The 57,671-nt window shown below is 46.4% G+C and carries 43 protein-coding genes and 1 riboswitch; of the genes, 9 read left to right on the top strand and 34 right to left on the bottom strand.

Features of this window, described 5'->3' with window-relative positions; translation table 11 throughout:
• Nucleotides 1-1,126 precede the first annotated feature (1,126 nt).
• Nucleotides 1,127-2,164, top strand: a complete 1,038-nt coding sequence (locus BCOA_RS26945; RefSeq protein WP_014097169.1) for a PTS transporter subunit IIC — start codon at nt 1,127-1,129, stop codon at nt 2,162-2,164.
• Between the two features lie 108 nt (nt 2,165-2,272).
• Here the strand turns inward: BCOA_RS26945 and BCOA_RS26940 are convergent, their stop codons facing one another.
• The 6 genes from BCOA_RS26940 to ureC are packed head-to-tail and all read right to left on the bottom strand — an operon-like array spanning nt 2,273 to nt 7,305.
• The gene (locus BCOA_RS26940) at nt 2,273-2,950 is read right to left on the bottom strand and encodes an urease accessory protein UreH domain-containing protein (RefSeq protein WP_014097168.1); all 678 of its coding nucleotides are present in this window, start codon (nt 2,948-2,950) and stop codon (nt 2,273-2,275) included.
• 43 nt (nt 2,951-2,993) lie between these two features.
• Complete coding sequence (locus BCOA_RS26935; RefSeq protein WP_014097167.1) at nt 2,994-3,812, bottom strand: urease accessory protein UreD; 819 nt, start codon at nt 3,810-3,812, stop codon at nt 2,994-2,996.
• A complete protein-coding gene (ureG, locus tag BCOA_RS26930) occupies nt 3,809-4,423 on the bottom strand; it encodes an urease accessory protein UreG (protein ID WP_014097166.1) in 615 nt (204 codons plus the stop codon). Before ureG ends, BCOA_RS26935 begins: the two co-directional genes overlap by 4 nt.
• A gap of 34 nt (nt 4,424-4,457) precedes the next feature.
• Entirely contained in the window at nt 4,458-5,141 is a 684-nt protein-coding gene (locus tag BCOA_RS26925) for an urease accessory protein UreF (protein WP_041818311.1), read from the bottom strand.
• The gene (gene ureE / locus BCOA_RS26920; protein ID WP_014097164.1) at nt 5,134-5,583 is read right to left on the bottom strand and encodes an urease accessory protein UreE; all 450 of its coding nucleotides are present in this window, start codon (nt 5,581-5,583) and stop codon (nt 5,134-5,136) included. Before ureE ends, BCOA_RS26925 begins: the two co-directional genes overlap by 8 nt.
• 12 nt (nt 5,584-5,595) lie before the next feature.
• Nucleotides 5,596-7,305 (bottom strand): urease subunit alpha, encoded by a 1,710-nt coding sequence (ureC, locus tag BCOA_RS26915; RefSeq protein ID WP_014097163.1) that lies wholly within the window; start codon nt 7,303-7,305, stop codon nt 5,596-5,598.
• Between the two features lie 411 nt (nt 7,306-7,716).
• Between ureC and BCOA_RS26905 the strand changes: the two genes are divergently transcribed.
• The gene (locus tag BCOA_RS26905; protein WP_013858393.1) at nt 7,717-8,940 is read left to right on the top strand and encodes an IS110 family transposase; all 1,224 of its coding nucleotides are present in this window, start codon (nt 7,717-7,719) and stop codon (nt 8,938-8,940) included.
• 119 nt (nt 8,941-9,059) lie between these two features.
• Here BCOA_RS26905 and BCOA_RS26900 read toward each other — a convergent pair whose 3' ends face one another.
• The 5 genes from BCOA_RS26900 to BCOA_RS26880 form a co-directional block, all read right to left on the bottom strand.
• Nucleotides 9,060-9,404: an urease subunit beta gene (locus tag BCOA_RS26900; RefSeq protein ID WP_014097162.1), complete on the bottom strand. Its 345-nt coding sequence runs from the start codon at nt 9,402-9,404 to the stop codon at nt 9,060-9,062.
• Between the two features lie 14 nt (nt 9,405-9,418).
• Nucleotides 9,419-9,721, bottom strand: coding sequence for an urease subunit gamma (locus tag BCOA_RS26895; protein WP_041818045.1), 303 nt, complete (start codon nt 9,719-9,721; stop codon nt 9,419-9,421).
• A gap of 168 nt (nt 9,722-9,889) precedes the next feature.
• Nucleotides 9,890-10,888 carry a formamidase gene (locus BCOA_RS26890; protein ID WP_014097160.1) on the bottom strand — a complete coding sequence of 333 codons (999 nt, stop codon included), beginning with the start codon at nt 10,886-10,888 and terminating at the stop codon, nt 9,890-9,892.
• 43 nt (nt 10,889-10,931) lie between these two features.
• Nucleotides 10,932-12,671 carry a purine-cytosine permease family protein gene (locus BCOA_RS26885; RefSeq protein ID WP_237680872.1) on the bottom strand — a complete coding sequence of 580 codons (1,740 nt, stop codon included), beginning with the start codon at nt 12,669-12,671 and terminating at the stop codon, nt 10,932-10,934.
• Between the two features lie 36 nt (nt 12,672-12,707).
• Nucleotides 12,708-13,694: an aliphatic amidase gene (locus BCOA_RS26880; RefSeq protein ID WP_014097158.1), complete on the bottom strand. Its 987-nt coding sequence runs from the start codon at nt 13,692-13,694 to the stop codon at nt 12,708-12,710.
• A 290-nt stretch (nt 13,695-13,984) separates the two neighbouring features.
• Between BCOA_RS26880 and BCOA_RS26875 the strand changes: the two genes are divergently transcribed.
• From BCOA_RS26875 to BCOA_RS26855, 5 genes are all read left to right on the top strand, one after another.
• Complete coding sequence (locus BCOA_RS26875) at nt 13,985-16,798, top strand: transporter substrate-binding protein (RefSeq protein WP_237340692.1); 2,814 nt, start codon at nt 13,985-13,987, stop codon at nt 16,796-16,798.
• Nucleotides 16,799-17,171: 373 nt separating this feature from the next.
• Nucleotides 17,172-17,915 carry an oxygen-insensitive NADPH nitroreductase gene (gene nfsA, locus BCOA_RS26870; RefSeq protein ID WP_014097156.1) on the top strand — a complete coding sequence of 248 codons (744 nt, stop codon included), beginning with the start codon at nt 17,172-17,174 and terminating at the stop codon, nt 17,913-17,915.
• 322 nt (nt 17,916-18,237) lie between these two features.
• Nucleotides 18,238-19,572: an amino acid permease gene (locus tag BCOA_RS26865; RefSeq protein WP_014097155.1), complete on the top strand. Its 1,335-nt coding sequence runs from the start codon at nt 18,238-18,240 to the stop codon at nt 19,570-19,572.
• Nucleotides 19,573-19,984: 412 nt separating this feature from the next.
• Nucleotides 19,985-20,092, top strand: a riboswitch (SAM riboswitch).
• 89 nt (nt 20,093-20,181) lie between these two features.
• Nucleotides 20,182-21,138, top strand: coding sequence for a sulfite exporter TauE/SafE family protein (locus tag BCOA_RS26860; RefSeq protein ID WP_014097154.1), 957 nt, complete (start codon nt 20,182-20,184; stop codon nt 21,136-21,138).
• Nucleotides 21,139-21,912: 774 nt separating this feature from the next.
• Nucleotides 21,913-23,208 carry a purine/pyrimidine permease gene (locus BCOA_RS26855; RefSeq protein WP_017552084.1) on the top strand — a complete coding sequence of 432 codons (1,296 nt, stop codon included), beginning with the start codon at nt 21,913-21,915 and terminating at the stop codon, nt 23,206-23,208.
• Between the two features lie 256 nt (nt 23,209-23,464).
• Here BCOA_RS26855 and BCOA_RS26850 read toward each other — a convergent pair whose 3' ends face one another.
• From BCOA_RS26850 to BCOA_RS26765, 18 genes are all read right to left on the bottom strand, one after another.
• Entirely contained in the window at nt 23,465-25,636 is a 2,172-nt protein-coding gene (locus BCOA_RS26850; RefSeq protein WP_014097152.1) for an ATP-dependent helicase, read from the bottom strand.
• A 512-nt stretch (nt 25,637-26,148) separates the two neighbouring features.
• Nucleotides 26,149-26,334 (bottom strand): type Z 30S ribosomal protein S14, encoded by a 186-nt coding sequence (locus BCOA_RS26845; RefSeq protein WP_013860453.1) that lies wholly within the window; start codon nt 26,332-26,334, stop codon nt 26,149-26,151.
• 275 nt (nt 26,335-26,609) lie between these two features.
• Nucleotides 26,610-27,920, bottom strand: coding sequence for a transposase family protein (locus BCOA_RS26840; protein WP_013858128.1), 1,311 nt, complete (start codon nt 27,918-27,920; stop codon nt 26,610-26,612).
• Nucleotides 27,921-28,493: 573 nt separating this feature from the next.
• Nucleotides 28,494-28,646: a hypothetical protein gene (locus BCOA_RS35355; protein ID WP_185740938.1), complete on the bottom strand. Its 153-nt coding sequence runs from the start codon at nt 28,644-28,646 to the stop codon at nt 28,494-28,496.
• A 246-nt stretch (nt 28,647-28,892) separates the two neighbouring features.
• The gene (locus tag BCOA_RS26830; RefSeq protein ID WP_014097150.1) at nt 28,893-29,456 is read right to left on the bottom strand and encodes an FAD-dependent oxidoreductase; all 564 of its coding nucleotides are present in this window, start codon (nt 29,454-29,456) and stop codon (nt 28,893-28,895) included.
• 170 nt (nt 29,457-29,626) lie between these two features.
• Complete coding sequence (locus tag BCOA_RS35690; RefSeq protein ID WP_373897141.1) at nt 29,627-30,004, bottom strand: HTH domain-containing protein; 378 nt, start codon at nt 30,002-30,004, stop codon at nt 29,627-29,629.
• 182 nt (nt 30,005-30,186) lie between these two features.
• The gene (locus tag BCOA_RS26825; protein WP_014097147.1) at nt 30,187-30,633 is read right to left on the bottom strand and encodes a GNAT family N-acetyltransferase; all 447 of its coding nucleotides are present in this window, start codon (nt 30,631-30,633) and stop codon (nt 30,187-30,189) included.
• Nucleotides 30,634-30,780: 147 nt separating this feature from the next.
• The gene (locus BCOA_RS26820; protein WP_014097146.1) at nt 30,781-32,298 is read right to left on the bottom strand and encodes an acyl-CoA carboxylase subunit beta; all 1,518 of its coding nucleotides are present in this window, start codon (nt 32,296-32,298) and stop codon (nt 30,781-30,783) included.
• A gap of 4 nt (nt 32,299-32,302) precedes the next feature.
• Complete coding sequence (locus BCOA_RS26815; RefSeq protein ID WP_014097145.1) at nt 32,303-33,082, bottom strand: enoyl-CoA hydratase; 780 nt, start codon at nt 33,080-33,082, stop codon at nt 32,303-32,305.
• 87 nt (nt 33,083-33,169) lie between these two features.
• Nucleotides 33,170-33,319, bottom strand: coding sequence for a hypothetical protein (locus tag BCOA_RS35350; RefSeq protein ID WP_162533429.1), 150 nt, complete (start codon nt 33,317-33,319; stop codon nt 33,170-33,172).
• A gap of 250 nt (nt 33,320-33,569) precedes the next feature.
• The gene (locus BCOA_RS26805) at nt 33,570-34,478 is read right to left on the bottom strand and encodes a hydroxymethylglutaryl-CoA lyase (protein WP_014097144.1); all 909 of its coding nucleotides are present in this window, start codon (nt 34,476-34,478) and stop codon (nt 33,570-33,572) included.
• A gap of 23 nt (nt 34,479-34,501) precedes the next feature.
• On the bottom strand, nt 34,502-34,711 hold the full coding sequence (locus BCOA_RS26800; RefSeq protein ID WP_014097143.1) for an acetyl-CoA carboxylase biotin carboxyl carrier protein subunit: 210 nt from the start codon (nt 34,709-34,711) through the stop codon (nt 34,502-34,504).
• 263 nt (nt 34,712-34,974) lie between these two features.
• Nucleotides 34,975-36,330, bottom strand: a complete 1,356-nt coding sequence (locus BCOA_RS26795; protein WP_014097142.1) for an acetyl-CoA carboxylase biotin carboxylase subunit — start codon at nt 36,328-36,330, stop codon at nt 34,975-34,977.
• A gap of 63 nt (nt 36,331-36,393) precedes the next feature.
• Nucleotides 36,394-37,536 carry an acyl-CoA dehydrogenase family protein gene (locus BCOA_RS26790; RefSeq protein WP_014097141.1) on the bottom strand — a complete coding sequence of 381 codons (1,143 nt, stop codon included), beginning with the start codon at nt 37,534-37,536 and terminating at the stop codon, nt 36,394-36,396.
• Nucleotides 37,537-37,790: 254 nt separating this feature from the next.
• A complete protein-coding gene (locus BCOA_RS26785) occupies nt 37,791-39,746 on the bottom strand; it encodes an acetate--CoA ligase (RefSeq protein ID WP_014097140.1) in 1,956 nt (651 codons plus the stop codon).
• A gap of 528 nt (nt 39,747-40,274) precedes the next feature.
• A complete protein-coding gene (locus BCOA_RS26780; RefSeq protein ID WP_014097139.1) occupies nt 40,275-41,825 on the bottom strand; it encodes a class I adenylate-forming enzyme family protein in 1,551 nt (516 codons plus the stop codon).
• A 539-nt stretch (nt 41,826-42,364) separates the two neighbouring features.
• Nucleotides 42,365-43,732, bottom strand: a complete 1,368-nt coding sequence (locus BCOA_RS26775) for a sigma-54 interaction domain-containing protein (protein ID WP_014097138.1) — start codon at nt 43,730-43,732, stop codon at nt 42,365-42,367.
• Between the two features lie 878 nt (nt 43,733-44,610).
• Nucleotides 44,611-45,822: an ornithine--oxo-acid transaminase gene (locus BCOA_RS26765; protein WP_014097137.1), complete on the bottom strand. Its 1,212-nt coding sequence runs from the start codon at nt 45,820-45,822 to the stop codon at nt 44,611-44,613.
• 165 nt (nt 45,823-45,987) lie between these two features.
• On the opposite strand from BCOA_RS26765, the gene BCOA_RS26760 reads away from it, so the two are divergent.
• Nucleotides 45,988-47,334 (top strand): sigma-54 interaction domain-containing protein, encoded by a 1,347-nt coding sequence (locus BCOA_RS26760; RefSeq protein ID WP_014097136.1) that lies wholly within the window; start codon nt 45,988-45,990, stop codon nt 47,332-47,334.
• 93 nt (nt 47,335-47,427) lie between these two features.
• Here the strand turns inward: BCOA_RS26760 and BCOA_RS26755 are convergent, their stop codons facing one another.
• The 5 genes from BCOA_RS26755 to hsdR form a co-directional block, all read right to left on the bottom strand.
• Nucleotides 47,428-48,879: a restriction endonuclease subunit S gene (locus BCOA_RS26755; RefSeq protein ID WP_258434496.1), complete on the bottom strand. Its 1,452-nt coding sequence runs from the start codon at nt 48,877-48,879 to the stop codon at nt 47,428-47,430.
• Nucleotides 48,876-50,306: a class I SAM-dependent DNA methyltransferase gene (locus tag BCOA_RS26750; RefSeq protein WP_014097134.1), complete on the bottom strand. Its 1,431-nt coding sequence runs from the start codon at nt 50,304-50,306 to the stop codon at nt 48,876-48,878. Before BCOA_RS26750 ends, BCOA_RS26755 begins: the two co-directional genes overlap by 4 nt.
• Nucleotides 50,307-50,355: 49 nt before the next feature.
• Entirely contained in the window at nt 50,356-50,940 is a 585-nt protein-coding gene (locus tag BCOA_RS26745; RefSeq protein ID WP_014097133.1) for a GNAT family N-acetyltransferase, read from the bottom strand.
• A complete protein-coding gene (locus BCOA_RS26740) occupies nt 50,937-51,311 on the bottom strand; it encodes a hypothetical protein (RefSeq protein WP_014097132.1) in 375 nt (124 codons plus the stop codon). The genes BCOA_RS26745 and BCOA_RS26740 overlap by 4 nt, the downstream gene beginning before the upstream one ends.
• A 188-nt stretch (nt 51,312-51,499) precedes the next feature.
• The gene (gene hsdR, locus BCOA_RS26735) at nt 51,500-54,706 is read right to left on the bottom strand and encodes a type I restriction-modification system endonuclease (protein WP_014097131.1); all 3,207 of its coding nucleotides are present in this window, start codon (nt 54,704-54,706) and stop codon (nt 51,500-51,502) included.
• Nucleotides 54,707-55,287: 581 nt separating this feature from the next.
• Between hsdR and BCOA_RS26725 the strand changes: the two genes are divergently transcribed.
• Nucleotides 55,288-56,769, top strand: a complete 1,482-nt coding sequence (locus tag BCOA_RS26725; protein ID WP_014097130.1) for an amino acid permease — start codon at nt 55,288-55,290, stop codon at nt 56,767-56,769.
• Nucleotides 56,770-57,671: the final 902 nt, after the last annotated feature.

Here is a 57,671-nt window from a genome sequence, read left to right as displayed (position 1 = left end):
TCCATCGTGAAAAAAAATCATTTTTCATGCCAGGCCAGCAATCACGGATTTCAATTGTTTCAATCATATCTGAGATTGTTTTCGATCACTTTTTTATATAGGGCTTGCTGAACGAATCCAATTCTGAGTTTGTACCCAATTTGTCAGTAAGCTCTAGAAGAAGCCATTTTTGAAAATGCGTGATTCTGTCTTTTCTATACGTTGATTCAGCTTTTCCCTGGATTTTTTATAAAACTCTTGTATTAAATTTTTGCCAAAGCTGTCAGCATCCTTACCAAATTTAGGAATTTTGCTTATTTAGCAAGCCCCCATGTTAAGGAAGCGCGGAAAAATGACGGCCTTCCTTCACATAGAGCCCGTCTACGTTAAGGAAGCGTGCAAAAATGACGGCCTTCCTTCACATAAAGTTCGTCTACGTTAAGGAAGCGCGGAAAAACGAAGGCCTTTCTTCACATAGAGCCCGTCTACGTTAAGGAAGCGTGCAAAAATGATGGCCTTCCTTCACATAGAGCCCTTCTATGTTAAGGAAGCATGCAAAAACGAAGCCCTTCCTTTACATAGAGCCCGTCTACGTTAAGGAAGCGCGAAAAAATGAAGGCCTTCCTTCACATAGAGGGCGTCATGTTAGGGCTTGCTGAACCCCCGATTCCGATTCTGAGTTTGTCAGCAAGCTCTGTCTAAAAATATAGAAGAAGCCATCTTCGAAAATGCGATTCTGTCTTTTCTATTCATTGAATCAGCTTTCAAGTGCAAGTTTTTCCCTGGATTTTTTATAAAACCCTTTGTATTAAATTTTTGCCAAAGCTGTCAGCATTCCTACCAAATCTAGGAATTTTGCTTATTTAGCAAGCCCTATATATAAGCTGAACTAAACATTATTACTTCTTTATGTGTTGCCAAAAGCAATGTCTATCCTGATCGTAATTGATTTTGGCACGAAAAACTTAAGTTCATTTTATATGCTTTTTAGTACTTTTATGCATATGTGCACACACGCGGTAAAGTATTAAAAATTTTTGTTGACTATAATCTGAATGTTTTATATAATCATACGCAAACAGACAAGCATCGGCGCTTATCCGGCAGCGTCAGCAGCGAGGTCAAAACAAAATGGGGGCTTCCAATAATGAAAGATTTCTTTAGCAAACTGTTAAACGGAATGAGCATAGGCATTGTCGTTTCTCTGATCCCAAACGCCTTACTCGGGGAGATATTGAAACTGATTATCCCGCATGCGCCTTATTTGCAGCATGTTGTGGATGCAACCGTTATCATCATGAGCATGCTCCCTGTATTGATTGGCGTTATGGTCGGCATTACCTTTCAATTGACACCGATCCAAATTGCAAGTGTCGGCATTGCCGCAATGGTTGGGAGCGGCGCGATCCAGAAAACGGCTGCCGGCGCATTTGCTTTAAACGGGATCGGGATTGTCATCAATACAGGGATTACAGCGGCATTGGCGGTTTTATTCGTCAAGTGGGTCGGAACAAGGTTAAAGGCTTATTCCATCCTCCTGGTCCCGACATTGAGTATTTTAATACCGGGCATGATCGGACTTGCAATTTTGCCATTTATTAAAGCGGCTACCGGGCTGGTCGGCGTCGGCGTGGCACATGTGACAAGCATGCAGCCTGTCGTAATGGGCGCCATTATTGCCGTCATTTTTTGCCTGATTATTTTATCGCCGATTTCAACAGTCGGCGTAGCAACCGTTATTATGCTTTCAGGTGTCAGTTCAGGGGCGGCAAATCTTGGCATTTGTGCCGCCGGGGTCGGGCTTGCCATCGCCAGCTATAAAGCCAACTCGCTCGGTACCGCCCTTGCCCATGTACTTGGCTCGCCGAAAATTCAGATGCGAAACTTCTTTATGAAACCGAAAATTGCTTTCCCGATGCTCATCACTGCTGCCGTTCTCGGTGCGCTCGCCGGCGTCTTTCATATTCAGGGCACGCCTTACAGTGCAGGATTCGGGTTGTCGGGCTTAGTCGGCCCGCTCAATTTCATGCATCTTGCTGAAGGCGGCTGGACTGCGAAAAATATTGCCATTATGCTGAGCACTTTCTTTGTGCTGCCGTTTATCTTAAATGTCGGATTCATTTATGTTTTTTCAAAAAAATTAAAGATGATCAAATCGGAAGACTATCAGCTTAATTTCGAATAGCAAAAAACACTGCAGCCCTCCGGATCAGGGTTGCAGTGTTTTTTTCATCGGACGGAAATTCTGGGACTTCGGAATGATCAGTCGGCGCGATATAGCAGCATGAGAGAGTTACAATGATTGCAACCACATTTTAAACAATCCTTCCCCTATCCCTAAGTTGTACATATAATAGATGCCGAATACCGTACTAATGGCTCCAGTGATCTGCGTAAGCGTCTTATTTACCTCTACTCTTTTAGCGCTTATAATAAACGGGATACCTAGAATAGTTGTAAAGAAAAGCATGCCGAATATAGTCCCAATTCCAAATATCAAAATATAAACGGCTGATTCAACAACACTTTTAACAGTACTCATTGTCAGCAGTACCATTGCTCCGCTTCCGGCAAGTCCATGTACAAGCCCGATACACACTGATTTGATATAGGAATAGTTTCCTGATGGGTGTTTATGACCTGGTATGTGATAATGATGATTTATACGTGCCCTTTTAAATGCAGTCAACGTTGTAATGCCAAGATAAACCAGCATAATTCCAACAAGAAATTCAAGTGACATGGCCCATTTTTCCGGAATCTCCCCCTTTATAATTAAAAGGCAAATTCCGACAATAAATAAGGTTGCTGTATGGCCTATGCCCCAAAAAACACCTGCAAGGGATGACTGGGACAATTTCTTGCTTCGACTGGCAATTGTAGATACAGCAATAATATGATCCGGTTCAATCGCATGTTTAATTCCCAATACAAATCCTAATGCAAGGACAGATATAAAACTCACATCCATTTAATACCACTCCTTTCATCCTGCTAACCGGAAATATATCTGACTAGTATTTTCTTAAAAACAGCTTGTCTTTATGAAGCAGTTCAGCCCTTGCAAATGAATGGGCAGTTTTCATAAACCGTTCAACTAATCCGGTATTGTAGCCCATTACCCGCAGCATCACACCGTACCCGGGAGGCAGACACGACAAACCGAACTTCAGGCCGGCGCCGGCTTTTTCAAGCTTTTCATAAAGTGCCTCAAGAAATTTCCTTCCAGCCAGCGGATGGACAACGGCAAATGTGCCAAGATGTGTAAAGCCGTCCATTTGCAATATATCGCCAATCCCCCGGTCCGGCTCTAAATTTAAATGATCAAATAAAATAAGCGATCCATCCATCCATACCTTTAATTTCGAACGGATCCAATCATATGTAAAAAAGCGGCCGTTCCGCTCCCATCCAGGGGTAATCATGTCCCGGTAGAACAAACTTGCACCGGGTTCCATCCGGACTTCAGTCTCCTGTACAAACCGGGCGCCTTCGTAAGCAATGAGCGGATCCGGCAAATATTCAAAGACACTGCCGCTTTTTAAATGGAAAACCGTCTTTTGCGCTACCGGTTGCACCGGCGTTTTGTACACTTTTGCAGATGCTTGTGTTGTTGCGGTCATTCGGGCTCCCTCCCCGAGTTTCAGTGCCGTATAATAGTTGTCCCCGTCCACATAGCCTCCGCCAACATGAATGAAATAAATAAGCGGCATGCCTTCATCCAGATAAATCGGGCGGCTCACTTTAAAAGCGCCTTCCTGGTAACAAGAGGAAAGAACCGTTTTCTTCTGTTTTTTTACTGCTTCTATTTCAAGCCTGCCTGTCCAGTTCATGACTCTAATCCATACAGCAGCGCATTTTGCTTAATCCAGGCCACGACTTCTTCAAGCCCGGTTTCATTTTTTAAGTTCGTGAATATATTTGCCTTCTCCCCCCTTGCCGCAATCGTATCCCGTTTCATTACCTCAAGGTCCGCACCGACATACGGGGCCAGATCAATTTTATTAATAATAAATAAATCGGATTTGATCATCCCCTGCCCGTTTTTACGGGGTATTTTTTCCCCTTGCGCCACGTCAATAATATAAATGGAAAAGTCGGCCAGTTCCGGGCTAAACGTCGCTGCGAGGTTATCTCCGCCGCTTTCGATAAAAATCAAATCCAAATCCGGATGCTTCTCTTTTAGCTCATCAATTGCCGCAAAATTCATGCTGGCATCTTCACGGATCGCTGTATGTGGGCAGCCTCCCGTTTCAACGCCGATGATCCGATCTTTCGGGAGGATACTGTTTTTTTCCAAAAACATTGCATCCTCTTTTGTATAAATATCATTTGTGACAACGGCCATGCTGAACTCATTCTGCATTGCCCTTGTTAATTTTTCAACAAGCATGGTTTTTCCGGCGCCAACCGGGCCGCCGATGCCAATCCGAACCGGTTCCATAAGTACATCTCCCTTTTTATGAAAAATTAAGACATTAAGACATAAACAAACGCACATGAAGTCTTTCATGCTGCATCTGGGCGATTTCAAGCCCCGGGCAGCTTATGCCGAGATCATCTATTGTACAAGTTGAAATCACGCCAAGCGCTTCATCAATTGCCGGCTGGATATTGGTTAAAATCCGCTGGCCGTCCGTCTGCCCGATCGGAATTCCGCGGACAGCATTTTGCACAAGCGCGGATACAGCCGAAAACAGACAGACGCCGGTAACCGCTTCTCTCGGTGCCTGAATGCTAAACCCGGCAAGTGCAAATACAATCGCCGGATGACCGTACAGCCTTTTGTCCACGATCCCTTCCAAATAAATTGACAGCAACGATGAAGGATACAATTCCGCACAAACCTTTGCCATCCGCTCTCCCATTCTGCGGCCCGCTTCCCGCGACTCTTCAGCAAGGCAGGATGAAAACAAAATGCTGCCAATTTCCTCAACCGTTTGGAGATCTTCTTTTTCTGCCGCTTCATACGCAAGCTTGCAGGCCAGGCCGTCTGTAAAAGCAAGCTGCCTGCGTATGTAGACAGAAATTGCTTTTTCAACATGCTCCCGGTCCTCCAGGCGGTGTTTTTGAAAAAAAGTTTCAAAACCGAGCGAGTGTGAAAAGGCACCTGATGGGAAATTGGAGTCACAGAGTTGGATAAGCGGATACCAGTTATGCATCATGATGGTGCCCGATATGGCGGAACGCCTGCTTCATCTTTCGTTTCTCCCGCCGGTACGGGATCCCGAACCCTTCAAGCAATTCTTCCACCAAGTAATCATACTGAATAATCATATCGTTTGCTTCAAATTGGGCCGGCAAATGCCGGTTTCCGAGTTGATGGGCGATTTCCCCCATTTGTTTCATTGACTGCGGTGTGATAGTCAGCACATCGTCCTCCAAAACCGAAATGACAATCATATTGCGATCATCCATGTATAAAATATCGCCGTCATGCAGTTCCTGGTTTTCTTTTAAACGGATGCCGAGTTCATTTCCGTGGTCCGTAACGGCGCGTTTGATCCGTTTCAGCAGGTCATCGCTGTTCATGTACACACGTTCCACATGCAAACCTTTACTCTCCAAAGTTTCTACATTTCCAATCACTTTTTCAATAATCATCTGGTTCTCTCCTTAAAACAAAAAGTAGCGTTGCGCCATCGGGACGGTTTCAGCCGGTTCACACGTCATCAGCTCCCCGTCCACTTTCACTTCATACGTTTGCGGGTCTACTTCAATTTTCGGTGTCTTGTCGTTATACGGCAGGTCTTGTTTGGATAATTGGCGAATGCTTTTCACCGGCTTCACCTGTTTGTTTAACTCAAGTTCACGGTGTATGCCTTTATTGTAAGCCGCCTTTGACACAAATGTCAGGGAGGTCTTTTGCTTTGCTTTTCCGAACGCGCCGAACATATTGCGGTAGAGGACCGGCTGGGGCGTCGGAATGCTCGCGTTCGGGTCGCCCATCGTGCTGTAAGCAATCATCCCGCCTTTTAAAATCAGTTCCGGTTTAACACCGAAAAAAGCAGGATGCCAGAGGACGAGATCGGCGAACTTCCCGGTTTCAACAGATCCGACATAGTCGGAAATGCCGTGAACAATAGCCGGATTAATCGTGTACTTGGCGATATATCTTTTGGCCCGGAAATTATCCCCGATGCCTGTATCCTCCGGGAGTTTGCCGCGCTGTTTTTTCATCTTGTCGGCAGTCTGCCACGTTCGCATAATCACTTCTCCGACACGGCCCATTGCCTGCGAGTCGGACGAAATCATGCTGAACACCCCTATATCATGGAGAATATCTTCCGCAGCAATAGTTTCTTTCCGGATCCGTGAGTCTGCAAACGCGATGTCTTCCGGGATATTAGCATCGAGATGGTGGCAGACCATTAGCATATCGAGATGCTCTTCCAATGTATTGACGGTGAACGGGCGGGTCGGATTGGTGGATGAGGGCAAAATATTCGGATAACTTGCTGCCTTAATGATATCCGGCGCATGCCCACCGCCTGCGCCTTCCGTATGGTATGTATGGATGACACGGCCCCCGATTGCCTTAAGCGTGTCCTCGACAAATCCTCCCTCATTTAAGGTGTCTGTGTGAATAGCCACCTGCACATCATAACGGTCCGCCACTTTCAGGCATGTATTAATTGCAGAAGCTGTCGATCCCCAGTCTTCATGAAGTTTCAACCCGATGGCGCCGGCTTCAATTTGTTCATTTAGTGGCGCTTCTGCCGAACAGTTTCCTTTGCCAAGAAATCCGAGATTCATCGGGAAGGCTTCTGCAGACTCAAGCATCCGGTGAAGATTCCAAGGCCCCGGCGTGCACGTTGTCGCATTCGTTCCGGTTGCAGGCCCGGTCCCGCCGCCAATCATCGTTGTAATGCCCGATGCAAGCGCCGTTTCAATTTGCTGCGGGCTGATAAAATGAATATGCGCATCAATCCCGCCTGCTGTTACAATCATCCCTTCCGCGGCAATCACTTCAGTTGACGCACCGATTGTGATATCGACACCTTCCATTAAGAGCGGATTGCCCGCCTTTCCGATTGCTGAAATAAATCCGTCTTTTATCCCGATATCCGCTTTATAGATGCCTGTATAATCCAAAATAATGGCATTCGTTAAAACAAGGTCCGGGCTGGTATCGCTTGAAGCATGCGGATGCTGACCCATCCCGTCACGGATCACCTTGCCGCCGCCGAATTTCACTTCATCCCCGTACACGGTAAAATCTTTTTCAATCTCTATAAACAACTCTGTATCCGCAAGCCTTATCGCATCTCCGGTAGTGGGGCCGAATATATCCGCATATTGCCTGCGCGGCATTAAAAAAGTCATGCTTCCCCCTCCTCGTATAATAAGTTTAAATCCAAAGTGGATGTCAATTTCCAGTTCATTCTGCTGCTCATTGACAAGTGAATATAAGATTTTGTATTCCGGGCTCGCCCGGAATACAAGTTCGGACTTGGACGCTTCGCGATGTTCCCGGATAATGGTCTTAGGATCGTTTGGGTCAATGCTTCCCCTCCTTGTAGCCTGACTACTCGAAAAGTCTGCATCCCCAGGTTCTTGCTTGAACGTCTAACCCGTAGGCCGTTCCTCCGGATCTCCGTGCTGGAAATGAGCAGTTCCAGGCAGCCCACGGCCCGGATGAGTTCTCATACGCGAGGCTGACAGATCGGCAAGCCATCTGGGGATATCCCGAAGCGTCCGATTCCATCGATCCCAATACAGAGAGGAGGAAATCATATGCCCTTATTTGTCGGTATTGACGTGAGCTCCAAAAACCTCGATGCCTGCCTGATGGATGGAATGGGGGAAACGTTGGCCACCCAAACGGTGACAAACAATCTTCCCGGTGCCTCTGAGTTAAGAGACGCCATCCTCCAACATGCGGAGGCGGATGACACCATCCAGATCGCCATGGAGGCCACATCTGTGTATAGTTGGCACCCGGCAATGTTTTTCCATGAAGATCCCGAGCTGAAACAGCGTCGTACAAAGGTGTTTACCCTGAATCCGAAGCTGGTGAGAAATTTCAAAAAGGCTTATGCCGAGATGGACAAGACCGATCCCAAAGATGCCTGGGTAATTGCGGACCGCTTGCGTTTCGGGAGATTGCCGAAATCCGTGATTCAGTCAGAACAATACCTTGCCCTTCAACGGTTAACACGGATGCGCTATCACCTGATTCAAAGTTTAACCCGGGAACAACAGGTATTTTTGAATCATCTGTTTTTCAAATTCAGTGCCTTTAACCTTGAAGTGGATACACCGGTCTTCGGCCATGCCATAACGGAATTTTTGCTTGAGGCCTATAGCCTCGATGAAATTGCCCAAATGCCTCTAGAGGACTTAGCGATGTATCTCCAGACCAAAGGCCATGGCCGCTTTAGCGATCCCGAGGATTTGGCCGCATCCATCCAAAAAGCTGCCCGGTCCTCTTACCGGCTTTCTAAATGTGTGGAGGATTCGATTGACTTGGTCCTGGGCAGTTCTATTGAGATCATCCGGCATCTTAAACGCCAAATCAAGGATTTGGATAAGGCGATTGCCCGCGTTCTTGATGGAATCCCGAATACCCTCCAGACCATTCCGGGAATAGGCCCGGTGAGCTGTGCTGGGATTCTCGCTGAAATCGGCGACATTGAGCGCTTTGACGACCAAGCCGCGATCGCAAAATTTGCTGGATTGTTCTGGCCCCGCCACCAATCGGGTGATTTTGAGGCTGATGACAAAATGCTTGCGCGTACAGGCAATCGTTATCTCCGGTATTACCTGGTTGAGGCTGCCAATCTGGTCCGGCGACACGAACCTGAGTACCGCGCCTTTTACCAAAAGAAATATCGTGAGGTGCATAAGCACTCACACAAACGCGCCCTCGTCTTAACGGCAAGAAAACTGGTGCGCCTGATCGATGCGCTGCTCCGCAACGATCAAATTTATGCGCCGAAAAAGAAGGTGACGCGATGAGGTAACCAGGTAACCATCATCGATAGCCTGAACTTGAAAACTTCCAGATTATTCCAATTATCTGGAGGCTTAGTTCAGTATTGCCATTTTTACGACATAGAGCCAACAAAATTTCCAATTCACTTGTTTTTAACCCTTGACATCACACCGTAGGACTTTTTAAGCGTGCCGTTTGTCTGGTTGTTCAGGCCGTAAACTTCTTTTTTTCCAGCAAACGCCACCAGCTCCACTTCTTTTTCATCCCCCGGCTCAAACCGGACAGCCGTACCCGCAGGGATATTCAAATGCATACCGTACGCTTTAGCACGGTCCATCACAAGCGCCCGGTTTACTTCATAAAAATGAAAATGTGAACCGACCTGCACCGGCCTGTCACCGCGATTCGTCACGGTGATCCGGGTCGTCTTCCGTCCTGAATTACAGACAACCGGTTCATTTTTTAATATGTACTCGCCTGGGATCAATTCGGGCACCTCCTTTATCGGATCGGATTGTGAACCGTGACCAGTTTTGTGCCATCCGGAAATGTCGCCTCAACCTGGATGTCAGGAATCATTTCCGCGACGCCTTCCATGACGTCTTCCTGTTTTAAAATTGTTGCCCCGAATTGCATTAGTTCTGCCACTGTCTTCCCGTCTCTTGCCCCTTCCATCACTTCATATGTAATGAGGGCGACAGTTTCCGGGTAGTTCAGCTTTAATCCTCGTTTCTGCCGCCTGCGGGCAAGATCCGCCGCTACCACAATCATGAGTTTTTCGGTTTCTCTAGGGGTGAGTTTCAACATAACGCCTCCTCATTATAAAAACATCAAGCGTTAAAAAATTAACAATTAAATGTTATTTCAGTTAACATCATCATACAACAAGAAAATATTTTGATCAAGATGAAATTTTCCGAATTATAAACCAAAAGGGTGCTGGAATTTTCCAGCACCCCCTTTTTTTTACACTCAGCTCTTTACAGGATTTTGCACTGGATATCCGTATATGGAGCCGTCCTTGATCTTAATCTCATCCTCCCAGGGAAGCTTGTAGCGGTTCTCAGCCAAGTCCCTGATGTAAGTGTATGGATTCTCCTTCACACCCCCCGGCGTAGCAACATAGCCCCTTGACCCAAGGTTGTAAATATTATTTTCAAGCCCCCAATCCACTCTTGCCTGATCTGCTAATTTCGGATAAATTTCCGCTGTTACAATTTCATAAGGATTGCGGTGCCCCTGTACTAAAGTTGTGCCGTCAAAATTGCATACCTGCCCTTCCCCGAAATAGTAGAATGTGCCGTCATAACCTGCAAGATTGACGGACATCGTATACATGAGGTTTTGCCATGCATTTGAACGGTTTGTCAAAATCCACTGGTCATTCACCTGGGTGCTGTAACCCGAAATCCGGATCAATACATTCGCCCCTTTATATGCCGCTTCCCGGGCAATTTCCGGAAACATCCCGTCATGACAAATACAGACAGCTAATTTGCTCCCGCCCGGCCCCTCGCAAACCGGGAGGCCAAGATTGCCTGCCTGCCATGGTTCAACAGGCACCCACGGATTCAGTTTTCTGTACTTTAAAATGATTTCCCCGTCCGGATCAATGATAACTGCCGTGTTATAAGGCGCACCGCCATCCGGATCTTTTTCCATCAGTGAAAAAACACCATATACCCCCGCTTTCCGGCAGGCTTCCCCAAAAATATCCGTTTCCGGCCCGGGCACTGAACAAAGAAATTCATCCGTTGTCCATTTCTTTGTATTTAAACCCTGCGTGCTGTACTCGGGAAACACAATCAGTTCCACGCCCGGATAACCTGCTTTTGTAGAATGGATCATTTTGACAATCTGCTCGATTTGTTTATCAATATCACTTCTCGAATCGACTACCGGCACGGGATATTGAATCAATGCCGTTAAAAACCCTTCTGTTGGTTTTGACATACTGCCAATGCTTCCCATATCCAACTCTCCTTTATCGTCAAATGTGTATTGCAAAACAAGCTCAGGATGTGGCCTTCTTACACATATCATGACAATCTTTTTCCAGACTGCAGCAAAGCGAACAAATCATTCCCTTGTGAAATGGGCAGTAAGTACTGTCCATCGGCTCATAATTGAACCCGCAAACCGAACAAGTTACTTCGCCGTTTTTGTTAAGATGATGATGTGCTCGATTGCTGCCAGCCGCTGTTTCCGCTTCATCCTCAACTATTACCCCTGCAACCATTTCGAGCTGGGTTTGCATTAGAGGATTTTCTCTTGCAATGTAATACTTTCCTTTTGTGGCAATCGCAATAATTGGCGCCAAGATAAAGGCGAGTACAAGAGAAAGGAAAGGCGAAAATGCCTGTAATACCGCCCCAAATACACCAAAGTATGCCAAAATCGAGACAATGGAAGCAATCATCATAGAGCCGAACCCGACCGGATTGAAATTATACAAGTGGGCCCTTTTGAACTCGATATAAGGCGGGCTGATTTTCAGCAATTTTTTATTAATCACAAGATCTGCAACAATAGCGCCAACCCAGGCAACCGCAACATTGGAATAAAAGCCAAGAACGGTATTCAGAAACCCAAACAGCCCAGCTTCCATCAAAGTAATCGCAATAGCAACCTGAAGGATCAGCCAGACCACCCGGCCCGGATGAAAATGAAGCAGCCGCGAGAAAAAGTTGGACCATGATAATGAACCGGAATAAGCATTGGTCACATTAATTTTGATCTGTGAAAGCAAAACAAAAAATGTCGCGATCGTCAGCACAACAAAGGTACCCGGGATAAACTCGCTGAACGCTTTGATAAACATTTGAATCGGTTCATTCGCTTTTGACAGTCCGACACTCGGCGCAATATAAGAAGCGAGGAAAGAGCCGCTCAATTGTTTAAATGAACCAAGAATGATCCAGCCCGGGCCAGATAAAATAACTGCCCATAGCCACTTCTTGCGGTTTTTGGACGTTTGGTCCGGCATAAAACGAAGATAATCCGCCTGTTCCCCGATTTGGGTGATAAGCGATAGGACAACACCGGACGCCATTGCAAAGAAAAGCGGGTTAAACGCTGTCCCCTCCGGCGAACTGCCCTCGAAGTGCAGCCAGGCGTTAAAAGCCTGCGGATTTTTCATCAAAATGGCAAGGATAGGTGCAATCATCAGAACAAGCCAGATCGGCTGCGTCCACACTTGCAATTTCGACAGGGCTGTCATTCCGAACAATACAAGCGGGATCACAATTAACGTACTGACTAAATAACCAATCGCAAGTGGAAGATGAAAATAAACTTCCAATGCCTGCGCCATAATGGCCCCTTCTGTTGAAAAATAGATAAATGTAAAGGTAGCATAAACCAGCGAGGTTAATGTTGAGCCTAAATATCCGAATCCTGCGCCCCGGGTCAGTAAATCCATATCCACATTATATTTGGCAGAGTAATAGCCAATCGGAATTCCGGTTAAAAAGATAACGACTGCTGCTGCAACAATTCCCCAAAATGCATTCGTAAACCCATAAGAGATAGAGATTGAAGCACCAATTGCAAAATCGGCCAAAAAAGCGATCCCACCGAGTGCTGAACTTGCAACAGAAAAACTGGACCACTTCCGGAATGATTTCGGCGCATACCGTAATGCATAATCTTCTAAAACAGGGTTATTAACCCAGGAATTGAATTTCCTTTTCGGCTTTGTTTTCGATTTTGGTGCTGTATTTGGCATGGAATACGTGTCCTGTTCCACTTCCATTCCCCCTTCGCTTTTGTATGATCCCCTGGATGCTAATCATCCGACCGTTTCTTTTGCACGCCCTTCTTCCTGTTCCGGTGTTGGTCTTGTCAGGATTTCGCAAATTTCTTTCGCCTTTTCCGGGTTCTCCACCCAGGTTTGATAGAAGGAATAAGGGCAGACTGCGGCGCCATTTTCAACCGCCGAATACCCGCGGTGGGTCAAATTGAACAAGTGATTTTCAGCCGTCCAATTTTTTCGCGCATTCCGGATGGCAGAAATGGATAATTCTGCATATGTAACCTCATCCGGAGAACTGCCGCATTCTGCTAAAGTAACGCCATCAAAATTTACAATATTGGAGTGTCCAAAGTAAGAATAAACTTTATCCCGGCCGGCCATATTGGCAACTGCAAAATAAGCCAGATTTTCCCAAGCCCGGATACTTGCCACTTTAATTTGTTGTTCTTTTGAAGGGTACATATATCCTTGAATACGGACAACGAGTTCTGCGCCTTTCATTACGGTATCACGGACGATTTCAGGCATGTTCGAGTCATAGCAAATATTCGCCCCTATTTTTAGTCCCTTTGGTCCTTCCACCACCATCGTTTCCGAACCCGGATACCAAGGTTCTTTCGGCACCCACGGATTGATTTTGTGGTAGTTCATTCTGATTTTCCCGGTATCATCAATTAAGATGAAACAGTTATACGGATTGCCTTCCGGGTTTATTTCTCCCGTGATGGAAAACACACCCCAGACTTTGTTCTTACGGCAGGCTTCTGCAAAAATGTTTGTTTCAGGGCCCGGGACGGTTGTACACAACTCATTCCATTTTGTCGTGTGAAAACCCTGGGTAGAGTATTCCGGAAATACAATCAAATCTAACCCCGGATATCCCCCTTTTGTGCCTTCAACAAAGTCGGCAATGTGCCGGCAATTTTCGATCACCTCTTCTTTACTTTCTAAAACCGGCACTTTGTAATTGACAACTGCAATCCCTACCGTATCTTGAGACGAAGAAATAGAACCTACTGGCATGCGGATTTCCTCCCATTTTTGATGTTCACTAAATAATACTGCAAGTACCATGCCAACCTTTTTGAAAACTTAAAACTATATTTTTCCTTGATGATGTAATAATTTCTTACATCAAATATGGACATTATGTTTAAAACTGCGTAAACACCGGTATACAAACTGTTCATTTTTTTGTAAATATTCTTGATTAACAGCCTTTATTGTCTATAATAAATGTAGGCTTTCCATTTTGTAATGAAAGGTGTCATGAGATGGTAAATGAAGGGATACGCATAGGACTGCTATTTTCATTGACCGGGCCCACAGCCGTTACGGAAACTGGACAGTACAAGGCGGCGCTGCTAGCGATCAAGGAAATAAATGAAAAAGGAGGGATAATTGGACATCCCATCACGTCTTATTTTGAAGATATTGGGTCAGATCCGTCTGTAACCGTCGAAAAGGCAAGAAAGCTTATAAGGGAAAACCACGTAGATATATTGTTTGGCACTTACACTTCCGCTTGCCGAAAAGCTTTGCTCCCGCTGTTGGAAGAAGAAGACATTCTTTTGATTTATCCGACGCTGTACGAAGGGAATGAAGCAAACCGGTGGGTATTTTACAGCGGTGCTACACCGAATCAGCAACTGCAATTTTTTATACCGTGGATCATTACAAATCTCGGGCGAACTTTTTATTTGATCAGTTCTGATTATGTTTTTCCAAGGGAGACCAATAAACACATTAAGAAGCTTTCGAAGGAATATCACGCTGAAATATTGGGAGAGTCTTACCATCCGCTTGGAAGCCAGGATTTTGAACCGGCACTGCTTGAAATTGGCCGGCTTAAACCGGATATTATATTTTCCACATTGGTTGGCGACAGTGTTGCTGCTTTTTACAAACAATTTTACAGGAGCGAATTCGAACAGCCAATCTGCAGCCCGATTACAGCAGAAACAGAAATACACGCCATGCGTTCGGATTACCACCTGAACCTGTACTCTTCCTTTCCTTATTTCAGCTCCATTCAAACAAAAGAGAATAGAGCATTCATCCGGCATTTTCAAGCGAAATATCACTCAAATGTGATTAGTTCGGTGATGGAAAATGCATACAACAGTATTTATCTTCTTTTTAATGCTTTACATAAAACGGCTAAGGTAACAACCGGCGCTTTAAGAGCAGCATTGGCCCGGTCTTCTTTTAAAGCTCCCCAGGGACCGGTTCATTTTGACGAAACCAACCAGCACTTATGGCAGTACTCCAGGATAGGGAAAGTCAACGAAAACGGCGGTTTTGATATTGTCTGGCAATCCAATACCCCGATAGAACCGGCGCCTTTTTTATTAAATACCCACCCGGCCCCGCCTTTCAATAAGAGCAGCACGATTCAGCCTGATGAAATGTATATAAAACAGGGCCGGCTGCAACAGGAACAGAAAAAATGGGCCGGAACTTTTAGCTTTTTTGAAAATCTCGCGAAATTATTTCCTTTTTCCTTTTATTTGATCAGCCTTTCCGGTTATTTGATCAAATCGTTTTTCTCTTCATCCGAAACAGCAATTTCCCTTCCGCTCGGTTCAAAATGGAAATTAGAAGATGCTGGAGAAAACGGATTTGGCAGGGCTTTAAAACGAAACGATTTAAGCGTTGTCACCGGACGCCATCATACACATGCTTGTTTAAAAAATTTTACGACAGCCGGGATCCCGATCAAAATATTTCATGAAACAGCCGGTGTCCTTGGCATTGCCGGGAACGCCGGCAGCCAGGCAGATGTAGAGCTGGCGGCCAGGCAGATTGCATTGCATATAGACTTGTTTTCAAAACTTGTGACCGAGAGGAAAAAAAGCAGGCTGCTTGAGCATATTTTGCAAGAAACGATGGTGAAACGACGCCCTGAAGGCATGATCGTTTTATACCGGAACAGCATTGTATTTGCCAATGAGCAGGCAGAACAGATTGTCAATGACCAGCCCCTGTTAATTAATGCTCTAGCTTCAGACATTGCCGAGCTGGGCAGCCGCCCTGTACCTGAAAAACATTTACGAAAGCGGATTGGAGATGATGCCTACGAAATCCGAATGAGAAAATGGGAGGATTATTTTTTGATTTATGTCAAACAGGGGGATAAGAAAGAAGGAGACAGCAAACCGGCTGCAAAAACTTCTTTTCAAAATATCATTGGAAAAGAACACGCGTTCCTTGATGCCGTCCATATCGCCGAAACCGCTGCGAAAACAGATGCAAATGTGCTTATTATCGGAGAAAGCGGCACAGGCAAAGAATTGTTTGCCAATGCCATTCATCACGAAAGTTTGCGGAAAGACAAGCCCTTCATTGCCATCAACTGCGGCGCCGTGCCAAAAGATCTGATTCACTCGGAGTTTTTCGGCTATTCAGAAGGAGCTTTTACCGGATCCAAAAAAGGCGGCAAAAAAGGGCTTTTTGAAGAAGCAAACGGCGGAACTGTTTTTCTTGATGAAATTGGAGAAATGCCGCTTGACTTGCAGGTTACGCTACTAAGAGTGCTGCAGGAAAGGGAAATTACGAGAATTGGGGAACACAAGCCTGTTCCGGTAGATGTCAGAATAATTGCAGCCACAAACAAAAATCTTCGGGATGAAATCGCCTATAACGGGTCATTCCGGAGTGACTTATACTACCGTTTGAATGTATTCCAAATCGAACTCCCGCCGCTCAGAAAAAGGCCGGGTGATATTCAGGAACTATCGGAATATTTTCTGTCACAATTAAACCGGAAAAACGGAACCCGGAAAGAATTCGCAGCAGATGCCGTCCAAATTCTCAAACAGTATGAATGGCCCGGCAATATTAGAGAGTTGGAGAACATTATTGAACGCAGTTATTATTTATCCGGTTTTCATTCTGTCATATTGCCTGAATTTTTGGATCCCTATCTGCTAAATACGTATAAACATACACAGCAGCAGGACCAAATGATTGAAGGAAAAGAAACGGAAGAACCGGAAAAACAGCATCTTTTAGCCTTGTTGGAGGAAACAGGCTTTAATATCAGCAAGATCTCAAGAATTTTAGGAGTTTCAAGAACGACGGTTTATAAGAAGCTGCAACAATATGGTATCAAGCTGAAACGTTAATCCAAATCCACAATGGAGGGCTGGGGGTTTTTTCAAAATAAAATTTTTAGATGACCGCTCCCTCCTGGCAATGCTTGAAAACATTACTTCATTCCGTAATTATTTGTTCAAGAATCCGTTATGCTTGTAAACGATTTATACTTTGTTCATCGTTCAAATGTACTGTTTCCGTTCTTCCGCCCCTCGCATGAACATACTCGAAGTTCAATTTGGGTATACCGAAGCGAAAATAGGTTAATTTAGCCTTAATCAAAATATTTTTTGGCAGATCATCGTGGCCATGCTGGACAACAAGCACCTTTCATGCCGGCCGTTTTTTTCTGTGCTATATTTGAACATACAGTGGACTCACCAAAGACAGGAGTGTAAAGGAATGAATACTATCATTGAAACGATTCTCAATCACCGGTCGATCCGCCATTATGAAGACCGGCCGCTATCCGATGAACAAATCCGCCTGATTGTGGAATCCGCGCAGGCAGCCGCCACTTCTCATTTCGTCCAGGCCTATACGATTCTTGGCATTCAGGACCCCGTGCGGAAGCAAAGATTAGCAGAACTGACCGGGAACCGACATGTCGGAACATGCGGCCATCTGCTCATTTTCTGTGCCGATCTCCACAAACATGAACTTGCGGCACAAATGGAAGGCGTAGAGGCGCAAGATACACTTGAGACAACGGAAAAATTTATGGTCGCGCTCATCGACACGGCACTGGCTGCGCAAAATGCCGCGCTCGCTGCGGAATCGATGGGACTTGGCATTTGTTATGTCGGAGGCTTGCGCAACAGGCTGCCAGAAGTGGCCGAACTTTTGAAAATCCCGCAATATGTCCTTCCGCTATTTGCAATGACAATCGGCTATCCGGCCGATCCGTCTGCGAAAAAACCACGCATGGCGGCTGAGCATGTTTATTTCGAAGATGAATATCCGGCTGATGAACGTCTTTTGCGCGATCTGAAGGAATACAATGAAACGGTTTCGCAATATTATACAAAACGCACAAACGGAAAAAGGAACGATACCTGGACAGGCCAAATGGCACAATTTTTCAAAGAACCATCGCGCGTTTTTATGAAGGAATTTGTAGAACGCCAAGGGTTTGATAAAAAGTAAGCAGAAAAGAGGGCACGTCTGCGCATTTTCCTCTGCTTCCGGCCCATCCCGGAGCAAAAATTAAACAGAACGACATGCTAAATATGGATATTCAGCGCTTCGGCAACCATCCCGGGACACATATTAAACAGAACGGCGAGATGCTACGATGAGTGGTGCCCCGCCGTTTTTTTACATTTTGCTTTGGTGAAATGCGGGTACATCTGTCATCCGGCGATTCCATTTTTTTGTATATCAATATTCCTTTTTTTCTGCTAAAATAGAATAAATGCTTTAGCACTGAAAAGCGTTTATCTAAAACAGAAAAGTGAGATTGATAGAAATGGAGAAAAACCAACATCATTTGCAAAAAGGCTTATCACCAAGGCATGTCCAGTTCATCGCATTGGCCGGGATGATCGGAACCGGCATTTTTAAAGGCAGCTCCGATACCGTCAGCCTTGCCGGCCCGAGTGTTGCCGTTTCTTACCTGATCGGCGGCGCACTTTTATTCATTGTCATGTCAGCACTTGGGGAAATGGCACTCGTCCACCCCGGCCTCAACGTCCAAAATCTGATCCACAAAGCGTTCGGCAGCCGGGTTTCTTTCATTATTGGCTGGCTGTACTGGATCAACTGGGTCATTGTGACAGTTGTGGAACTGCTTGCAGCCGGGAGCTTCCTGCAATTCTGGGTTCCCCAAGCGCCACTATGGCTACTCAGTTTGCTCTGTGCTGCTTTCGTGGTCGGCATCAATTTAATTGAAGTGAAGTACTACGGCGAATTTGAATTTTGGATTGCCGGCATTAAAATCATCACGTTGATCGTTTTTATCCTGCTTGGTGCGCTGATTTTATTCGGTTTATTCCCCGGGACATCTTCCACGGTGTCTAACTATACCGCGCACGGCGGTTTTTTCCCGAACGGGCTTCACGGTACGTTCAGCGCTTTTCTGATCGTTATGTTTTCATACGGCGGCGCGGAACTGATCGGTGTTACCGTTTCGGAAACAAAAGACAGCGAGAAAGTGTTGCCGCGTGTCATTAAACAGACCGTTGTCCGCGTCATGCTTTTTTATATTTTGCCAATCCTGGTCATTTGCGGCATTATCCCATGGAACCAGGTTTCTTCCGTGGAAAGCCCGTTTGTACAGGTATTCAGCCGCACAGGGATCCCCGCTGCCGCCCATGTGATGAATTTTGTGCTCTTGACGGCCGTTCTTTCTGCCGCCAATTCCGGCATTTATGCCACTTCGCGCACACTGTTTAACATGGCGCAGTCCGGAGAAGCGCCACGCGCCTTTTTAAAAATTTCCCGGAAAGGCGTCCCGCTGATCAGTATTTTGCTGACCTCGCTGTTTATTTTAGCCGGCGTGATTCTGGCCTATCTTACGCCGGATGAAGTCATCAGCTATTTGATGACCATTCCGGGATTTACCGTCGTCCTTGTTTGGACCGCCATCTGTGCAGCCGAACTGCGACTCCGGAAGTCGTATGCAAAATTGCCTTCCTTCCGTGTAAAAGGGTATCCTTTCATGGTCTGGATTGCGCTGCTTGCACTGGCAGGCATTTTCCTGTCCTTTTTGCTGGGCGGAGGCAACCCGATTGGAACAAGCGTCTGCCTCGCTATTTTAATCGTGCTCGTCGTCTTGTCACTGAGAATTAAAGCAAAGGAATAGGCTCCAGCCGGCTGTGTTGATAAAACCGGTTCCCTTAGGCAGGGAAAGGACAGAAATCCAACTGCGCGATAAGCGGGCACAAACAAGCGGGGTTGATTAAACCGTTTTCTGGGCGGGAAGGGGGCAGGCACGGGTGTGCAGCTCGTACAAACTGCCAGAATGGGACGGCCTGCTAACCCGTTTGGACTCTTTTTCGTTTTGTGAAGCAAATGAAAGCGGCCATGATGCCCCGCCTGATCCTGATGACCTGCTTTTTAAAACCAATCCAGCGTAAAGAAAAAAACTCCCGACAGAGCGTGATCTGATGGGAAGTTTTTTTCTTTATCCCCCCATTCGTATAAATCCGATAAAAAAACTTGCAATAATTATATTGACTTCCATTTATTTTCTGATAAAATTTTAAACAACAAATAACTTATCAAGAGCGACGGAGGGATCTGGCCCTATGAAGTCCGGCAACCTGCAGCGAGCAGCAAGGTGCCAATTCCAGCAAAATGGGTACCATTTTGGAAGATAAGCGCTTATCCTTTACTCGCTGTCTTTCCGTAAAAATGGCGGAAAGATTTTTTATTTCTGCAAGGCCGGCCGTTTGAACCAGGATAGGCCCTGATGCGTATAATTCCTCTACATCAGGATGAATCAAATTTATGGATGAAGAAAGCGGGGAACATGAACATGCAAAAATTAATTGTCTTAGCACTTGTCGGCCTTGCCGCACAATTGGTGGATGGATCTCTCGGAATGGGTTACGGGGTGACTTCAACCTCACTTTTGCTGGCTTTCGGAATTGCGCCGGCTGTCGCATCCGCTTCTGTGCATTTGGCGGAAGTTTTTACAACGGCGGCTTCCGGAGTTTCACATATGAAATTTGGGAATGTCGATAAAGGGATCATTTGGAAACTGGTTGTACCCGGAGCTGTCGGCGCCTTTCTCGGGGCAACCGTGCTCAGCCATCTTCCTGCAAGCACATTAAAACCGTACATTTCCATTTTTCTGATCGCCCTTGGCCTCTATATTCTTATCCGGTTTCTGATCAATGCGCGCGGGGCGTTGAAAGTCAAAAAGAAGACCGGTTCAAACGTATTTTTTATCCCGCTCGGCTTTGTCGCAGGATTTTTTGATGCAACGGGGGGCGGCGGCTGGGGCCCTATCGCCACACCGGCTTTGCTTTCCAGAAATGACATCGAACCGCGGAAAGTGATCGGCTCGGTGGATACTAGTGAATTTGCTGTATCCCTGGCATCAAGCATTGGTTTTCTTTTATCCCTCGGCGCTATGCAGATTAACTGGATTTGGACGATCGCCCTCATGCTTGGCGGCCTGATCGCCGCGCCGATTGCAGCCTATCTGGTTAAAATTTTGCCGGCTCATTTGCTGGCTGTCATTGTCAGCGGCATGATTGTGTTTAGCAACGTGCAAACTTTATTAAAAATGGCCGGCGCCGGAAGCGGCTGGTACGGCGTTACCTATACAGCCATTGCGGCAATATGGGCCATCCTTATTTTCTATACAATCAGAAGACACAAACGGGCAGTTGCCAGCGCCAGCATAAGCGTCACAGAATAAGGAATATTTTCGGGCAAGGGATCCATTGCCCGAATTGTTTTTACCTAAACAAATTTTGGCAAAGAATAAACATAGACGCTTCTATGTGAAGAAACAGTGCCTTTTTTGCTCGCTTCCTTTACGTAGACGTGCTCTATGTTAAGGAACAACGCCTTTTTACCTCGCTTCCTTTACGTAGACAGCCTCTATGTTAAGGAACAATGCAATTTTCGCTCGCTTTCTTAACGTAGACGCGATCTATGTTAAGGAAGGTCGTCATTTTTGCATGCTTCCTTAACATAGACGGGCTCTAGGTGAAAAAAGACCGTCATTTTCCCGTGCTTCCTTAACATAGACAGCCTCTATGTTAAGGAACAACGTCTTTTTTGCTCGCTTCCTTAACATAACCGGCCATGCCGCTACCACGCAGCACCAGCAAAAATTATCCATCATAATTTTTTTCGAGATAGCACGCCTAAGTGAAGGCAGCCGCAAACTCTTTTAGTGACAAGTACATACAAAAAGCGTTCTGCATGAAGATCGATCAGAAATTTTTTGCGGGTCAAAAAAACATAGCTTAGCCCGCGCCACATATATATCATTTAAATAGAGGCAAAAAACATGGCTTAACCCGCGCCCCGTCCGGTTTGCAACCCCTGTTTATGCCGCTGTCCGCCATGCCCGCTATCCCTCCCCCATCGGCGAAGTGTTTTATGTTTAAAATGTAAAACCTGTTTTGCTATAATTATATTTACTGGTATTTTCCATTTTTTGAACGGAAAGAACGGTGTGCCTATGAAAACATTGATTTCGTCGCTGCAATGGATGGCATTTATGATCGCCGGGTCGATCGCGGCCCCGATTGCCATTGCGGATGCTTTCCATTTCAGTGCAGGTGAGACTGCCCTGTTTGTGCAGCGGACGCTTTTTGTACTCGGGATCGGCGGTCTTTTGCAAGGAATTTTCGGCCACAGAATGCCAATCAATGAAGGGCCGGCCGGGCTGTGGTGGAGCGTGTTTGCCATTTATGCGGGGCTTGTCGGCATCTTGTACAGTTCAAGCACTGAATCTCTGCAATATTTGGCAGGCGCACTGATTGTAACCGGCATCTTTTTCTTCCTGCTCGCTTTTACCGGCCTTGTGGACCAATTAAATAAACTGTTTACGCCGGTTGTGACATTTATTTATTTGCTATTGTTGGTGCTGCAGTTGAGCGGCTCTTTTATGAAAGGGATGCTCGGCATTACGGGTGCCCATCAGGAAGTCCGGCCGCTTGTTGCCATTTTGAGCCTTGTCACCGTTTTGCTTACATTCTATTTTGGCCATGTAAAGAAACCGTGGGTCAAGCAATATTCGATCATGCTTGGCTTGATTTGCGGCTGGATTTTGTTCGCGCTTTTTGGTGAAGCGCCGGCTATTACATTTGGGGAAAGTTGGTTCTCTCTCCCCGCCGTATTTGATTTTGGAAAACCGCGTTTTGATTCCGGCGCCATCACAACCGGTGTATTCATCGGGCTTTTGCTAACTGCAAATATGATTACGTCTGTCCGCGTCATGGGAAATGTGACGGGAGTCCGCCAAGAGCGGGTGCGGAGCAGTCTGTTCATATCCGGCATCAACCAGCTGCTTGCCGGCATCTTTTCCGCTGTCGGTGCGGTGCCGATTGCAGCAGCGGCAGGCTATGTTGCACAAACCGGCATAAAAGTGCTGAAACCATTTTTGTACGGCGCTTGTTTCGTTTCCATTATTGCTCTGCTCCCACCGCTCGTGCATATCATGTCTGCAATTCCCGCGCCGGTCGGTTATGCCGTTACCTTTGTGGTCTTCACACAATTGGTCGGCCTTGCCTTAAACGATCTTGAAAAAAGCCCGGACAAAGAAATTGCCCATACAACAGCGGGCATCTCCTTCCTGGTCGGAATCGGCGCAATGTTTTTGCCCGCTCATGCGACCGAACATTTGCCAATGGTCGTGGCAACTTTTCTAAACAACGGCTTAATCCTTGGATCTGTAGTCGGCATTTTGACAGAACAGCTGCTGATTTGGAGGAAAAAAAGAAAAATGCAGGAAAACAGCATCCGCGAGCAGTAATATCGGAAATTCTGTCAAACAGCAAGGAGGCTCTGCTCCCATTTGCACGGGGGCCTGTGGCACCAACCGGATGGGGCCTTTGTTACAATCATCCAAATGGCCTGGGGCGTTCCAATTCAGTGAAAAGGGGCACAGGACTTGATCGCCGAATCCCTTGCCTCCATACAACGTGAGCCTGTTGCAGCGGTCACGGATATAAAAAATGCCGGGAATCTTCCGGCATTTTTTATATCCGCTTCCGTTTTTCTACACACGATTACAGATTGGCTTCCTCGAGCAGCCCCTTTTCGATGCAGGTGAGAGCAGACAGTTTCACCATCCGTTTTTCAAACCGGATGGCAAGGGTGTCGCCATCGATATCTACAATTTCACCATGGCCAAACACACGGTGCCGGATTTTTTTACCGGCCACAAAAGCGGATGCATCCTTAATGGCATTCGGGTTCTGCGGGATGGAGACCGTCTTTTTGCCGATCCGGACAACTTCTATGTCTGGTTTCGTTTTTTCCGCCTTTTCAACATTGTTGACAATTCCCTTCACTGCTGCCACAAACGGCGAGTCCATTGTCCGGCTTCCGTTGCGTTTTTCATAGCTGACCATTTCCAGCGACTTTTTCGCGCGCGTCATTGCCACATAAAAAAGACGGACCGATTCTTCCATCAGTAAATCATTTTCTTTTTCATCGTCCCCGGGAATGATCCCATCCACAAGATCAATCATATACACCTTTTCAAACTCCAAGCCTTTTGAACTGTGGAACGTCGAAAGCGTCACAGCATGCCGGCCTTTGTTCCCTTTCGCCGTTTTTAAAATGTGCGCCAAGTGCTTCAGCCTTGCAGCAAACTCTTCCATTGTCACAAGTGTATCCGCAATGTCTTCGAGCGTATTTAAAACGCCGATCAAATACTCTTTCCGGAATCCGAATTTCTTGCACATGTTTTCGAGTGCTTTTTCATAGCCGAGCCTGCCGCGGATGACATGAATCGCATCCAGCGGCGGCATGCCCCGCATTTCCCGGAGTGTCTCCTTTACTTTACGCACTTTTTGGACCTGGTAATCCTTCAAATTTGCATAACGCACCAAATTGTCAAAAACAGACTGGTTATTACGGATCCCCTTTACCGCTTCCATCTGTTGTTTCGTAATATAACCGTCCAATTTCGAATGGACCTGCGCGAGGATATCCGCCCGTTTATCGGTAAACGTAAGCCGCATCACATTCAAAATATCCTGGACGACCCAGTGGGAGAAAAAGCGATTGTCGGTATCTTTGAGATAAAACGGAATCCCTTCCCGGTCAAATTCATTGATCAGGGCAATCGAAGACATATTGTTCCGATACAGCACGGCAATTTCTGAAAAATTTTCGGACACGACAATGTTCTGGGCCAAATATTTTGCCTGGTATTTATAATCTGGCAGGCGCACAAACCGAATCGGCCCGGCAGGTGGGTTTTCCGTGAACATGTTTTTATCATACCGGTGCTTGTTGCGCTTGATAAACAGGTTGGCAGTCGTGACAACCTCTTGAGATGACCGGTAATTTTGTTCCATAAATAAAATTTTCGCATCCGGATACACTTTTTTAAAATTTAGCAAGTAGGACGGCTCCGCACCCCGCCAGCTGTATATTGACTGATCATCATCGGCGACAACGCACAAATTGCGATGCCGGCGCACAAGTTTTTCAACAATGGCATGCTGCACCATGGAGGTATCCTGGCTCTCATCCGTCAGCACATAGTCATAACGCCCCTGATACATACAGAGAAGATTCGGATCACGCCTGAATATTTCATTCGCATGCGTCAGCATATCATCAAAATCAAGAAGCAGCTGTCCGGTGCCCTGCTTTTTAAATGCCTCATACTCCTTTAAAATCCGGGCAGCTTCCGGCACACTCGTCACTACTTTCCCCCATTTTGCAGGCGGGATCATCTTGTTTTTGATATAGCTGATATACGTCTGCAGTTCCTCCAGCTGGTCTTCCGTGATCTTCTCTCCATGAATGTTCCTGTACACATTCCGCAAAATTTTTTTCTTCTGGTACGGTCCCGCCTCGCCTTCAATCAGCAAGAAAGGGACATTGGTCCGTCTGAAAAAAACGCGAACGAGTTCAAAAGCAAGGCTGTGGATCGTTGAAAAATCAACGGGCGGAAGATTCGGAAAAAGCTTTTGGAACCGGTCTTTCATGTCAGCGGCAGCGGCACGGCTGAACGTAATGGCTTTAATCCGTGCAGGCGCCACCCCTTTTTCTTCAATTAAATAGCCGATCCGCATGATGACGGTTGTCGTTTTTCCGGAGCCAGGGGAAGCCAAAAGCAAAAGCGGACCTTCCGTTTGCTTTACGGCCTCTTGCTGCACTGCATTCAGCACAATTCCGGACTCCTCTTTTTTACGGGTAAAAAAGTCTTGGTTCGTGTTCATTGCCATTGCTCCGTTCCAAATGCTTTGATTTAATAGTAGCATATTGAGTGGAGTGTTGGCATAAAATCTACCTATTCAGTTTTGACAACGGTCTCCTATGTATAAAAATTTTCTCGATCGCATTGGAAGCCTGCCTTCAACATCTCACAATCGAGAAAAACTTGACATATCTCTCGTCATAAAAGATTTTGCCTATGACGGCATTTTCGAATATCCTCCCTTTTTTCATTTTCTATAAAAGAAAAATTTCTGCATGCATGCCGAAATTCCTTTTAAAAAAATCAGAAGGGAAAGCTTTTGGATTTCCAAGTAAACATGCCGGCTGTACTGGAAATCAAGGTACCCGCTCCGCCTACGCGGTGTACCGATGATGGCCACGCTTGCCATCCCCGCTGATTTTAGAGTACCACCGATTTGTTAAATTATGATGAAGAGGGATTAAAGAATTTACAAAGATGCGGAAAGAACGGGGATATGTATCCCGTGCCCCGAAAAAGGGGAGCGGGGAAGGCTTACCAGCTGGATTTCTTTACGCCCGGAATCTCGCCTTTATACGCAAGTTCCCGGAAACAGATGCGGCAAAGTTTGAATTTGCGGTATACCGAATGAGGACGCCCGCACCGCTCGCAGCGTGTGTAAGCCTGAACTTTAAATTTCGGCTCACGTTTTTGTTTGACAATCATCGATTTCTTTGCCATGACGTTTGCCTCCTTTCTATGTGCTAACAGTTTATTTTACTATAAGTTCAACAGAAAAGATAGTGGTACATTTTGGCAGCAGCTCTGAAGAGTAAATTCATCAATTTTTAGATGTTTTATGATAAAATGACTTATCCACATTTAGAAAATTTTTCCATCTATTTTTTCTGCTTTCAAAGTCAAAAAGAGCCGAATTTGCAAATTTCTTTTTTAAAATTGTGGATAACTTCAAAAAAACCTTTTTTTACATCACATCCTTTGCTATAATATAACCATTAAGTAAACCTTACTTGTATTGGCTTACTTAAATGGGTGAAATCCTCGTCTGTTAAAATGCGTGTCCGAAACGATTCCAACAGATTTGAGGATTTTTCTTTTGCCGTTTTTTTGAGTGCTTTTAAGATTGACGAACCTTTTTCAAACAGCTGTCTAATAATATCTGTTATTTGAACTAATAAATAATGATTTTTCATGGCTGTGTAGTTTTGGCTATTGGCATGTTCTATATTGTAACGATTATTTTTTTGTTCGTTAAATCCTTGATTTTCAATCTTCCAGCGGCTTCTTCCTGCAGCGATGAGTCGTTCCACGTTCTTTTTCGTGATTTTAATATCCGTTATAAATACATACTCTTTCGATTTCCCATCCTCTGTTTTCATTGTGGCCTCCATCAGATTGACCGTTCTGTCTTTGTAGGCAATATCATTCACCCAAACTAATGAATTCTGATCCTTACTTTGTTCCAGCTCTTTTATTGCCTTAAACTCCGTCGAGATACTTTTAATTCTCCCTTCCTTAAATCTGCATATATATTTCCATTTGTGCGCCCTGCACAGATTAAATACCGTTTCACATGCATAGAGACTATCTCCCAAGATACAAATCGGTAGTCTTTTAAATATTTTTTTTATTTTCTTTGCCAGCCTGTCGAAGGCTTTTAATTCACAATCTTGCTTAGAAACATTTTCTGATTCATTTTCGATAAATTCGGAGGCAATACTGAAGACCATATCCCCCACGACAAGCTTGGCTTCAAGTACATGGTGCATATAAAGTACGTTCGTTTCTCCTGTTTCTTTATTTGTATATGCCCGTCTCAGGCAGTGTTTACAATGTTTCTCATGAAAGGTGTGTAATCCAGTTCCATCAATGATGACACCCCAGTACTTTCCTTCAATTCGATAAGACTCGAGAGACCTTTTTTTCAATAATTCTTTAATCATATACGTTCTAATTTTTTCTAATTCATTTACATCTAAGCCAGATAAAAAGTCGTTAATTGTATCATAATGTGGAAGTTCTTCAAGAGAATCTAAGCCTAACACCTTCCCTACATTTTTAATACATTCTTCTTTATTAAAACTCTCACTCATGTTTCTCATGGATTTTAGGCCGGTCATATTTTTCAACATCATCGTAAATAAAAGGACCTCTGGACCATAAGTGATATAGCTTTGATGTCGGTGGTCTGCTACCTTTTTTAGGTTATTCATCAGGTCTTTGAAAAAATGCTTCTGAATTTTAAGGAACTCGAAAAAATAATTTGCTTCTTTTTCACGATTTCTTTTTTCTTTTCTAGTAACCAAAATAAAAACCCCCTCAAAACAGCCAAGTTTATTTAGGGTTTGCTGAACGAATCAAATTTTAGCTTGTATTCGACTTGTCACTAAGCCATGCCAAAATATTCGTTCAGCAAGCTCTAATTATTTAAATTATTACATATTTGGCCGCTTTTTTGGGAGGTATATTTAAATTATCACGAAAAATTTTTACTCCTCAGAGCTGTTTTGGCAGATTGTTTCTAAATAATTTTATAAATCACATATACCTATTGTTGGCTAATACCGTTTTTTGGAATTATAATTTGACCCGATTGTTTTCCTGCTTTCAGGAGCCGTGTTTATCGCAATAACATCCTCCAACCTTTCACAACTTATTCAGAGCAAAATCCAGATGCCCGTCACAAAAAAGAGCAGACCCAACTAAGCGTACTCTACTTTAAAACTCATGAAATTTTTTCTGCCTTCGATTTCGCCCAATTTCTAAACCAAATAATGAAAGAGAGAACCAATAACAATATACCAAAAATCAAAAAAAATCTCGGAATCAATAATATTTGACTAATCAGCGAGTTTCCGAGCTCTACAGTTGAATAACCATCAACAAGATGAACCAAAAACATCATACATAGTCCTGTAAACGCCATCACAAATCCATATTGAAAAATTCGATACATGAACCTCATCCCCCTTTTTTAAAAAAATTCGGTTTATTTTTTGGATATTTTTATCTATAGTAATCATAAATTCCATTTTTAACAATCCTCCCATGGAAGGGAAAGACGGCTTTACGCAAAAAAGGTTTGATGATTGCCTGAATCCAGCGTGTACCGGCTGCATCCCCAGTGCCCGGCTTTGCAGTGGGTGGTTTGATTTTGGAAAAACAATAAGCATGTCAGAATGCTTGATCTGCGACGAATTCTTTTCAGTTTCAGCCCGCATTAAAAAAAAAGCAAACAAAAAACCGGGCGCAATTTTGCCCGGTTCGTTTGCAACGGCTTATTTTCCTAAAACATCGTGGTCGACCCAGCGTTTGCCGTCGATTTCACTGATGAGGTTGACAGCCACTTTAGCGCCGTCGCCTGCTGTGATAATGGTGTGCATGGAGATGCCGGCAACCGTGCCGCATGCCCATACATTCGGGACATTCGTTTTTCCTTGCGCATCCACTGCAAAAACGGTTTTTACGCGTGGTTCTGTTGCCGGTTTGGTTTTGACGCCAAGGGCTTCCCCGAGGCTTGCAATCATGCCGGTTGCAAGAATAACGTATTTGCTTTCGTACGACCCTTGTTCTGTTTTAATGGTAAAACCATTTTCCGTTTTTTCAATTGATTCGACTTTTTCGTCGACCAGTTCGGCCCCGAATTGTGCTGCCTGTTTTTTACCGGTTTCGACCAGGTCTGGTCCGGTTATTTCTGTTACGCCGTAGTGATTTTTCAGCAAAGCCCGCTTGGTAGCGCTCGTGCCACCATCAAAAAGCACTGTGCTTTTCCCGGCTTTGGCCGTAAAAATGGCGGCACTTGCCCCGGCCGGACCAGCTCCAATAATGGCAATTTCATACATCGTACATTCCTCCTTACTATTTTAAGTATAGACCGGCAGATGGGGAAGTTCAAAATATACACTTTGGAAGGCACAGAAATGTAAGGCCTTATTTTCTAAGTGTTTCTTTGGACAAATCAAAGTAGCACTCAAAAGAAACCGTGGATGGAATTTGATCGGTAAACAATGAATTAAAGTTCAGGTCTTAATACAAAAGATAGCATTAACAAATTTACGCAAATATTCATCAAATGATCAATATCAATATGATCATTTCCTTCACAAAAAGCTTTAAGCACATCGCAAGGCACATTGGCATACTTACCTAATGTTTCATAGGAAAGATTATAATCTCCTATCAAATTAGCCTCTATTATCGCTCTCATTCTCTCTTTTGAGTCTATAAAAGAGAATCCTGTACTTAAAAACGGTAAACGATAATGGATTCTTTTTAACTCCCCTTCATCAAAGTAGCATGGCTTTCCAGAGAGAATTTTTGTAGTTTTCTCATCGGAAATCCCAAATAGTGTAGCTAACTGCTGATCTTTTAACTGAAACTTATTTTTAATATGAAGGAATTGACTTTTAAATATTCATGACTTCCATCTGAATAGACATTGGAATTTGTATCGTGAACAAAATCAGACATTTTTTCCGACTCCTTTAAAACATTATATAATTTTCATAATAAAATGAAAAGGAAAATAGAATTTGGAATCGGATTACCGGTTTTTCTCATTCTCTCCTTTCATCATAAATGTAGTTCCATCCATTCATCCACTTCCTGGAAACCGAATTTTTCATACAATGGCTTGCCCATTTCAGAAGCGCCGAGCCAGATGTTGGAGATGCCAGCCTTTTTCACCTCATCCATCAGTTTTTCCATCAATTCTTTCGCGATCCCCTGGCCGCGGTATTCTTCTTTTGTATAAACATTTGTAATATAGGCTTTCTTCCCGCTTTTATTCACATAGCTCGGCGGAAATTCGTAAAAAATGACAGCCCCGCAGGCAACGATTTCTCCTTCGTCTTCCGCAAGCCATTGGACCATGGAGCCTTCTTTTAATTTCTTTTGAAAAAACTTTTCCAAATCGGCATCAATGTCCGTCTTCGGTTCGATGCCTTGGGCAACTTGCTGCTGCTTTCTAAGCTCTATTAAATGATGAAGATCATCCAGATTGGCTTTCCGAAATTCCATAGATGCGCCTCCTCGTTGGCATTTGATAATACATTCATACCCCGTTTTAAGGAAGAAAAGCGCACCATTGGTCTTTTTCCGTTGCCATTTTTGTTTTCCGGGAGCCGTATTGAAAAGCAGCTGCGCCCCTGCAGCTGCTTTTCAATGTTAAACCGGGTATACCGGGTGCTTTGGTTTTGAAAAGTCTTCCTGCTTCCCGCTGTACATTTCAAGCCGACGTTCGAGTTCTTCCCGCAGTTCATTGCCCGGTACGACGTCATCCACAACCAGTTCGGAAGCAAGCCGGTAAATGTCAATGTCTTTCACGTACTCCGCCCGCTTTTCCGCGAAAAATGCCGGCCGTTCCTCTTCCGGGAGTGCGGCGATTTTATTGGCGTATACGGCATTGACCGCGGCTTCAGGGCCCATGACCGCAATCGATGCAGACGGAAGGGCAATGCAGCAGTCCGGTTCAAACGCCGGGCCTGCCATTGCGTATAAACCGGCACCGTACGCTTTCCGGACAATGACGGACAGTTTCGGAACGGTTGCTTCGCTCATCGCAAAAATCATTTTTGCCCCGTGGCGGATAATGCCGGCCCGCTCCACTTGCGTCCCGATCATGAAGCCGGGGACATCCGCGAGAAACAAAAGCGGAATATGGAACGCATCACAAAGATGGATAAACTTTGCCGCTTTATCGGCGCTGTCGTGGAAAAGCACGCCGCCTTTCACCCGCGGCTGATTCGCAATGATTCCGACAGGCCGGCCGCCAATCCGGGCGAGACATGTAATCAGTTCGGGCGCAAACTTCTTTTTAATCTCGCAGATCGAATCTTCATCCACAATCCGCTCGATCAGCTGGTACATGTCAAACGGGGCATTTTCATTTTTCGGGATCAGTTCCTCAATCGTTTTTTCAAACGCAGCCGGCGCCTTTGCTTCTGTTCTTGCCGGTTTTTCGGAAAAATTGTCCGGAAAATAGGTTAAGTATTTTTGCACATAACGGATTGCTTCTTCTTCCGTTTTCACTAGCACATCGCCGCAACCCGAAACGGTGCAGTGCATTTTTGCGCCGCCCATCTGCTCGAGCGTCACTTTTTCACCGATCACCATCTCGGCCATCCGCGGCGAGCCTAAGTACATGGACGCATTGCCCTCGACCATTACGACAATATCGCAAAATGCAGGAATATACGCCCCGCCGGCAGCAGACGGCCCGAACAAGAGGCAAATTTGCGGTACTTTCCCGGACAAATGCACCTCGTTGTAAAAAATCCGCCCTGCTCCTCTTCTGCCCGGGAACATCTCGATCTGATCGGTAATCCGTGCGCCTGCGGAATCGACGAGATACAAAATCGGGCAGTTGAGTTTCGCGGCTGTCTCCTGGATACGGATGATTTTTTCGACCGTCCGCCAGCCCCACGAACCGGCTTTTACGGTCGAATCATTGGCCATAACGCAAACGGTGCGGCCGCCGATTTTTCCGAGCCCGGTGACGACCCCGTCTGCCGGCAGGTCCCCCGCAAGGACATTGGCAAACATCCCGTCTTCAGCCTTGAGCCCGTCATCCAACAGCATTCGCAAGCGTTCGCGGACAAACCATTTGCCCTGTTCGCGGTTTTTTTGGTGGTATTTTTCCTTTCCGCCCTTTAAAATTTCTGCTTTTTTGCTTTCGTAGTCCATTGCATTACCTCCCTTTATACACCGGGGTGCGCTTTTCCGCGAATGCCCGCAAGCCCTCGAGCCTGTCTTCGGTCGGAATGAGCGCGTTGTAGGCGAGTTCTTCGATTTTCAGCCCTGCTGAAAGGCCGGTCTCTGTCCCTTGATCGATAGCCGTTTTTGCCTGTCTAAGTGCAATGGGGCCGTTTTTTTGCATTTCCCCCGCCAGTTCAAACGCTTTTTCGATTACTGCTGCACGCGGCACAGCGTATTCGAGCAGGCCGATTGCCGCTGCTTCTTCAGCAGTCAGCCGTCGCGCCGTATAGATCAGTTCTTTCGCTTTACCAACCCCAATGAGTCTTGGCAGCCGCTGTGTGCCACCCGCCCCCGGGATGATCGCGAGCGACGTTTCGGTAAGCCCGTATTTTGCTTCGCGGGCGCCAATGCGAAGATCACATGCCAGCGCCAGCTCCAGCCCACCGCCGAATGCCGACCCGTTTAGCGCCGCAATTACCGGTTGGGGCAGCGCGGCCGTTTCATTTACAACCGCACCGATCTTCCGTACGGCCTGCAGCACCTCTTCCTCGTTCATGCCTTTCCGCTCTTTTAAATCCGCTCCGGCGCAAAACACTTTTTCCCCGGCGCCGGTCAGGATCACAACGCGCGTACTCCGGTCTTTCTTTATTTCCGATAAAACTTCATGCATATCCGAAAGCATTTCTTTTGATAATGCGTTTGCAGCTTCCGAACGATTCAGTGTCATCACGGCGATGCCATCTTGTTTTTCCAACAAAACCGTTCCTGTCATGTTCTTCCTCCTATCCTGCATATTCACTTGCAAGCGGCCTTCCGATCGCTTTCAATCTGCTTTGCGGCTTCGGGCGGCTCTACATCATCACGGCAGCTTCTTTGTTTTTTGACAAAACAGCCCCGTTACGCTCCCTGTCTGATGGCTTGCAAGCGGTCTTCCAATCTTTTTCAGTCTGCTTTGCAGCTTCGGGCGGTTCTGCATCATCACGGCAATTTCTTTTGCTTTTTTTGGCAAAGCGGCCCCGTTACACCCCCATCTGGCAGCTTGCAAGCAGCCTTCCAATCTTTTCCAATCTGCTTTACGGCTTCGTGCGGCTTTGCATCATTACGGCAGTTTCTTTTGCTTTTTTGGGCAAAACGGTCCCGCTACGCTTCCCATCTGGTGGCTTGCAAGCAGCCTTCCAATCAATCTGCTTTTTCGGATTCCGGGCGGTTCAAGATCATGGCGGGCATTCCTTTTTGCTTTTCTCGGCAAAATATTCCCGTTACGCCCCTCCCGCCATCCTGTAAATTTCCATCTGATGGCTTGCAAGTGGCCTTCCGATTGTTTTTTCTATCTGCTTTGCGGCCTGGATGATGCGGTCAAAATCAATGCCGGTCTCAATGCCCATTTGCGCGAACAGGTACAGCAAATCTTCCGTGGCAACATTGCCGGATGCCCCTTTCGCATACGGACAGCCGCCCAGGCCACCTGCTGCGCTGTCAAAAACAGTGATCCCCATTTCGAGCGACTTAACAACATTCGCAAGTGCCGTCCCTCTTGTATCGTGGAAATGCATCGCCAGCTGCCTTGCATTAAAATCATGAAGCAGTTCGTCGAGCAACCGCTCAACATCAGTCGGCACGCCGGCACCGATCGTATCCCCGAGGGAAATTTCATCCACGCCCATCGCAAACAAGCGGCCGGCCACATCTTTTACTTGCTTTGGGGAAACCGGTCCATCATACGGGCAGGCAATCACCGTCGAAATATATCCCCTTACCGATTTCCCGGCGCTTTTCGCTTCCTTCACCACTTTTTCCAAGACCGGATAGGTTTCAGCGATCGTTTTATTAATGTTGCGGAGGTTATGGCCTTCGCTTGCCGACATAAAGACGCTTACTTCATCCACACCTGCATTTAAGGCCCGCTCAAGCCCCCTCACGTTCGGGACAAGCGCGGCATAGGTCACGCCCGGCTTCCGTCTGATTTTTTCCAGCACCGCTCCGGTATCGGCAAGCTGCGGTATCCATTCCGGCCGGACGAATGATCCTGCTTCGATGTACGTCAGACCCGTATCTGACAATGCGTTGATCCATGCAATTTTTTCTTCTGTCGCCACGACCGCCTTTTCATTTTGCAGCCCGTCGCGCGGTCCGACTTCTTTCACGGTCACTTTTTCAGGCAGCTTCACATCCCCGCCTCCTTCAAATTGCGCTACTCCAGTTCCACCAGCACATCGGATTCGTTGACAAACTCGCCTTCCTGAGCATGGACTTTTACGACTGTACCGTCTTCCTCGGCGGCAATCGGAATTTCCATTTTCATGGATTCAAGAATGACCACATCGTCGCCTTCCTTCACCTGGTCGCCTTCCTTTACGAGCACTTTCCAAACACTTCCTGCCATACTTGCTGTAATTTCCATCTGCTTTTCCTCCTGTTTTAGAAAGTCACTAACAATTTGATCATGGCCGGGATCTTTTTTGCATGTTCTCCCGGGTGCTCCCCGCCTTTCACCTTTGAACCCGACTAATCCATTCCTCCACCTGACCATCTTACTCCCAGGGCTCTGCTTGGTTTAAATCTTTGTGTACCCATTAAAAATAGATGACGGCGGGGTTGTCTTCCTGCCTACCTTAACCAGTGGCAGGCCCGCTTTCTTTCGGATTCTCCCCTTTTCGAACCTGCCTACTTGCGGGATTCCGCTTGTTTTAAAAAGTCATTGACAAAATGCGTGGTGGTGTACCCTTTTAAAAATTGTTCGTGGCTGACGGTGTCAATCAGCATTGGAATATTCGTTTTAATCCCTTCCACTTGATAGTTTAAAAGCGCATCCCTGATCCTTTTGCAAGCTTCTTCGCGCGAGCTGCCCCAGGCAATCAGTTTGGCAATCATCGGGTCATAAAAAGGGGTCACTTCAGAACCTGCTTCCACGGCCGTCTCATTGCGGATGCCTTCCCCTTCCGGCAGCCGGAAAGCCGTAATTTTGCCCGGCGATGGCAGAAATGTCTTCGGATCTTCGGCATAAATCCGCACTTCAATCGCGTGACCGTTCCGCTTGAGCGTCTCCCTCGTGATCGTGAGGCGTTCGCCTGAAGCAACTTTCAACTGCTCTTCCACAATATCCAGCCCGGTAATTTCTTCCGTCACCGGATGTTCCACTTGCAATCTTGTATTCATCTCAAGAAAATAGAAATGCTGGTCCCGGTCCACGATCATTTCTATCGTGCCGGCATTGATATACCCGATGGATGTTGCTGCTTTCACTACCGCATCCAGCATCTTTTGCCGGGTTGCTTCGCTGATAAAAGGCGATGGCGCTTCTTCGACAACTTTCTGGTGGCGGCGCTGGATCGAACATTCCCTCTCCATAAGCGGCACAACGTTTCCATATTGGTCTGCCAGAATCTGGATTTCCACGTGATGCGGTTCTTCAATATATTTTTCAATGAACATCGCGCCGGCCCCGAAAAACATTTCCGCCCGCTTTTTGTTACCGGCAAACGCTTTGCGCAGCTCTTTTTCGCTTTGGACCACTTGCATCCCGATTCCGCCACCGCCTGCTGAAGCCTTCAGCATTGCGGGATAACCGATTTTTTCCGCCGCTCGGACCGCCGCTTCTTCATCTGCAAGCGGATCATCCACCCCTTCAATCACCGGCACGCCTGCTGCTTTCATCGTGCGGCGCGCTTCAATTTTGCTGCCCATTGCGGCAATGATTTCAGGAGAAGGCCCGATAAAAATGAGCCCCGCCTCAATGCATTTCCGGGCAAAAGGCGCATTCTCGGACAAAAGCCCGTAACCCGGATGAACCGCTTCCGCCCCGCTTTCTTTGGCTGCCCGGATGATCGCATCGGCATTTAAATAACTTTGATTGACAGGCGGTTTGCCGATGCAGTACGCTTCATCCGCCTCGCGGACAAAAAGAGCCCCCGCATCCGCCTCGGAATACACCGCGACAGATTTTACACCGAGCTTTTTACACGTACGGATTACCCGCCGCGCAATCTCTCCCCTGTTGGCAATCAGAATTTTTTTAAACAAATGGCAACGCTCCTTTCCATTCGAATGCAAACTTGTGCGACGCAAGTCTTCCAATCTTCTATCCTAGCAGCCAAGCTTTCTGGCAATAACAAGCCGCTGGATTTCGGATGTGCCTTCGCCGATTTCCATCAGTTTAATGTCGCGAAGATGGCGCTCCACACCGTACTCGCGCATATAACCGGACCCGCCGTGGATCTGGATCGCCTGGTTGCAGACGCGGAATCCCATCTCCGACGCAAACAGTTTTGCATAAGCGGCTTCTTTGCTGAACGGTTTTCCTTGATCTTTCAGCCATGCCGCTTTGTACACGGCATTTCGGGCAAGATCGATTTCCATCGCCATATCGGCAAGTTTGAACTGGATCGCCTGGAATTTTGAAATCGCTTGGCCGAACTGCATCCGTTCTTTTGCATATCGAAGCGCTTTTTCGAATGCGGCTTGGGCGATCCCGACCGATAATGCGGCAATGGAGATGCGCCCGCCGTCCAGCGTGTACAAAAACTGGCTGAATCCTTTGTTTTCGTCGCCAAGCAGGTTTTCACGCGGGACACGGACGTTTTCGAGCACGATCTGGCACGTGTTGGATCCGCGGACGCCCATTTTTTCATACGGGCTTGTAATCGCCACGCCCGGTGCATCGGCCGGCACGATGATGGCGGAAATGATGTTACGACCGTTTTCCCTTTTGCCGGTTACGGCTGTCACGATCACTTGGCGGGCGTATTCGGCGTTTGTAATCCAGCATTTTTCGCCGTTGATCACCCATTCATCGCCGTCAAGCACCGCTTTTGTCCTTGTTCCGCCGGCATCGGATCCGGCGTTTGGTTCCGTAAGCCCGAATGCGCCGAGCGCTTCGCCTTTTGCCATCGGAACGAGCCACTTCTGCTTCTGTTCTTCGGTGCCGAAATAGTAGATCGGGCTTGCGCCGAGGCTTGTATTTGCGGCATAGCTGAGCCCTGTTCCCCCGCATGCCTTGCCGATTTCTTCGACCGCGATGCAATAAGAGATGGTATCCCCGCCTGCTCCGCCGTATTTTTCCGGAAAAGGGATGCCTAAAAGGCCGAGATTGCCGAGCTTTTGAAACGTCTCCATCCGCATTTTCCCGGTTTCGTCTACTTCTCTTGCATACGGTTCGATCTCCTTCTCAGCAAAGTCCCGAACCATCTCCTGCAGCATAATCTGTTCTTTAGACAATTCGAAATCCATAGGCTTCCTCCTTTTGCGGCGCAGGATAATCCGGTGCGCCGGTTTTTTTGCATTCTTGCTGACTTTTCAGGTGCAGCCGCCGGGATTGCGAAAAAATCAACCGCCGCATGCTCCTTTTTCCAGTTCGCTTCCGATTCCCTGTAAAACGCTGCAAGGGACCGGCGGGCAAACAGTAACGCCCTTCTTTTTACTGGCGGCCCGGCCGGTTTCCTGTCAAAAACGTTGAGGGCAAACCTTCCTTTTTAAGGCATTGTTTATCTTTCCGCCCTGTGGCTGGCCACCAGCTGTTCAATGCGCGCAATGGTTGCGGGATCCTCGAGGCCGGTCATATCCCCTGTAGCCGCACCGTTTACGACAATTTCCTTTAACAAGCGGCGCATGATTTTCCCGCTCACTGTTTTGGGCAACGTGTCCGTAAACAAAATCGCTTTCGGCACGGCAATTTTCCCGATTTGATCGACAATCCGGGCCTTGATCGCTTCTTTCAGTTCTTCACTTTCCTCCGTCCCGTCGCTCAAACGCACAAAGCAGACCGGCACCTCGCCCTTGATTTCATCCGGCACGCCAATGACAGCGGTTTCAGATACACCCGGGGTTTCGAGCACCGCACTTTCCATTTCCATCGTGCTCAGCCTGTGCCCTGCAACATTGAACGCATCATCCGAACGGCCGGTGACCCATACGTAGCCGTCCTCATCAATCATCGCCAGGTCGCTTGCATAGTAGCAGCCGTCCACCTGGCTGAAATACGAGCCGAGATAACGTTCCGGCTCTTTCCAAAGCGTGCGGCACAGCATCGGAAACGGCTTTTGAATGACAAGGTTTCCGAGCGTCCCCCGCGGCACCGGATTTCCTTCCTGATCGACGACATCGATTACAGCGCCTAAAAACGGCCGGCCCGCAGAACCCGGTTTCATCGGGGTCAGCCAGGCGGCACCGGCAAGCGGCGATCCGGCTGTTTCCGTCTGCCCCCATGTGTTATTCACGCAAATCTTTTTTCTCCCGAGCACTTCATATGTCCACTGCCATGTTTCCGCATCAAACGGCTCGCCGACAAGGGAGACGACATCCAGGCACGATAAATCATATTTTTCAAGCGGATGCTCCCCCATGCTTTTCAACATCCTCAGTGCGGTCGGAGCTGTAAACAATTTGTTCACCCGGTACTTTTCAATGATCCGGTAAAACCGGTCTTTTTCCGGATAATCAATCGCCCCTTCGTAAAAGACGGTTGTGACACCGTTTGAAAGCGCGCCGGCAATGCCCCAAATATGCATCGTAAGCCAGCCGATATCCGCCGAGCACCAGAGCACATCGTCATCGCGATGGTCCATATGGTACTTGGCGTAAATGTAATTTTGCACGACAAACGCCATGCCGGAATGGACAACGCCTTTTGGTTTCCCGGTTGTGCCGCTTGTGTAAAACACAATGCCATACTCGTTCGCTTCCAGCCGCTCCGGCTCACAATGGATGCTTGCCTTCCTTGTTTCTTCATGCCACCAATAGTCGCGGCCCGCCTCCATATTGACATCCGTCCCGAGCCGGTCCACAACGACGACCGCTTTGACAGACGGAATGTCCGGAACAACACGGTCGACTTTTTCCTTGAGGAAAATCTTTTTCCCTCTTCGCTCGGTTGCATCGGCCGTCACGATGACTTTCGGTTCAAAATTCACAAGCCGGTCTTTCAGTGATTTTTCCGAGTATCCGGAAAAAATCGTATTGTAAATCGCGCCAATCCGGAAGCATGCGAGCACAGCAATCACCGCTTCCGCTAAGTTTGGCAGGAAAATCGCCACGCAGTCGCCTTTTTTTACGCCGAACCCGCGCAACACATTGCTGAACCGATTTACTTCTGCAAGCAGCATATTGTACGTAAAAAACTTCGAATCGCCGTTTTCCCCTTCCCATATGAGCGCCGTCCGGTTGCCGGCACCGTTTTCGACATGGCGGTCAAGCAGGTTCACACATGGGTTGCTCACCCCGCCTTCAAAAAAGCGGAACCCGGGGAGGCTGCCTGTCATTGTTTCCTTCCACGGTTCATACCAGGTAAGCTCTTTGGCAACGCGCCCCCAAAATGCTTCCGGATCCGTTTGCGACAGGCGCAGCAGTTCCTCAAATGCTTCGCTTGAACCGATTTCGGTTGAACGGATTTTATCATCACTTGGATAAACGAGTTTGCTTTTGGCAATGCCGCTTTGTTCCATGTACATGCTCCTTTCCGGTGATCGGTCGGGAAAACAAAGTTCCCTTTTTAAGAAAATTCCTGCATACGAGATTCACTCGCTTTTATCAAAGCCATTCTCCTATTCTGCCCGGTAAAAAATTTACAGCGTTTGAATGCGGATCTTCTCGGCAAAGTGGCGAACGCCTTCTTTTATCCCGCGTTGAATTCCCGGGCGTTTTCATCCGTGTTTTTGGGGATACAAACGCCTGACGTTGCACCAACCTGAAAACGGCGTTTGTATGGCCGCTTTTTTGCCAGACTGACGGGTGCAACCTGTCATTCCGTAGTGAATTCCCCGCGTTTTTATCCGTGTTTTTGGGGATACAAACGCCTGACGTTGCACCAACCTTATAACGGCGTTTGTATGGCCGCTTTTTCTGTCAGACTGACGGGCGCAACCTGTCATCCTGCGTTGAATTCCCGGGCGTTTTTATCCGGGCAATCAAAAGGTTGGTATTTTCTCCCCCGGTATCTGTAAACGATTTATAGCAGTGGGAAAATACTCCTCTCATCCCGTACCAAACTGTTCACGGAGTTTGAACTTCTGCACTTTCCCGGAAGGCGTGCGCGGAATTTCCTTAACGAAAATGACCTTGCGCGGTTTTTTATAGCTTGCAAGATGGCGTTTGCAGTATTCGGTCACTTCTTTTTCCGTCAGCCGTGCGCCATCTTTTCTTACAATAATGGCGCAAACTGCTTCCATGTACTTTGGATCGGGGATGCCGATCACAGAGACTTCTTTTACCGCTTCATGGCGGTAAAGCACATCTTCTATTTCTGCAGGATAAATATTTTCTCCGCCGCTCCGGATCATATCTTTCTTCCTGCCGGCAATGGTTAAAAACCCTTCCGAATCAAAAAAGCCAAGATCCCCTGTTTTGCACCAGCCATCCGCAAACGTCTCCATTGTTGCTTCCGGTTTTTTCCAATACCCTTCTGAAACAGCAGGGCTCTTAATGAGAATTTCGCCCACTTCTCCTGCAGGAAGCGGGTTCCCGGCATCATCTGCAATTTGAATTGCAGTCAAAGGCATCGGTTTTCCGACTGTACTGCCTTTTTTTGCGGCATCCTGCGGGTCGAGTGAAGCGGCAATCGGCTGCCCTTCTGTCAAACCGTACACCTGGACGACGCCAATGTGCGGAAAATGTGCCCGGATACTTTCCAAAGCCCACGGCATGAGCGGGTCCCCGCCGGTGTAAATCGTCTTCAGCGTTTCCAGCCGGTACTGTGCCAAATCCGGCAAGTGCAGCATGTCATAAATCATAAAAGGAAATAAAAAACAGCATGTTACCTTTTCCTTTTCTATGACGGACAGGACTCTCTGAATCTCGAAGTTTTTACTTTTTGTAATGATGACGGTTCCGCCCCGCATGAGAACCGGCAAAGCAATGTCTTCCATTGCGCCGACATGGTAGAGCGGCCCCGTTGTCATGGCCGTTTCCCGGGCTTGAAACCCCCATTTCAAAGCTTGAATGGCTGAAAACCAGAATGTCGTATTATGCGTCCAAATCGCACCTTTTGGCCTTCCCGTCGTCCCGGACGTATACATCAGCATCACCGGGTCATTTAAATGGATAGATGGCACGCCGGGGTCTTCCTGCTGCCCTTCCCCGAGCACGGAAAACGGCTGCGCCCATCCGGGAACGGCTGATGCTTCATCCTGAAGGCAGATAAATTGTTCAACCGGCACCTCGTGTTGAATCGGCTCAATCCGTCCGGCAAGACCTGCGTGAAAACATAATATTTTTGTGCCGGAGTCGTTTAAGCAATAGACCAGTTCGGGGCTTGACAAGCGGAAATTCAAACGGACTGCAATTGCCCCGATTTTCGCCGCCGCAAAATAAAGGCCGAAATACTCAAGGCAGTTGTAGAGCAGAATGCCGACCCGGTCTCCTTTCCGGACGCCAAGCTGTGTAAGCTTGTTTGCATAAGCATTGGAAATCGCGTGCAATTCCTTGAAAGTCCATGCTCTTCCGGTTTCTTCCTGCACCGCAGTTTTTCCGGAAACAAGCGGGTCCGGATCCTCTGCAATGTTCTTGATCATCCAGCCAACGTGCAACCATGTTCCCCCTTTCCAACACTTTGATGCCCTATAAAAAGCAAGAAGTATGCCAGCTTGAAAGAGGCGAAAAACAGCATGTGCGTGTTGGAAAAGGCGGCCGGGTTTCCCGATTTCCGAAACGTTCCTTTACCAATCTATGATGCAAACAGCGGCTTTATGGCAGAAAAACAGATTCGGAATTTCAGAAGGCCAATCCGGATTTCCGGATGATTAAAAAATAGTGCTCCTGCAAGTGGATGTTCGGGCTTGATGTCAAAACTTAAGTTCATTTTACATAGGGCTTGCTGAACGAATCCGATTCTAAGTTTGTGCCCAATTTATCTGCAAGCTCGGGTCTCAAAATATAGAAGAATCCTTTTGCGAAAAGGGGCATTTTATCTTCTCAATACGTTGAATCGGCTTTCGAGTGCAAGCATTTCCCTGGATTTGTTTAAATGGTTGCCAAAGCTGTCAGCATCCTATCCAAATCCAGAAATTTCTCTTATTCAGCAAGCCCAGCAATATCTATCCTGATCGTTTGGCGTGAAAAACTTCGTTCATTTTACCTCAATACGAAGCTTTTTCATTTTGTCGTAAAGCGTGGAGTGGCCAATCCCGAGGGCTTTAGCCGCCTGTTTTTTATCAAAACAGGCAGCCCGCAGCGCTTCCTCAATCATTTGTTTTTCCGCTGCCTCCATCCTTTCTTTCAAACTGCTTTCTTTTTTTCTGTTTAAGTGTTCACGGATTCCGTCAGGCAGGTCCTCTAACCCGATCGTATCTGAAGAGGCCATGTAGACCGCTGCGTGAACAGCATTTTCCAGTTCGCGGATGTTTCCCGGCCAATTGTACCCTTCGAGCGCGGAGAGGGCTTCAGGGCTGAAACCGGTGACCCTTTTGCCGAGGCCGGATGATGCTTTCTTTAGGAAATGCCGCGCCAAAAGCGGGATATCTTCCACCCTGGTGCGGAGCGGAGGGATATCCAGCTGGATGGCATTGATGCGATAGTACAAGTCTTTTCTGAAACGGTTTTGTTCGACCAGTTCTTTAAGCGGTTGGTTTGTTGCCGCGATGATACGGACATCGATCGGTTTTGGATGGACCGCGCCAACCGGTTCGATTTCTTTTTCCTGCAGCACGCGCAATAGTTTTACCTGCATCATCACTGGCATGTCGCCGATCTCATCGAGAAAAATCGTCCCCCCTTCCGCCGCCTGGAACTTGCCGGGCTTGCCGCCTTTTTTCGCACCGGTGAACGATCCTTCTTCATATCCGAACAGCTCGGATTCCATGAGATGTTCGGGAATCGCGCCGCAGTTGATTTTGATAAACGGACCACTGCTCCGGTCGCTAGAGCTGTGAATGCTGTGGGCAACCAGCTCCTTTCCGGTTCCGCTCTCTCCGGTAATCAATACAGTGATATCCCCGCGCGACACCTTTTTGATTTTTTCTTTCAGGAGCGCCATTTGCCGGGAGGTGCCAATCAGATCGTTGAGCATATATTTTACGCCGGCTGCACGGGGCTGCTTCTCAAGCAAAAACCCGCTTTGCGACAGCATATGCCGGATATGGGTGTTCAGCTTTTGCCAATCGTATAGATCTCTGAAAATGATAATCCCGACAGCCCCGAGAATTTTTCCATCTTCTATGATCGGAATGCGGTTTGCAATGACATATTCGCCTCTTAAAAACTGCAGCTGGGCAAGTTCGGCTTTTCCCGTTTTCACCACAAGATGCATTCTCGTATTTTCAATTGTATGGGTCACGTGTTCGCCAATCACTTCGTTTCGTTCCACTTTCAAAAAATCGCAAAAATTACGGCTCATGTAACGGATATAACCTTCGTGATCCACGATCAATGTGCCGGAGTATGTTTTTTCAAACACGATGTCCAATAACCTGGTATTGAGAAACTTTTCGCTGATCATGCCATTCCCCTTTTCCATGCTGAAGTTTATGGACTTGTTTTTGAAAGCGTTTACATAGTTTATTGTACCTGCCCTGGCGTTTAGAATCAACCGTCTTTGCCAGGACGGCGGGAGACCTCGTTCACATGCAAGGCTTTGCATCTCATTGTTGTCTTTTTGACGGCACTTTTAAAAAACAGGCATTTTGCGCGGGATTCCGTTTTTTCTTTTTAATGGGTTTTAAAAAGTACAGTACGTATGAAACCCTCTTTTGTCTGTTTAATAGTTTCTAAGAGACCATGCGTCGTGCCGAAGTTTGCGCACAGAAGCTCTACCATTTTTTATGATTGAGAGGATGAAGGACAAATGATCGGTTCCCTTGCAATGAAATGTCCTTCATCACGATTATGAAGGACAAATGATTAGCTCCCTTGCAACGAAATGTCCTTCATCACGGTTATGAAGGACAAATCACCGGCTCCCCTGCAAAGAAATGTCTTTCATCACGGTTATGAAGGACAAATCACCGGCTCCCTTGCAACGAAATGTCCTTCATCACGGGTATGAAGGACAAATCACCGGCTCCCTTGCAACGAAATGTCCTTCATCACGGGTATGAAGGACATTTGACCGGCTCCCCTGCAACGAAATGTCCTTCATCGCATGTACGAAAGGCAATGATAAGTGAACCACCGCTTTCAAATATATTTTTGCTACCTGTGCACCACTCGAACAGCATATTACTTTCCAAATGAATGTTTGGCATGGCCCTGCCGGCAATGCATAGTTATTTTTTCTTTTTGGCTGGCCCCCAAAAAACATTTCGCATGCGTGGGCGCCTCTTATATTTCTTCCCAATCAAAAAAGCCGCCCCGCCGTTTGGCAGCGCAGGCTTCTGATCATTTTTTCTCCTCGAAAACTTTCCGGATTCGTTCAACGGCCCATTCCAGCTCTTCTTCCGTTATGACGAGCGGCGGGGCAAAGCGGATGACGTTTTCATGCGTTTCTTTGCAAAGCAGCCCTTCCTCTTTCAATGCTTCGCAATAGGAGCGCGCCGGTTCCGTGAGCTCCACGCCGATGAAAAGGCCGCGGCCGCGGATTTCCTTAATCGACGGGTGCTTGATTTCACGCAGTTTCTCCAGGAGCACCTGCCCAAGCCGGAGCGAGCGTTCCACCAATTTTTCTTTTTCAATCACCTCAAGGCTTGTGATCGATACCGCGCATGCAAGCGGGTTGCCGCCGAACGTCGAGCCGTGCGACCCCGGGTTGAATACACCCAGTATTTCTTTATTTGCAGCTACACAGGAAATCGGCATGACACCGCCGCCAAGCGCTTTCCCAAGAATGAACACATCCGGGGTAACACCCTCCCAGTCAACCGCAAACAACTTGCCGGTCCGGCCTAACCCGGTTTGCACCTCGTCTGCCATGAAAAGCACCCGGGACGCGCGGCAAATATCCGCTGCTTCTTTTAAAAACCCGGCCGGCGGAATGTTGATGCCAGCTTCCCCCTGGATCGGCTCAACAAGGAACGCTGCCGTATTCGGAGTGATGGCTTCCCGCAGCGCTTCCGCATCCCCGTACGGAATGAGCTTGATGCCCTCAATCATCGGCCCGAAGCCGCGTTTATATTCTTCTTCCGATGAGAGCGACACCGCAAGCAGCGTACGGCCATGGAAATTTCCGGTACAGGCAATGATTTCCGCTTTATTGTCCGGCACGCCTTTCACATCATATGCCCAGCGCCGTGCAGCTTTGACCGCCGTTTCCACCGCTTCCGCCCCGGTGTTCATCGGCAGCACCATATCCTTTTTCGTCAGTTGGCACACTTTTTCGTACCATTCGCCAAGTTTGTCGTTATAAAACGCGCGTGATGTGAGCGTCACACGGTCCGCCTGGTCTTTTAATGCCTGAATGATCTTCGGGTGGCGGTGCCCCTGGTTCAGTGCCGAATAAGCACTCAGCATATCCATATAGCGGCGGCCGTCCGGATCCTTCACCCACACCCCTTCCGCTTCCGAAATGACAACCGGAAGCGGCGCATAATTATGCGCACCGAACTGTTCCGTTTTTTCAATTACTTGTTTCGCTTGCTCTTTTACTTGTGCCATTTTGTTTCCCCCTTCTTTTCAATGTCCCTATCCATTCATATGCAAAAAGAATGCCATCATGAAAAAAAGGCCTTCGTGCGGTTTTTTCAGTGAAAATGCAAAAAATTTTTGCATAAAGCCGCAAAATATTTTAAAATTTTTATCATCGAAGGGGGTGGACACAACATGGAAGAAACAAAAGATGTACTCCTCGCGTTGTACGAAACAATAATGAATCTCGTCGATGCCGGCATTCATGCAGTGGATGAAGAAGGGCGCACGATGATTTACAATCAAAAAATGCGGGATATTGAGGGGATGGACAGCCGTGAAGTACTGTATAAAAAGTTGGAAGATGTTTTCCGCTTCCGCAGCAGTGAAGAAAGCACCTTGTTAAAGGCGCTCAAAACCGGAGAAGAAAGCCATCTTGTCAAACAGACGTACTTTAACAATAAAGGCCGCGAAATTACTTCCGTCAACCATACGTATCCGTTTTATTATAAAGGAAAATTGGCGGGCGCTGTTGAAATTGCGGAGGACATTACGAAAATTGAGCGCCTCATCCGCCGAAACCACGAGTCCCATACCGGATATACATTTCACCATATTATCGGGAAAAGCAAGGCGATTTCCGAAGTCATTGAATTTTCAAGGCGCGCCGCCCGCACTTCCTCCTATGTGCTGATTATCGGTGAAACCGGGACGGGAAAAGAGTTGTTCGCGCAAAGCATCCATTATGAAAGCGAAAGAAGCCGGGGACCGTTCATCGCGCAAAACTGCGCTGCGCTTCCCGACAATCTCATTGAAAGTATCTTATTTGGCACGAAGAAAGGGGCATTTACAGGTGCTGTTGACCGCGCAGGGCTGTTCGAACAGGCGGACGGCGGCACGCTTCTGCTCGACGAAATCAATGCGTTGAACATTCATTTGCAGGCAAAGCTTTTGCGCGTGCTGCAAGAGAAAAAAGTAAAACGGATCGGGGGCACGCAGGAAAAGCCGGTGGATGTGCGCGTGATCGCCACCATGAACGAAACGCCTTACGAAGCGATTGCAAATCACCGGCTGCGCAAAGATTTGTATTACCGGCTTGGTGTCGTGACGCTGTTTATCCCGCCGTTACGGGACCGGCTGGAAGATTTGCCCCTTCTCACCGGCCATTTTATTCAAAAATACAATCCCCTTTTTCAAATGAATGTCAGGGGGATCACACCGGAAGTGCTCACTTTCTTCCGGTCGTACCGCTGGCCTGGCAATATACGCGAGCTGGAGCATATGATTGAGGCAGCGATGAATGTCATGCTCGATGAAGACATGATTGAGCTTCGCCATCTGCCCATGCAGTACCGGCAGTCCGGCCACTTCAATTCGCCGGCGGAAAAATCACCGCTTTTAAAAGACCGGCTGTTTGAATACGAGAAGCATTGTATTTTAGAAGCGCTTGAGGCAAACGGGTCGAATATATCAAAAGCAGCAGAACAGCTCGGGTTAAGCCGGCAAAGTCTCCAGTACCGGATGAAACGGCTCGGGATTTGACGTGGTAAAACACAGCGGCTTCAAAGATCACCTCTAGCCAGGCAGTTAGAAAAAGGCAGGGGAATCAACAAACAGCCCCTGCCATGATTACGCTTATTTCACTTGTTCCTGCAGCACTTCTTTTAATAACTCGATCGCACTTTCTTCGGTCGGATCATTCGTTCCAAGCTCGCCGCGGAAGGCTTTGGAGAGGATGGATTGTTTTATTTCGTCTGTATTTATTTTGATTACATCTTTTATTTTACTTTCTTTTTTAAATATATTTTGTAAAGTGGTGATTATTACTCTCTGTTCTTCTAATGGCGGCAATGGAAAAATAAAGTCTGATATTAACGAGACACTCAAATTTTCTTGATTACCTCCCTTTGCCACCTGTCTAAACCTTTGATAGCCTTCCATAAAATAATAAAATATGAATTCTGGTGCTATATAATCATTAGGCAATAACGCACAAACAGCTTGATTACAAGTCGCTTCCACACTTAAAATAGCAGCTCTACCTCTTGTCAATCCCTGGCCATACATAGCAACCAAAACAGTATTTGGTGGAAGCAACTTTGCAGAACTATTTGCAACTGCTTCAGGAGTAATTTGCTCTTCACTTTCATTAATAGCATTCCATTTTATTTCACCGGTTTTAATCCATGGTATATTTCCTTCGTAATATTCTGGAATAGTTCTTTTTGGAGTGCCTCCAGAAGTAATTGTAAAGACATCTCCTAATCTTACCCATTTCCAAGTTGATGGAATGCTATACCTTAAGTCTTTAATATTAATTTCCTTTGATACTTTTCTCCGTATACTTTGAGATTCCTTTATTTTGACATATAATGACTCGGCATCTTCAATGTTTTTATTTTCCTCTCTCCACTTCCTCGTCAGCTCCCCCCGAAACGCCTTATCCAAAATAGCCGCCCTACGCAGTTCAAACGTTTCCTTCGCTTCCTCAATCAACCGTTTTGCTTCGTCGATTTTACTTAAAAGACGCTCTACTTTGTCTGCAATGCGTTTTTGCTCTTTTATTGGCGGTACAGCAATAGGGTAAGTTTCAACTTCTTTAGGTCTTGCTCTTGTAAGCGAACCACCTACACCTGATACATTTGATGTAATTAGTTTTCGAAAATAAGGAGACTTCAACAGGTATAGTAAATACTCAGAATAAATTGCTTTATTTTCGCTTATAACAATCCATTCTGTTGAAGCTAGCTGCCGAAACTTCCCATGGTTATTTAATACTTTCCATACCCTATTAATACGAGGATTAATTTTACACAACAAAATTTCATCTTTATTAACCAGCTGTTTACTAGACCCTATTTCATCGCCTTTAATAAATTCAGGAGATCCTTCAGGAAAACTAGGTACACTATATAATTCAAACGTTTCGTCTTTAAAGCTTTTTGGATCAATGTTGCGCTTTTTATCCTTATTAATTGTTTTTAATTTCACCCACACCCAATTCCCCGGCACTTCATACGGCTGCTCTCCCTCTGGCACCAAAGCTTCTTCCAATAACTCCTCCATGGTCTTTTGCTTCTTTCTCACTTCAAGACCACCTCATCCATTTCCACAGCACGCAGCTCATCCACCACTTCGCCCAGTAAGTCCATCGCCTGCTGCAGTTTTGCAATCGCTTCTTCTGCCGATTCAATCGGATCCGGCAAGTTTTCGTATGAGGACAATGACTCGTCCGCGATCAGGCCGATGTCGAGGCTGTCGTCTTTTTTTGCAATTTCTTCGCGTGTGAACACATTCCAGCGCTCGTCTTCCACTTTGGAACGGTCTTCGGCTTCGTATGCTTTCATGAAATTTTCGAAATGCGCCATCGTCAACTGGTTGCGTTTCCCGAATGACGGCATGTTCGTGCGGAGGTCATACACCCACACTTCTTTTGTGTTGTCCCGGTCGGTTTTTCCCCTTGTAAAGAACAAGACGTTTGTTTTGACCCCTTGTGCGTAAAAAATACCTGTCGGCAACCTTAAAATCGTGTGCAGATTGCATTTGTTCATTAAGTCGCGGCGGATTTGCGCACCAACGCCACTTTCAAACAGCACATTATCCGGCAAAACGACTGCTGCACGCGCTTTGCCATCATCTTTTAAGGCATTGTAGATCAGCTGCAGAAAATTCAATTGCTTGTTCGATGTGTCAAACGTCAAGTCATCACGCGATACCCGTTCGCCGCCTTTTTTTGTGCCAAAAGGAGGATTGGTTAAAATGACATCCAGATTTTTCATCCATTTCCCGTTGTTGGATAAAGAGTCGCCATGCTCAATGCGCCCTTCCATGCTGTGGAGCAGGGCATTCATTAATGCAAGACGGTGCGTGTCTTTTACCAGTTCCATCCCGGAGAAAGCTTCCTTTCTCTGGAATTCCGCCATTTGCGGATCCAGGTCAAAATAGTCATCCGTTTGTTGTTTTAAATAACGGTCCGCGGCAATCATAAAGCCAAAAGTGCCGGCTGCCGGGTCAGCGCAGCGCTCACCGATTTTCGGGTCGACCAGCTGCACCATCACATCAATCAGGACGCGCGGTGTAAAATATTGCCCCGCCCCCGATTTCTTTTCGCTCGCGTTTTTCTCAAGCAATCCCTCATACAGATTGCCCAGCCCTTCTTCTTTTGCGCTGTACCAGTCGAGTGCATCAATCGATTTAATGATTTTTTCAAGGTTCTTCGGCTCTGAAATACTGGTCGCTGCATCGCTGTAAATATGACGCAGCATTTCATTGCCGCTGCTGCCCAAATACAGCAGCAAGTGCTGATAAAATGTTTTCAGCTCCGTCCCTTCTTTTGCCACAAGGTCATCCCAACGGTAGCCTTCCGGGATGGCAGATTCTGTTTCCTGCTCTTTCATCATTTTTAAAAACAGCAGATACGTTAATTCCGTCACATATTGCTGATATGTAATTCCATCATCACGTAAAACATTACATAAGTTCCAAAGCTTTTGTACGATCTCCTGGTTATTCATCATTCTCCTGCTTTCTCATTTATCATTTTTCTCACAATAATTGTCACAACTAGCAGTTTGGGATATCATTAACCTTAAAAATCATTAAAGGCAATGTATTTCCACTTTTTTTATTTAATACTTTAAAACCACGATGTTGATAATAGGCAAATGCATTATCAGTTGCTTCCAATATAATCAGCATACATCCCGACAAAGTGGTGACAGCTACTACTGTATCAAACACACAACTCAATAAATAATCGCTGAATTTCATACCTCCAAAGGATTTTCCCTGATATGATTGATGTATAGCAAACTTATGGAGATGGATAGCTGGAAGATCAGTGATTCCTTCTCCTCTATTAATTTCAAATTGTTTGAACTTTAGGCTTTTTTCTTTTTTGTTAGAAATGAAGCAGCTATCGTTAAACAAAGAAAAGAACCCAATCACTTTATTTTCGGTTTCATTTAAAAGGAGGTGGGTTCTTACTAAATTATTTAAATGATTTTTTAATGCTTTTTCTTTTAGATATTCATCAATCTCTTCATGATCCTTTTTCAGCTGTTGTTGGTGTTTCTCATACTTAGGAAATAAACATGTGAAATCTTCAATAACCCGCCGGTCAACTTGTGTTATAGGAACAAGCTTCATACTTTCCCCTTACCACCATGTATTGAATTTTTATTTCGTCTGCCGACATTCCTTTTATTTAAATCCAAAGAAACACCACTGGTATATTTGCCGTTATTATTTATAATCTGCAGGGCGTGACTTTTAAGAGTGTAACTTGGTATTTTCTGCACGCCTTTTCTCCTGACAATTGCAGAGGCTTCTGTGTTGTTCTGAGAATGGCTTCGCCCGAATTGATTTTGCATCATTTGTACTGTTTTTGCTTTTTTCCGAATTTGACTCAAGCGTTTTAGCTCTTCTGATGGTGCACTTGGTTCCAAAACCCATTTGATAAAAGCTTCTTTTTCCTGCCTTGTTTCAAATTCAATTTCTATTGGGGGTTTATTGAACACTGCAATCACCTCCGTAGCATATGTAATTATACATATACAATTGTATATGTATATTATATATGCCCAAACCTCAAAAAGTCCATGTTTCTGTCAAGTTTTTCTCGACAAGCTTTAAATATCGGGTCTTCCAAAATAATTAAACCCAGTTCATCCAACTGCCAAAATCCAAATGGATGAACTGGGTGTATTTATATCACATACAGATTGTCATTAATTGTATCCACAATCCTATCAATTTCATCACCAAATTCGCGTTTCAAAATCTTATACCCGCCTTGGCTGCGGAACGGTTCTTCCCCAAACGCCTCTTCCGGGTTTGGCGCCAGCACCGGAACTTGCAGCAACTGCTTTTCAATCCGCTGCAGCCATTTTTTCTGCCGCGGCGTCCAGTCATGCAGGGCGTACACCTTTTGCATCGCCCGCCTGATCCGGGTTTCATGGTCAATAAGCGATTCGCCTAATGCAGCTTGGCGAATGAAACTGATGATATCGGCCGCAATATCTTCGTTTTTCGTTTGTTTCCAGGCCGTTTGCAAGTGGGATTGTTTAAACCCTTTCGTCTCCAGTATCGTAATTAATTCACGCAAGTCCTGCCTTGTTAAATCTTTCGGGCGCGTGCAAACGAGGTGGAGTGCGGGAATTTCATTGATATTTTCTTTAATAAATTTTACAAATCCATCCAGGTAATCTTCAGGTCGTTCATTCCCTTCACCATAGCCCCGGATGACTGCTGTTACCCGGTCTGCCTGATTGGAAATATAGCGTTTATCTCCACCTGTCCGGTAATTTTCCATGTACTCAAACAAGAGGCTGTTTTGCTTTGCTTCCTGCGGCGTGTAATATTGAATTTCTTTCGCCCAGTCTTCAATATTTTTGCCATTGGACAGCTCTTCAAATTTCTGTTTTGCTTCTTCACTGAGCCTTTGTTTGCGCCGCTGGATTTTTGCGCCCAACTGATCGCGGTAAAATTTGGCTTCTTCTTCCGTTTGCGCGTTCACAAGCGACTTGTACAGCTCGCCAATACTATCATGTTGCTGTTTCACGACTGGCTTCATTTCTGTATAAGGCTGAAGTTTATCGTAAATCCCAACAGCATCATAAATATTAAAATGGCTTTTCCCGATCTCAGGGCAAAGGCGGGTGGCGCGGCCGAGCATTTGATCATACAGAATACGGGATTGAACGCGGCGTAGAAAGACGAGATTCGTAATGGCCGGCACATCCACACCGGTCGTGAGCAGATCAACCGTCACAACAACATTTGGCAGCCTTTCGTTTTTAAAACGTTTAATGGCATCGAGCGGCTTATAAATATACCCCGTAATTTTCATAATGGCATCATCTTCTATCTCATCGCCGCGTTCGGCATATGCCTCTTTCAATAAACGGACAACCAGGTCTGCATGCTGGTCGGTAGCGGCAAAAATCAATGTTTTTTCTTTACCGGACGGATCAATATAATCCGCCAGTTTATTCAGCACCGCCCTGTTAAAAGATTCCGTGATCACTTTTTTGTTAAACTGTTCAACTTCAAAATGAAGGGTATCTTCCATTTTTTCTAATTGAATTTCGCCGTTTTCCGCATCGTACACTTCGACTTCTTCATCTTTCTCAAAAGTGATCCCCGCTTGTGAAAGTTCCGTTTTGAATACATAAGGCGGCTCATGGTCAACCAGATAGCCGTCCAGTACCGCTTCACTGTACGAATATTTAAAGATCGGCATGCCGAAAATTTGCGTCGTATGAAGCGCCGGTGTCGCGGTCAACCCTAAACAGGCCGCATCAAAATAGTCAAGAACGCGCCTGTACTGGCTGACATAATCGTTTTGATCCCTGAACAACAGTTCATCTTCGGACATTTCCCTGTCGCTTGTATAGCCGCGGTGCGCTTCATCTACAATAATAAAATCGTACTGCCCGACGCTCGGAATTTTTTCTTCATTGCTGTAGAACAGCCGGCGCACCATCCCTTGCACCGTTGCGATGTGCACTTTTGTTGCCACTTCCGGTGAAATGTCCCCGATCGACTTCACATCATAAATATCAGAGAATGAATAACCTTCAATCTTAGTATCCTTCAGGGCATCTTCCGTTTGTTTCCCGAGTGAGTTGCGGTCGACTAGAAAAAGAATGCGCCTGCATTTTTTCGATTTAATGAGCCGGTACATGAGGGCAATTGCGGTACGGGTTTTCCCGGTCCCTGTGGCCATGGCGATGAGCATCCTTCTTTTTCCGGCTTTCAGTGCTTCTTCGGCTGCCAGCACTGCTTTTTCCTGATAAGGACGCAATCCGAATTTCGAGATGCTTTCTTCTTCAAGCCGCTGATTGGCATCCTCATCATCCTGGCTCAGTAACATGAGCAAATCATCGGGAGAGTGCCAGCCTTCAAGCGGACGGGCGTGTTCAAGCGGCTTACGGGAATCCCAAAACCAAATGCCCGATTCCTCTTGAAGCTGCCTTAAAAAAGGCCTGCCGTTGGTTGCGTATAGGAAAGGCACCTTATATTCATTTCGCGTTTGTAAAATCTCTTCATTTTCAATTTGACGAACTTGTCTTGCATAAACTTTTGTCTGGCTTTCCAGCGCGCTCGGAATCGTCTTTTTCTTCGCCTTTGCTTCTATGAGCCCTACCAATTTCAAACCGATAAATAAAGCATAATCCGCTCTGCCTTTGCCAACTTTCCATTCCGCAATGGCCATATTCCGGTTCTTTTCAGGCACTGTACCATGTGTATAATGATTCAACAAAGTTGTATCTGCTTCCCAGCCGGCGGCACGCAACTTCTCATCAATAATGGCACGTGTTTCCGCTTCCGTCAGCTCATGGCGGCGCATAAAGGTTACAGCTCTCTTTTTCCGTTCCGTTTTCTCTTCCGCATTTTCTTTAGAAGCTTTTGCTCTAATAGATTCTAACTCGTCTTCAAGCTTTTTCAGCTTCTCTTCGTATTCCTGCTGGAGCTGTTCCGTATCAACTTTCTTCTGCTCTTTCGGCTCTATGTATTCCGGCGCTTGAAAATCCCATTCTCCGTATACTTCCATAAACCAAATGGACAGGCGAAAAGCGAGCCGCAGCAGTGCTTTTGCTTCCTCTGTTGTAAATTTCAGGGCTTCGTGCATGGCCTGGTTTCCCTTGCGACGCAGCGTTTCAAAAATATCCATCAGTTCCGGCTCAATCAAACCTTCTCTGCGCAGCATATGGATACGATCCACTTGGGATGTTCCGTATGCTTCCTTGATATTTTCGGCTGCCAGTACGAACTTGGTCAACGTCTCGGCAAACAACCTCAGCTTCATAATTGTTGTATGTGGATCCTGATAAACATTTTTCTCAGCTGTTTCACCCAAATTTGCAAGAACGTCCCATTTCCCTTTAAAAAATGAAAAGTTACTTTTCACTTTTATCACCGTTTTCTTTTTACTTTGCTTTTATTATACAACAAAATATTCATACGTTGGGTGTGCGGGAAAATGCTGTCATTGGATTGAAAACTGGTGGCTGAACAATCTCCCGCTTTATTTTTGCATAAAAAAGAGGTATTTTGGTTTCAACTGTGCCTAACTTTTGGTGTGCAACATGTTCCTGCATTTCCAAACGCAATGGCATTTTTATTCGCACCCCGGCAGGAATCGGGCCACCGGGGTCTCCTGCTCGCCACCTCTGAGTGCCTCGGAGACGCCACGATCTTCTCCTGTTCGCCACGTCTATGTGTGACCCCCCTTTGACGTTATTTTACGCCCACATGCAAATTGATTTTGCATCCTGAACTGTGGAAAGGCGCCCCCATTTGCGGCATGTAAAGCAGCATCAACAAAAGCGTTCGCACACATGCAAAAAATTTTTGCATATGCAGTGTTTGCTTCACGAAAAATGGTTCCTCACCCTTTGGCATGAAAATTGCAAATAGTCCTGATATGATAATATATACAGATGTATTTTGTAAGCGCTCTTATGAAACGAACGAAGGGGGAAAAGAAAAATGGAATTGGAAAAACAGCAGGACATCCATCTTCCAAAGCAGCAGGGCAGAACACTCCGAAAAGGACTAAAAGCACGCCATTTAACTATGATTTCGATCGGGGGTGCCATCGGAACCGGCCTGTTTCTCGGGAGCGGCGCGGCGATCCATTCGGCGGGACCGGGCGGAGCACTTGTGGCATACGCACTGGTTGGCGCAATGGTGTATTTTGTCATGACAAGCCTCGGGGAAATGTCCGCCTACATGCCGACAAGCGGTGCCTTCAGCACATACGGGACAAAATTCGTCGACCCCGCTTTCGGATTTGCACTCGGCTGGACATACTGGTTCAACTGGGCGATGACGATTGCCGCCGAACTGACTGCTTCAATTATGATCATGAAATTCTGGTTTCCGCACAGCCCGTCACTGTTATGGAGCATGTCCTTTTTTGTACTTATTTTTCTACTTAATTATTTGACTGTTAGAGGTTACGGCGAAGGGGAATACTGGTTTTCTTTCATCAAAGTGGCGGCGATTATTCTTTTTATCGTTGTCGGCTTGTTGATGGTTTTTGGCCTTCTTGGCGGGGAAGCAACCGGCGTAAAAAATTTCACAATAGGGAATGCACCGTTTCCGGGCGGGTTTCTCGGCACTTTTCTCGTCTTTATTGCGGCCGGTTTTTCGTTCCAGGGGACGGAAATTGTCGGGGTTGCCGCCGGGGAAAGTGAAGATCCGGCGAAAAATGTGCCGAAAGCGATTAAAAATGTTTTCTGGAGAATTCTATTGTTCTATGTACTTGCCATCCTTGTCATTGGGCTCCTTGTCCCGTATACAAACAGCAGTCTGAAAAGCGAGAATGTTCTCGTCAGCCCGTTCACGCTTGTATTTAAAAAAGCCGGCCTTTCCTTTGCGGCTTCGATGATGAATGCCGTGATCCTGGCCGCCGTTCTGTCAGCCGGCAATTCCAGCCTGTACGCATCCACGCGCATGCTTTACGCAATGGCAAAAGAAGGACAGGCCCCGCGCATTTTTTCAAAGCTTGACAGGCGCGGCGTCCCGGTACCGGCCATGATTTTAACCGCAGTTGTCGGCATGCTTGCGTTTTTCACTTCCATTTTCGGGGACGGTGTTGTGTATATTTGGCTTATGAATTCGATCGGTATCACTGGCTTTATTTTCTGGCTCGGCATCTGCGTTAGCCATTACCGGTTCCGCAAAGCTTTTCTCGCGCAAGGGCACTCGCTCAGTGAACTGCCTTACAGAGCGAAATGGTATCCATTCGGGCCGATTTTTGCCATTGCCGTTTGCCTGATTGTGACACTCGCCCAGGACTACCAGGCATTCCTCGCCCCGCATATTAACTGGGGAAATGTCATTGCGGCCTATCTTGGCATCCCGTTCTTTCTTGTATTGTGGTTCGGATACAAAATCGCAAGAAAAACAAAAATCGTGCCGCTTGATGCACACGATTTCCATGCGATTGCAGAACCCAATGAATAAACCGGGCTCTAAAGTCCCAGGCTTAGCAGCTCCGGATGAACATACTTTTATAAATAAGGGAAAAGCTTGCACTTGAAACGCACTCTATATGAAGAAAGGACGTCATTTTTTCATGCTTCCTTCACATAGACGGGCTCTATGTGAAGGAACAACACTTTTTTTGCGCGTTTCCTTAACGTAGACGCACTCTATGTGAAGGAAGGCCTTCGTTTTTCTGTGCTTCCTTAACGTAGACGCCTTCTATGTGAAGGAAAGCATTCATTTTTCCACGCTTCCTTAACATAGACGGGCTCTATGTGAAGGAAGAGCCTCGTTTTATCGTGCTTCCTTAACGTAGACGCCTTCTATGTGAAGAAAGGCCTTCGTTTTTCCGTGCTTTCTTAACGTAGACGCCTCCTATGTGAAGGAAGACCTTCAATTTTCCTCGCTTCCTTAACATAGACGCGCTCTATGTGAAGAAAGGCCTTCGTTTTTCCGTGCTTCCTTAACGTAGTCGCGCCCTATATAAAGAAAGGACGTCATTTTTCTATGCTTCCTTAACATAGACGGGCTCTATGTTAAGGAACAACACTTTTTTTCGTGCTTCCTTAACGTAGACGCGCCCTATATGAAGAAAGGACGTCATTTTTCTATGCTTCCTTAACATAGACAGGCTCTATGTTAAGGAACAACGCATTTTTTTCTCGATTCCTTAACGTAGACGCACTCTATATTAAGGAAGACCTTCATTTTTCCACACTTCCTTAACATAGACGGACTCTATGTGAAGAAAGGCCTCCGTTTTTGCGTGCTTTCTTAACGTAGACGCGCCCTATGTGAAGGAAGGCCTTCAATTTCCCACGCTTCCTTAACCTAGGGCTTGCTGAATAACCAAAATTCCTAGATTTGGAAAAATTTAATGC

Source organism: Heyndrickxia coagulans 36D1 (genome assembly GCF_000169195.2).
Lineage (GTDB): Bacteria > Bacillota > Bacilli > Bacillales > Bacillaceae_C > Weizmannia > Weizmannia faecalis.
This window is presented reverse-complemented; position numbering and strand designations above follow the sequence as displayed.

Coding starts and splice junctions, on each gene's coding strand:
- BCOA_RS26945 (WP_014097169.1), top strand. CDS start 1,127: ATGAAAGATTTCTTTAGCAAACTGTTAAACGGAATGAGCATAGGCATT.
- BCOA_RS26940 (WP_014097168.1), bottom strand. CDS start 2,950: ATGGATGTGAGTTTTATATCTGTCCTTGCATTAGGATTTGTATTGGGA.
- BCOA_RS26935 (WP_014097167.1), bottom strand. CDS start 3,812: ATGAACTGGACAGGCAGGCTTGAAATAGAAGCAGTAAAAAAACAGAAG.
- ureG (WP_014097166.1), bottom strand. CDS start 4,423: ATGGAACCGGTTCGGATTGGCATCGGCGGCCCGGTTGGCGCCGGAAAA.
- BCOA_RS26925 (WP_041818311.1), bottom strand. CDS start 5,141: ATGCATAACTGGTATCCGCTTATCCAACTCTGTGACTCCAATTTCCCA.
- ureE (WP_014097164.1), bottom strand. CDS start 5,583: ATGATTATTGAAAAAGTGATTGGAAATGTAGAAACTTTGGAGAGTAAA.
- ureC (WP_014097163.1), bottom strand. CDS start 7,305: ATGACTTTTTTAATGCCGCGCAGGCAATATGCGGATATATTCGGCCCC.
- BCOA_RS26905 (WP_013858393.1), top strand. CDS start 7,717: ATGCCCTTATTTGTCGGTATTGACGTGAGCTCCAAAAACCTCGATGCC.
- BCOA_RS26890 (WP_014097160.1), bottom strand. CDS start 10,888: ATGGGAAGCATTGGCAGTATGTCAAAACCAACAGAAGGGTTTTTAACG.
- BCOA_RS26885 (WP_237680872.1), bottom strand. CDS start 12,671: ATGGAAGTGGAACAGGACACGTATTCCATGCCAAATACAGCACCAAAA.
- BCOA_RS26880 (WP_014097158.1), bottom strand. CDS start 13,694: ATGCCAGTAGGTTCTATTTCTTCGTCTCAAGATACGGTAGGGATTGCA.
- nfsA (WP_014097156.1), top strand. CDS start 17,172: ATGAATACTATCATTGAAACGATTCTCAATCACCGGTCGATCCGCCAT.
- BCOA_RS26865 (WP_014097155.1), top strand. CDS start 18,238: ATGGAGAAAAACCAACATCATTTGCAAAAAGGCTTATCACCAAGGCAT.
- BCOA_RS26860 (WP_014097154.1), top strand. CDS start 20,182: ATGCGTATAATTCCTCTACATCAGGATGAATCAAATTTATGGATGAAG.
- BCOA_RS26855 (WP_017552084.1), top strand. CDS start 21,913: ATGAAAACATTGATTTCGTCGCTGCAATGGATGGCATTTATGATCGCC.
- BCOA_RS26850 (WP_014097152.1), bottom strand. CDS start 25,636: ATGAACACGAACCAAGACTTTTTTACCCGTAAAAAAGAGGAGTCCGGA.
- BCOA_RS26845 (WP_013860453.1), bottom strand. CDS start 26,334: ATGGCAAAGAAATCGATGATTGTCAAACAAAAACGTGAGCCGAAATTT.
- BCOA_RS35355 (WP_185740938.1), bottom strand. CDS start 28,646: ATGGAATTTATGATTACTATAGATAAAAATATCCAAAAAATAAACCGA.
- BCOA_RS26830 (WP_014097150.1), bottom strand. CDS start 29,456: ATGTATGAAATTGCCATTATTGGAGCTGGTCCGGCCGGGGCAAGTGCC.
- BCOA_RS26825 (WP_014097147.1), bottom strand. CDS start 30,633: ATGGAATTTCGGAAAGCCAATCTGGATGATCTTCATCATTTAATAGAG.
- BCOA_RS26820 (WP_014097146.1), bottom strand. CDS start 32,298: ATGGACTACGAAAGCAAAAAAGCAGAAATTTTAAAGGGCGGAAAGGAA.
- BCOA_RS26815 (WP_014097145.1), bottom strand. CDS start 33,082: ATGACAGGAACGGTTTTGTTGGAAAAACAAGATGGCATCGCCGTGATG.
- BCOA_RS26800 (WP_014097143.1), bottom strand. CDS start 34,711: ATGGAAATTACAGCAAGTATGGCAGGAAGTGTTTGGAAAGTGCTCGTA.
- BCOA_RS26790 (WP_014097141.1), bottom strand. CDS start 37,536: ATGGATTTCGAATTGTCTAAAGAACAGATTATGCTGCAGGAGATGGTT.
- BCOA_RS26785 (WP_014097140.1), bottom strand. CDS start 39,746: ATGGAACAAAGCGGCATTGCCAAAAGCAAACTCGTTTATCCAAGTGAT.
- BCOA_RS26775 (WP_014097138.1), bottom strand. CDS start 43,732: ATGATCAGCGAAAAGTTTCTCAATACCAGGTTATTGGACATCGTGTTT.
- BCOA_RS26765 (WP_014097137.1), bottom strand. CDS start 45,822: ATGGCACAAGTAAAAGAGCAAGCGAAACAAGTAATTGAAAAAACGGAA.
- BCOA_RS26760 (WP_014097136.1), top strand. CDS start 45,988: ATGGAAGAAACAAAAGATGTACTCCTCGCGTTGTACGAAACAATAATG.
- BCOA_RS26750 (WP_014097134.1), bottom strand. CDS start 50,306: ATGAATAACCAGGAGATCGTACAAAAGCTTTGGAACTTATGTAATGTT.
- BCOA_RS26745 (WP_014097133.1), bottom strand. CDS start 50,940: ATGAAGCTTGTTCCTATAACACAAGTTGACCGGCGGGTTATTGAAGAT.
- BCOA_RS26725 (WP_014097130.1), top strand. CDS start 55,288: ATGGAATTGGAAAAACAGCAGGACATCCATCTTCCAAAGCAGCAGGGC.